Genomic DNA, 56,026 nt, shown 5'->3' with positions numbered 1-56,026 from the left:
ACTCGCCGGCCAGCAGCCGGTCCTTCAGTGCGTCGAGAATGGCTTCTGCGCCATGTTCCCCATGAATGCGAATGGTTTCGCGCATGGCCAGCGCAAAGGCGGCGTCCGCGATGATTTCCGGCTCGATACCGTCTGCCATGCCGTCGGCCCAGGCTTCATTCTGGTATTCCAGCGCGGCCTGCATCTTTTCGTGAACGATCATTTCGTCGATCTCGTTGCGGCGCGGTTCCATGGGCATTCCTCGAAGCACAATCTTACTCAGTCATTAACAACACTATCAGCCTTTTGCCAAAACGACACGGGGCACAGACAAAAGAGGTGAATTAATCGTTAATTTCCATAGCGGGCGGTAATTTCTGTGGCGAGTGTTGCGCCTTCGTTACGGTAGTTCTCCTCTGCCCGAACCGCAGCTGCAGTGCAAGAGGTGTAAACCGAGGCGAAAGAACGGTAGCCTCTGTTATAGGCAGCTGTCAGCCGCGCCCGCCGTTTTGGCTCGTCTTTTGTCTCGACCTCAATCAGCGCCTGCACCGCATCCCGCCATTCCGGCTCGCTCTGCTTGTTGCACAGATTGCGCAGGTAGTGCACCGCGCCGACGACTTCCGAAAGCCGGCCGAGCCTGCTGTCATAGGGGGTGGGCTTTTCCGGATCCGGGGCGTTCCGAATGATGTCCTCGATCGTATATTGCGCAAGCGCCGGGCCGGATGCCGCAGTGACGATCGCGGCTGCCAGGACCGCAGCCAAGGCCAACCAGGGGGCTTTGCGGATGATGTGGCTCAATACCATGGCTCAGGCTTCCGACGTGTCGCGAAGCGCGACCAGCCGCACAACGCAGTCGCGCACGCTCGGTGGCACGGGCAGTGCGAAGATTTCATCGGGCAGGAACCAGCCGGCCTCGATCGCATCGCTTTCCGCCTTGGCAATGCACGTCTCGTCAGCCTCGACGCGAAACACAGACAGCAGATAGTGACTTCCGGCCACGCCCGGTTCCGGCAGCAGTTCGACTGTCTCGAACAATTGCGGATTGCGTCCGATGACACCGGTCTCCTCCTGCAGTTCGCGCAGCGCCGTCTCCGAAGGGGTTTCACCAGGCTCGGCACGGCCACCCGGAAAGGCAAATAGATTGGCTGCCGGCGGATTGCCCCGGCGCACGAGCAGGAAGCGCCCGGAGCGTTCGACAATCGCTGAGGAGGCAAGACGAGCTTGGCTCATGGAAGGGCATACTCCAGATGGCAGGCAGACGCGGCAACGATGGAAAAAACGAAGCAGTGAAGGCGCAAACTATCGCGACTTTTGCCGGCGCCTGCAAGCTCTGCTGCGCCTTGACCGCTCCGAAAGGGGGTGCGAAGAAACGTGCATGTGTGGACGATACGCTTTGATGGCGACAGCCGAGGAACTGATCGAGCATTTCGGCGTGATGGAGGTCGAGGACTTTCCAGCGCGTTACAACATCGCCCCGACCCAGCCGATCTTGATTGTCGAGCCCGCTCCGCCTGGCGAGCGTGGCAGCAATGCGCCGGATCGAAAGGCGCTGCTGGTCCGCTGGGGGCTGATACCAGGCTGGGTCAAGGATCCGGGTGAGTTTACGCTGCTGCTCAATGCCCGCTCCGAAACCGCGATCGACAAGCCCTCGTTCAGGGCCGCCATGCGCCATCGCCGCGTACTGATCCCGGCATCCGGTTTCTATGAATGGCATCGGCCATCGAAGGAGAGCGGCGAGAAATCGCAGGCCTACTGGATCCGTCCGAAACAGGGCGGAATTGTCGCCTTTGCCGGATTGATGGAAACCTATCTTTCCAAGGACGGTTCGGAAATCGACACCGGCTGCATTCTGACAGTCGCCGCGAATCAGACGATCAGTCCGGTTCATGACCGGATGCCGGTGGTGATCGCGCGGCAGGATTTCACCCGTTGGCTCGATTGTCTCAATCAGGAACCGCGTGAAGTGGCCGACCTGATGAAACCGGCGGACGAGGATCTGTTCGAGGCCATTGCCGTCTCGGATCTGGTCAACAAGGTCGCCAATCTCGGCCCGGATCTGCAGACGCCGGTAACGCCGCGCTTTGAGCTGCAAAAGCCCGCCTCGAAGAAATCCGATGGCGGGCAGATGAACCTGTTTTAACCAGGAAAACGGTGTCGCAGAACCTTGGTCGTTCAGGCGACCTTTGGAGCCGGCTTGCGCTTCAGCATAAGGGCTGCTGCGATCACGGCCTTGAGGCCGATCGGCTGGTAGTTCGAAACCAGATTCTGGTTCGCCGGCTTTTGCTGCTCGGCTTCGTCCTGGGCTGTCATTGTCATGTTCCTCTGAATGTTTCCTGACCGCAGTGTTTGTTTTTTCGCTCTCTCTGCGGAGATCATGACAAAAGCGTGGCCGAAGCGCCGACACAAATCAAATTTAAACAAAAAGGATACATTCAGCGAGCTTTACCCGGTAAAAGGCGTCGGTTTACCCGCGTTTTGGCCCGGAAATGCGGGAAACGGGGCTCAAACGCCCCGATCGATCTCGCTCAGACCTTTTTCGGCTGTTTCTTCGCCGATCGTCAAAGTGCCGTAGCGACGGTGCCAGCTGCGTGCGCCGAAGGGCAGCGAGCAGAGATAGAGAATCACCGTGACGACAAGAACTTCCCAGGTGAAGCTCATCAAGAGGGCAACATAGAGCACCACGCCAAGGATCATCGGGAAGACCAGGTCGCGGCGGATATGGCCGAAGCCGGACTTGCCCGACCAGACCGGCAGGCGGCTGACCAGCAGATAGGCGATGACGATCGTGTAGGCCGTGCTGGCATAGGCGAAGATGCCGACGGGTGCGACGCCGAGGAAGCCCAGGTAAACGGGCAGAAGCACCAGCAGGGCGCCGCCGGGAGCCGGCACACCGACAAAAAATTCCGATTGCCAGGGTGCCTTGGTTTCCCGCTCGGACATGACGTTGAAACGCGCCAGCCGAAGCCCGGCCGCGATTGCGTAGATCAGCGCCGCGATCCAGCCGAGCGAGCGGGCCTGATCCAGCACGAAGACATAGAGAACGAGGGCAGGGGCCACGCCGAAATTGATGATGTCGGCGAGTGAATCCATCTGCGCGCCGAATTTCGACGTCGCCTTCATCATCCGGGCGATGCGCCCGTCGATGCCGTCGAGAAAGGCGGCCGCAAGGACCATGGCGACAGCCAGTTCATAACGGTTTTCAAAGGCCAGCCGGATGCCGGTCAGTCCGGCACAGATGGCGAGCACCGTGATCAGGTTCGGCACGACCAGTCGCAGGGGAATTTCCCGCAGCCTTGGGCCGCGGGCACTGTTGTCCTGCTGGCCGGTCGATCCTGACGCCGTGGTGGCGACAGCATGTTCAGGTGTCTGGTCTGACGGTTCCATCGGCGCCTCCCTTAGCTGCGGCGGCTGACGACCGGACCCTTGGTCGAACCGAATTCGGCAATCACGGTTTCACCGGCAATTGCGGTCTGGCCAAGCGAGACACGCGGTTCGGCACCCGCGGGCAGGAAGACGTCGAGGCGCGAGCCGAAACGGATCAGGCCGAAGCGCTCGCCGGCATCCAGGGGTTCATTCGGATTGGTCCAGCAGACGATGCGGCGTGCGACGAGGCCGGCGATCTGCACGACGCCGATATTGCCGTGCACCGTCTCGATCACCAGTCCATTGCGTTCATTCTCGACGCTCGCCTTGTCCAGTTCCGCATTCAGGAAGCTGCCTTCCTTGTAGGCAATGTTCGTCACCCGGCCACGCACCGGTGCGCGGTTCACATGGCAGTTGAACACATTCATGAAGATGGTGATGCGCAGCATCGGCTCGGAGCCGAGCTGTAGCTCTTCCGGCGGCACCGACATCTGGACCGACGAAACGCGACCATCCGCCGGGCTGATGACCAGATCATCATCCTGTGGCGTTATGCGTTCGGGATCGCGGAAGAAATAGGCGCACCAGAGCGTCAGCACCATGCCGACCCAGAAGAGCGGGTTCCACAGCCAGCCAAGGACCAGCGAGCCGACGAAAAATGCCGCGATGAAGGGATACCCTTCCTTGTGAACGGGCACGATCGTCTTGCGGATGGTTTCGAGCAAATCCATGGAATCCTCAGTCTCTTGATAAAAGTTCGCTCGCTGAGTACCGCGAAAGCGGGGCGCGGGCAATGCTGACGGGCCAATCAGCGCATCAAAAGGCCGGCTGCGGCAATTGGCATCGGCCCAAAATAAATCAGGGTGTTTATGATCTATAGCGACAATCTATCAATAATTGCTCCCTAAAAAAGGGGAGGCGAAGATATGAATTGCGCGCTGCCATCGCCCGGCGCGCTGAATGACATGGAAGACTTTGTTGAATTTTGCCAGAAGACCTGCGCTTTCGGAGATGTCCACCGAGGCCCTGAGTGGCCTTTACTGGTATGCCGCCCATGGCGAACCTGTGCCAGGGGAACTGGATGTCGCACCGACTGTCGTCCGCGATATCCGGGCCGTGGGTGCCCATGCGGTGCTGCTTCTGCCGATCCAGCCCGATCTTGCCGGAACTGGACCGGCCCATGCGCGTGCGCTTCATGGGCAGAGTGTCTACATCGTCGCTGTGTCGCAGTTCCCCGTCAGCCTTGCCCGCCAACAGCAGCTTTATGACGAGGGCGTTGACGATGTGCACGTGCTGGAAGGCCGCCAGGCCATGTTCGCCTGCCTGGCGCGTGCCAAGCGCCATTTCCAGAGAGCGCACGGCGCCGAAACTGCACGCAGCGCGCTGAAAGCCCAATTGGACCTCTTGCAGGATGCACTCGATCATCTGCCGACGCCGATCTACCTGAAGGATGTCGCCGGCCAGTATCTGGCCTGCAATACAGCCTTTGCCAACCTGTTGAGCCGCCCGCGCGAAGAGGTTATCGGCCACCGTCTCGAGGGACTCGCTCCGCCCGCAACGGCTGACAAGCACGAATCGTCCGACGCACATCTTCGCGAGGTCGGTGGCTTGATGTGCTACGAGACTGACGTCTGCCTGCATGACGACGATCAACGCTACGTCATGTTGCATAAGGCGCTGGTCACGGACGAGCAAGGCAAGCAACGTGGCATTGCCGGCGTCATGATCGACATCACCGAGCGCAAGCGTCTCGAGGCGCGGCTGATGAACGCCGCTGAGCGTGATCCCCTGACGGACGCCTACAACCGCCGAAAGTTCTTCGAACTCGCCGATCAGGCAATCACCGATGCGATCCGGCATAGCGAGACGCTCTGTGTTGCGGCCATCGATGTCGATCATTTCAAATCGATCAACGACGAATTCGGCCATGCCGAAGGGGATATCACGCTCTGTTCGATCGTTGATATCCTGCGCTCGCACGAGACCGATGGCATGATCGTGGCACGCGCGGGTGGCGAGGAATTCTTCGCCTTGTTTTTCGGTGCAGCCGCTGCCCGGGCCGAGGAAATCCTGCAGGCGATGCGCACCGAAATCAGCCACTATTGCCAGATCAAGACGGCGGCCGGACTGGCGGGTACGATCAGCATCGGCATGGCGAGTTTTGATCCGGCTGCCGAGAACATCGACCGGGCTCTGCGGCGCGCCGATGCCGCACTGTATCATGCCAAGCACAATGGTCGAAACCGCCTGAGCCGCGCGAAATAGGGGCGGTGTCAGGCGGGTTGCCGACTTTGGTCAGATTGCCGGCGAGCGCCGCACGACCACGCCCATTTCGTCGCTCTCGCGCACCTGGCGAAGATGCTCTTCGGCCTGGGTTGCTTCCCGCTGACGGTTCCACATCGAGGCATAGAGACCGTTCTGCGACAGCAGATCGTTGTGGCTGCCGCGCTCGGCAATCTCGCCGCTCTTGAGCACGATGATTTCGTCGGCGCCGACCACCGTCGACAACCGGTGGGCAATGACCAGCGTCGTGCGGTTTTTCGACACGACGTCGAGAGCGGACTGGATCTCATGTTCGGTGGTCGTGTCGAGCGCCGATGTCGCCTCGTCCAGGATCAGGATCGGCGGGGCCTTCAATACCGTTCGGGCAATCGCCACACGCTGCTTTTCGCCGCCGGACAGCTTCAGGCCGCGCTCACCGACCATCGTGCCGTAACCATCCGGCAATTCCTTGATGAAGCGGCCGATCTGGGCGATTTCCGTTGCCTGCTCGATTTCGGCGTCACTTGCGCCGGGCCGTCCGTAGCGGACATTGTAGGCGATGGTGTCGTTGAACAGTACGGTGTCCTGCGGCACCATGCCGATGGCGCTGCGCAGCGACTTCTGCGTCACGTCGCGCACATCCTGGCCGTCGATGGTGATCGACCCCTGCTGCACATCATAGAAGCGGTAGAGCAGGCGCGAGATCGTCGATTTTCCAGCACCCGACGGGCCGACCACGGCGACCGTCTTGCCGGCCGGAACCTCGAACGACACGCCCTTGAGGATCGGCCGCTCAGGGTCGTAGTGGAAATGCACATCCTTGAAGGCAATCGCGCCCTGGCCGATGACGAGCGGTGTCGCCTCGGGACAGTCGACGACTTCTGCCTCGACTTCCAGCAGATCGAACATCTGTTCGATATCGGTCAGGCCCTGGCGGATTTCGCGGTAGACGAAGCCGATGAAATTGAGCGGCATGGCCAGCTGCATCAAAAGCGCGTTGACGAAGACGAAATCGCCGATCGTCTGCTGGCCGTTCTGCACGGCCAGCGCCGACATCACCATGATGACGGCGGTGCCGACGCCGAAGATCACGCCCTGGCCGAAGTTCAGCCAGCCGAGCGAGGTCCAGACCTGGGTCGCCGACTTTTCGTAGCGCTCCATCGACTGGTCGAAGCGCTTGGCTTCCATCTCTTCGTTGCCGAAATATTTGACTGTCTCGAAGTTCAGCAGGGAATCGATCGCCTTGGTATTGGCTTCCGTATCGCTGTCGTTCATCGCCCGGCGGATGCCGATGCGCCAGTCGCTGGCACGGATGGTGAACCAGATATAGGCCCAGACGGTGAAGGCGGTGATGGCGAGATAGGAGAAGCCATAGCTCCACCAGAAGATGACGGCCGTCAGCAGGAATTCGATCAGCGTCGGAATCGAGTTGAGGATGGTAAAGCGGACAATGGTTTCGATGCCCTTCGTGCCGCGCTCGATGATCCGTGACAGGCCGCCGGTCTTGCGCTCGAGGTGAAAGCGCAGCGACAACTGGTGCATGTGCACGAAGGTGCGGAAGGCAAGCTGGCGCACGGCATACTGGCCGACCCTGGCAAACAGCGCATCACGCAGCTGGTTGAGGCCGACCTGAGCAATGCGGGTGAGATTGTAGAGAACGACCAGCGCGACGGCGCCCAGCAGCAAGGTCGGCAGCAACCCGACCATGTCGAGCTTGCCGTTCAGTGCATCGGTCGCCCATTTGAAGAAATAGGGCACCAGGATCAGCACGAATTTTGAGATCACCAGGAAGACCGTCGCCCAGACGACGCGCATCTTCAGGTCCAGCCTGTCGGACGGCCACATATAGGGCCAGAGGTTGACCAGCGTATCCATCGGATTGCTGGAATCCGCCGAAACGGTCTTCTTCTTGGTTGCCATTGGACGAGCCCCCGCCATGATCGCATACAGATAAAAAGCGGCGACCCGTTGGGGCCGCCGCTTGGCATCACATAAGTTCTGTGGCCGCCGATTGCAATGATCGGCGAAGGCTAGCGCGACAAAGGCTCAGTTGACTGCCTTGTCGTGAAGCCGCTTGCGGTGGATTTCCTCAGCGTTCGGCAGCGCCTCCGACGGAACCGTGAAGATCTGGCCGGGCTCGATACGATCGGGATTGCTGATCTGCTCCGCATTGGCGAGGTAGATGGTCGTGTAGCGCACGCCCTGACCGTACAGGCGGCGCGAGATCTGCCACAGCGTATCGCCACGGCGGATGATCACGCTCGACTTGCTCTCGGCCAGCGGTGCCTGCTCGATTACCTTCGGCTCGCCGGAAGTGCTCGTGCCACTCTCGGTGGCCGTTGCCGGCGTGTTGATGACAGGAGCCTCCATCGCGATTACCGGGGCGGGAAGCGGCACGGCCAGCAGGTCGCGGATCATGCCGACGATCTTCGGCAGCGCTGAGCCAAGCCCGCCGATGTCGCCGGGCTTGATGCCGCGCAACGCGGTCAGGGCTTCGCGGGCCTTGGTCGCACTCGTGGTGACCTGCTCGCTCAGGTCCGCCGGCGCTGCTGCCGTCGGTCGGAAATCGATGATCGACTGAAGGCCGAATTCTGTTGCCGAACGGGCCGCGGCGACCTGCTCGAGCACCGGCATCTTGCCGTCGGCATAGAGGCCCTCGAGAATGGTGAGGCCCTTGGTCAGAGCCATGCGCAGGCGTTCGAACTCGGCCAGATCCGGGCCGGCCTTTGCCGCGGCATCATTGACGCCGGGCGTCTGTGCCACGACGGAGACCTGTTCGCCCTCCGGACGATCGAACGGCACGGAAGCACGCACGATGACCTTGCCGGCCGTGTCGAGCATCTCGACCTGGATGATGTGACTGCCGACCGACAGTTTGACTTCGCCTTCGATGATGAAATTGCCGCTGGCATCAGCGGCAATCTGGCCGATCAGTGTCTTGTCGGCAAAACCACGTACGGTCGAGCCGGCTGGTGCCTTGCCGGCGACGAAGATCTTGTCGCCTTCGATCTCGACAGCGCTGACCTGAACTTCGGCAGCGCCTGTGACCGGTGAGGAGGCAGCGCCCGGATCGGCAGACGCGACATCGGTAGTGGCTACCGCCGGTGTGGAGCTGGACGGGTCCGCCGATGCGACCGGTGCCGTAGTGCCATCCGGAGCGACAGTCGCAGCCGGGAGCCGTCCCTGCGTGGCGGTCTTGGTCGAGGGTGCTGTCTGGCCCGGAAGCGTGATCAGCCGGCTGGCTTCGCCCGGCTTCGAAACCATCGCCAACAGTTCGCCCTTGCCGCCTTCAGGCACGGAGATTGTGGCGACTTCGTCCGAAGTAACAACCTTGCCATTCAGGTCGGTCGCCCGTAGTTGCAGCGAATGATCACCGGCGGCAAGCGGATTATCCAGTACGGCGGCGAAATCGCCCGTGCCATCGACAGTCAGCGACGAGATCACCGTGTTGCCGTTGACGATCTCCACCTTCGCGCCCGGTGCGGCATTGCCGGCAATCACGGTCGAGCCATCCGGTTCGACGCGCAATACGTCAAAACGCGGCACGGCGGATCCGGCGTCGCTCGGTGCAGCCACCGTCTCGACCGGCTTGCCGAGCAATGCATCCTTGATCGAACCGATCATGGTCGCCGCCTTGGCCGGGTCGGCTGGCAATTGCTGGATGATGGTCAGTGCCTTGGCCGCATCTGCCTGCGCAGTTTTCAGCGCGCCGACGATCTTCTCGTCCAGGCCATCGGGAATGTCGATCGCAGCCAGTGCGGTGATCGCGGCCTGGGCAAGCGTCTTTGCCGCGCTATAGGCTTCAACGCCCGGTGTGCGACCATCGGCAAACAGAGCCGAGATACCATCCACCGCCTTGACGGCCTCGGCCTTGAGGCGATCCATCTTCTCGCTGGCAACCGTGGCGATGTCGCCGGCGACGGTCTCGGCGGTTGCCGAGGCCTGATCCGCTATTGCCTTTGCCGCATCGGTTGCCGCCGTGACTGTCGGTGCGGATGCATCCGTCGGATTGAGGCGGGGCATCACGACAAACACCATCAGCATGGTTGCAATGGCAAGCACAAACAGGACCAGCCAGAGGGCGCGGTTCTTCATATCAACGGTCTCCTAGCGGTAAATCCGCCATATCCATTGGAATTGCTAGCGTTATCCGAAGTCTACGACAAGCGGGGCCGTGTGATTCTGGCCGAATGCACAAGGGTTTTTAGCCAATTTTGTTGACCTGACCGGCGGCAAATAGTCTTTTGTGGGTATGACAGAGCATAACTCCACGATTCGATCCGTTTGCGTTTACTGCGGCTCTCAGCCCGGACGCGATCCTGCCTTTATGGAAGCCGGCCGCCAGTTGGGCCGATCGCTTGCCGAAAACAACATTCGCCTGATCTATGGTGGCGGTACCAAGGGCATCATGGGTGCCGTCGCCGCGGGCGTTCTGTCCGCCGGCGGGCAGGTCACAGGCATCATTCCTGAATTCCTGGTCGACATGGAGGCCACGCGCCATTCACTCGGCCAGCTCAGCGAGCTTATTATCACGCAGGACATGCACGAGCGCAAGCATGCCATGTTCGAGCGCTCGGACGCATTCGTAACCCTTCCGGGCGGCATCGGCACGCTGGAAGAGATCGTCGAGATCATGACCTGGGGCCAGCTCGGCCGGCATGCCAAGCCGATGGTCTTTGCCAATATCAACGATTTCTGGAAGCCGATGCTGGAGCTGATCGACCACATGTCGTCGGCCGGTTTCATTCACACGGCGCACCGCGTCCGCCCGCTGGTGATCGATCAGGTCGAGGATATCGTCCCTGCGATCATCGATCGCTGGGACATGAGCGCCAATCCCGAAGGTGAACCAGCGATCATTTCCAAGCTTTGAGGCTAGGGCCGCGCTGAATCAGTCGACGATGAAAAGTTTCGCACCGACCGCAGTCGATGAGCGATGCGGCTCGGCCTTGTCGGCGACCTGATAACTCATGCCGGGCTTGAGAACGAAGACGCGCCCGTCTTCAAGCTCGGTTGTCAGCTCACCCTCGAGGCAGAGCAGGATATGGCCTTTCACGCACCAGTGGTCGGCCAAATAGCCGGGCGTATACTCGACCATGCGCACGCGAATGTCGCCGAATTGGCGCGTCTGCCATGTCGCGGAGCCGGTCTCGCCCTTGTGATCGGTCTTTTCGACGGAAGCCCAGTCGGTCGTGCCGAACGGTATGCCGGTGATCTGCATTGCGTTCTCTCCTCCGTCTCAGCGCGCGCGGTAGTCGCGCAGCATCGACCAGGAATAGATGAACAGCGCTGCCCAGATCAGCGGGAAAGCGATCATCTTTGCCGTGCCGAAGGGCTCCTTGAAGATGAACACCGCGATCAGGAAGATCATCGTCGGCGCAATGTATTGCATGATGCCGATGGTCGACAGCTTCAGCAGCTTTGCGCCATTGGCGTAAAGGATCAGCGGGATCGCGGTGACCAGGCCGCTTGCGGCCAGCAGCACCGTATCGCTGGTATTGGTGCCGAAATGCGCCTGACCGGTGATTGCCAGATAGACGACATAGCAGAGCGCAAACGGGGCCAGCAGCAGCACCTCCAGCAGGAAGCCCTGGTTCGGGCCGATCGGAAGCGTCTTGCGGAAGAAGGCATAGAGACCCCAGGACAAGGTCAGGCACAGCGCAACGATCGGCAGGCGGCCGGCATCGACCGTCAGGATGACGACGGCGACTACCACCAGCGAAAGGGCCGCGATCTGGGCGGATTTCAGCTTTTCCTTCAGCAGGACGGCGCCGAGAAACACCGAAAACAGCGGATTGATGAAATAGCCGAGCGCTGTATCCAGCGCATGGCCGGCGCCGATAGCCCAGACATAGATGCCCCAGTTGATGCTGATCAGGAAGGCGGTGACGGCGGCCATGCCCAGCATGCGCGGGCTGCGGAAGGCGAGCTTCAGGTCGTCCATGCGCCGGAGCGCAAGCAGGATCAGGCCGGCAACCGGAACAGACCAGAGAATGCGGTGCGCGATCACCTCCGTCGGCGAAATATGTCCGACAGCCTTCATGTAGAGAGGCAGGAAGCCCCAGAGAAAATAGGCGGAGAGGGCGAAAGCGAAGCCGCTGGCCGAGTCTTCATTTTTTGCCACCGGCGCGGCGTTTTCGGTTGCCATGCTATTTCCTCCGTCAAAGTCACCGCATTAGTCAAACGGCCCCTGATGGACAAATTCATTCCGTTGATGGTTGTTTCAATCGGATGACAGCGGACGGCCGGTTTTCGGGCGGTTTTAAGATATCCGGCCGTACTCGGCGAGGAAATCAAGCATCACCCGGATGCGTGCCGGCAGATGTCCGCCCTGGCCGACATAGACGGCGTGGAAGGGTTCGCTGCGCCTTGTGCGCGGGTCGTCGAGCACGACAACCAGCCGGCCCGCCTTCAGGTCTTCTGCCACGGTAAAGCGGGCGAGTTGCACAAGACCGGCACCTCCAATGGCGAAATGCCGGAGCGCTTCGCCGTCGCTGGCACTCAGACGGCCAGTCACGGGCACCTCGACGATCGCATCGCCCTGCGGCGCGGACCATTCGCGGTGCACCCGCACATAGCCGAAGCCCAACCGACTGTGGCGCTCCAGGTCGGATGCCGTTTCCGGAACGCCGTGGCGCGCCAGATAGCCGGGCGAAGCGACGATGACCAGCGGCGTATCGCCGAGTTTGCGCGCGATCAGGCTGGAATTGCGCATGTCGCCGGCGCGGATCGCGATGTCGGCCCGCTCTGCCAGCAGGTCGACGATGAGATCGGTCTGGATCACCTCGACCGAGATGCCCGGATAGAGATCCAGGAACTGTGCAAGGATCGGTGCCAGCACATGCGTGCCATAGGATGCGCTGGTGTTGATCCGGATCAGGCCTCGTGGATCGTCGAGATTGGCGGCACTACGTTCCGCCTCCTCGATATCGGCAAGAATACGCACGGAGTGCTCGTAGAAGCTTCGCCCCTCCGGCGTCAGCAGCAGTTTGCGGGTCGAGCGGCTGACCAGCCGTGTGCCGAGCCGCGTTTCCAGCCGGGCGACGAGCTTGCTGACCGCCGATGGCGTCATGCGGAAGAAGCGGGCGGCGGCAGAAAAGCCGCCTTGTTCGACCACCTGCACAAAGACTTCCATTTCGCCGGATCTGTTGATGTCCTGCCGCGCCATAGTGTGAATTCAATTCATCAATGTTGTTCTTTACCACAGACTATTTCACCGAGGCTTTGCTGTCTATCTGGAGTGCATCCCATTCCAAAAAGGACGCACCTCCATGCCTCTTGCTCTTTATGCCCTGACAGTCGGCGCCTTCGGTATCGGCGTCACCGAATTTGTCATCATGGGCTTGCTGATCGATGTCAGCGCCGATCTCGGCGTTTCGATCGCCGCCGCCGGTCTTCTGATTTCCGGCTATGCCCTCGGCGTCGTCTTCGGCGCACCGATCCTGACGACGCTCACCGGCCGCTGGCCGCGCAAGACCGTGCTCATCGCGCTGATGGTGATCTTCACCATCGGCAATATCGCCTGTGCGCTGGCGCCAAACTACGAAACCCTGATGGCCGCCCGCCTGTTGGCAGCCCTTGCCCATGGCACCTTCTTCGGTGTCGGCTCGGTTGTTGCGACCGGACTGGTTGCACCGGAACGCCGGGCATCCGCCATTGCCGTGATGTTCACCGGCCTGACGGTTGCCAATATCGCCGGCGTTCCTTTCGGCACCTGGCTTGGCCAGGAATATGGCTGGCGCACGACTTTCTGGGCCGTTGCCATCGTTGGCATTGCGGCACTCGCCGTGCTCGCGATCTTCCTGCCGCGCGATGACCAGAAGCCGGAGGCTCAGGACTGGCGTTCCGATCTCGCCACCATGGCCCGCCCGCAGGTTCTCGCAGGCCTCGCGATCACCGTGCTCGGTTACGCCGGCGTCTTTACCGTCTTCACCTATATTGCACCGGTCCTCACCGAGATCACCGGATTTTCGGCTGCTGCGGTCTCGCCGATCCTGCTGGTCTTCGGCGGTGGCCTGATCGTCGGCAATCTCCTCGGCGGCAAGCTTGCCGATCGCAATCTCGACCGCTCCGTCCTGCTGACGCTGGCAGTCCTGACATTGTCGCTCGCTGCCATGACCGTTATTCTCGAATACAAGACCCTGACCATCGCCTTTGTCGGTCTGGTCGGCGCGGCAGGATTTGCAACGGTGGCTCCCTTGCAGATGCGCGTCCTGCAAAAGGCCGAAGGTGCCGGCCAGGCATTGGCGTCGAGCTTTAACATCGCCGCTTTCAACCTCGGCAATGCCATCGGCGCCTGGGTCGGTGGAATTGCCATCGAGCAGGGCGGCGGCCTTGCGGTTCTGCCGCTGGTCGCGGCCGCTTTCCCGCTGGCCGCCCTCATCCTGTCGATCATCGCCACCCGTCTTGACCGGCCGAGCCCGCGTGGGCAGCACGCCGCAGCCTGATCAAGCAGCAATCATTTCATCCGCATACAGAAAGGATAATCCCATGGAATATCGTCAACTGGGGGCTTCTGGCCTCAAGGTTCCGGTCTTGAGTTTTGGCGCCGGTACATTCGGCGGCTCCGGCCCATTGTTCGGCAACTGGGGCACCTCCGATGCCGCAGAGGCCCGCCGGCTGGTCGACATCTGCCTCGAAGCCGGGGTCAACCTCTTCGATACGGCCGATGTCTATTCCGCCGGCGCCTCCGAAACGGTACTGGGCGAGGCGATCAAGGGGCGGCGCAATGAGGTGCTGATCTCCACCAAGCTCGGCCTGCCGATGGGCGATGGGCCGGCCGACTACGGCACCTCCGCCAGCCGCATCGCAACCGGCGTCGATGCCGCGCTGAAGCGCATGGGCACCGATTATATCGACCTCCTGCAACTGCACGCCTTTGATGCGTCTGTCCCGGTCGAAGAGGTGCTTGCCGCGCTCGATCGGCTCGTGAGGGCGGGCAAGGTCCGCTATGTCGGCGCCTCGAATTTCGCCGGGTGGCAGATCATGAAGTCGCTCGCCGCCGCGGACCGCCATGGCTGGCCGCGCTATGTCGCACATCAGGTCTACTACTCGCTGGTCGGCCGCGACTACGAGTGGGACCTGATGCAACTCGGAAAGGACCAGGGTGTCGGCGCCATGGTCTGGAGCCCGCTCGGCTGGGGCCGCCTGACCGGCAAGATCCGCCGCGGCACACCGCTGCCGGAGAAAAGCCGACTGCACGAGACTGCGGCCTTTGGTCCTCCGGTGGACGATGAACGGCTTTACCGGATTGTCGATGTGCTGGACGAGATAGCCGGCGAAGTCGGCAAGCTCGTTCCGCAGGTTGCGCTCAACTGGCTGCTGCAGCGCCCCACGGTATCATCGGTCATCATCGGCGCCCGCAACGAGGAGCAGCTGCGCCAGAACCTCGGTGCGGTCGGTTGGACCCTGACGGCAGAGCAGGTCGCACGTCTGGATGCAGCAAGCGTCACGGACGCCGCCTATCCGCATTTTCCCTATTACCGCCAGGAAGGTTTTGCCCGTCTCAATCCGCCGGCCGTCTGACCGCACATCAACTGGATCGCCGCCATCATTCGGCGGCGATCTGTCCTGCAAGCTGGCGGTTCTTCAGCAGCTTGTAGACGATACTGTCCATCAGCGCCTGGAACGAGGCATCGATGATGTTTTCCGACACGCCGACCGTCCACCAGCGGGCGCCGCTCGCATCGGTGGATTCGATCAGCACGCGGGTGATCGCCTCGGTGCCGCCGTTGAGGATACGCACCTTGTAGTCCGCCAGTTCCAGATCGCCGATCTCGTGCTGGTACTTGCCGAGATCCTTGCGCAGCGCGATGTCGAGCGCGTTGACCGGTCCGTCGCCTTCGGCAACCGACATCAGCATCTCGCCATCGATGATCGTCTTGACCACGGCTTCCGACACGGTCTTCAGCCGGCCATGGCTGTCGAAACGCCGTTCGATCATCACCCGGAAGCTCTCGACCTGGAAGAAGTCCGGAACGCTGGTCAGCGTCCGTTGGGCGAGAAGTTCGAAGCTCGCATCGGCCCCTTCATAGGCATAGCCGCTGGCTTCACGCTCCTTGACGATCGAGATCAGCGTGTCGAGCTTCGGATCGTCCTTCTCGACCCGAATGCCGCGCCGCTTCAGTTCATTGATGAAATTCGCCTTGCCGCCCTGGTCGGAGACCATGACCTTGCGGAAATTGCCGACGCTTTCCGGCTCGACATGTTCGTAGGTCTTCGGATCCTTGAGCAACGCCGAGGCATGGATGCCGGCCTTGGTGGCAAACGCCGAAGCGCCGACATAGGGTGCCTGGTGGTTGGGAGACCGGTTGAGCAACTCGTCAAAGGCGCGCGACAGACGATTGAGACCGACCAGCGCATCGCGGTCGATCGAGGTCTCGAAACGGGACGAATAGCTGTCTTTCAGACAGAGCGTCGGGATGATCGTCACCAGGTCGGCATTGCCGCAGCGCTCGCCGATACCGTTCAGCGTGCCCTGGATCTGCCGCACGCCGGCTTCGACTGCGGCCAGCGAATTGGCAACGGCCTGTCCGGTATCGTTATGGGCATGGATGCCGAGCGAGGAGCCGGGAATGCCAGAAGCGATCACAGCAGCGATGATGTCGCGGATTTCCGGCGGCTGCGTTCCGCCATTGGTGTCGCACAGCACCACCCAGCGGGCACCGGCGGCGTAGGCTTGCTTGGCGCAGGCCAGTGCATAGGCCGGATTGGCCTTGTAGCCATCGAAGAAATGCTCGCAATCGACCATGGCGAGCTTGCCGGCCTCGACCACGGCCTTGACGCTGCCCCGAATGCTCTCGAGGTTTTCCTCGTTGGTGCAGCCGAGCGCGACCTTGACGTGATAATCCCAGCTCTTGGCGACCAGACAGACCGCATCGCTCTTTGCCTGGATCAACTGGGTGAGGCCCGGATCATTGGAGGCGGAAATGCCTGCCCGCTTGGTCATGCCAAAGGCGACAAACGAGGCCTTTTGTGTGCGCTTCTTGGCAAAAAAGGCCGTATCGGTCGGATTTGCGCCCGGATAGCCGCCCTCGACATAGTCGAGGCCGAATTCGTCCAGCATGGCCGCGATCGAAATCTTGTCCTCGACGGAAAAGTCGATGCCGGGCGTCTGCTGGCCGTCCCGCAGCGTGGTGTCGAACAGATAGATTTTTTCGCGTGTCATTTCGGTGCCTCCCCATGGCAACTTTTGTCGAGATTGAGGTTACCCCCCTCTGCCCTGTCGATCTCCCCCACACGGGGGGAGATCGACAGGGTGGTTACCGCCTTGCCCGACACACGTTCCGAGCCAAAGATGAATCTGGGCGCAACCAAATCTCGGAGAAAATGCGCTGTATCTGTTCTCGATGCGGGATCAAGTGACACGGATGCCGCAATCCGATCTCCCCCCGTGTGGGGGAGATGCCCGGCAGGGCAGAGGGGGGTAGCCAAGCCCACGGACATCAGCTTTTCCCCGCATATCGGTCGGTGGCCCGGATCAGCTGATCCAGAATTCCGGGCTCCAGCATGGCATGCCCCGCGCCCTCGATCAGGTGAAAATCGGCCTTCGGCCAGGCCTTGGCGAGCGCCCAGGCATATTTGGCCGGGCAGGGCATGTCGTAGCGGCCATGGATGATGACGCCCGGAATGTCCTTGAGCTTGTAGGCATCACGCAGCAGCTGGCCTTCCTCCATCCAGCCGGCATGCACGAAGAAATGGTTCTCGATGCGGGCAAAGGCGATGGCGAATTCATCCTCGCCGAAATGCGCGGCATAGTCCGGGTTCGGCAGCAGCGTGATCGTCTCGCCTTCCCATGTGCTCCAGGCAATGGCGCATTCCAGCTGTTTCTTCGCGTCGTCGCCGGTCAGGTACGTGCGGTAGGCGCCCATCATGTCGTGGCGTTCGCTCTCCGGGATTGGAGCGATGAAGAGTTCCCACTTGTCGGGAAACATTTCCGACACGCCGAACTGATAGTACCAGGAAAGCTCCGCCCTGGTCAGCGTGTAGATGCCGCGCAGCACCAGTTCGCTGACCCGCTCCGGATGGGTTTCCGCATAGGCGAGCGCCAGAGTCGAGCCCCAGGAACCGCCGAAGACAAGCCATTGCTCGACGCCCATCAGTTGCCGCAGCCGCTCGATATCGGCAACCAGATGCCAGGTCGTATTGGCCTCAAGTCCGGCATGCGGCGTCGACTTTCCACAGCCGCGCTGGTCGAACAGGATCACGTCGTACAATGCCGGATCGAACACTCGCCTCTGGCTCGGGCTCGATGCCCCACCCGGACCGCCATGCAGGAATACGGCAGGCTTGGCACCCTTGGTGCCGACGCGCTCCCAATAGATCGTGTGGCCATCGCCGACATCGAGGAAACCCGTCTCGAACGGTTCGATCTCCGGATAGAAGCCGCGCAATTCGCTCGTCATGGTCAGTCCTTTTTAGGCGGCCAGACCACAGTGTCATGGTCGGGATGCTGATGATTGCTCGCGCTGATGACGGCGTTGCCGTCGGCCAGATCGGAGCGGTCCGTCGGGTTTTCCGGCAGGCTGAAAAACTTGTCGAAATAGGACAGGCGCGATTCCACGCCATCTTGCGAGACCGGTACGGCCGCTTCCGGCTTGTCGAGGCTGCCGATCGTCACGCTGATATAGGGCGAGCCGACGGTGCGAAAGAGCAGCGGCGTGCCGCAATTGTCGCAAAAGCCGCGGCCGCAGGGGTCGGACGAGCGGAACCAGCGCGGTTCGCCGCGCATCATCAACAGGTTCTCGGCCCGCGTGCCGGCCAGCGCCATGAAGAAGTTGCCGCCCGCCTTCTGGCACATCCGGCAATGACAGATATGTGGATAACCGAGTTCGCCAGCCACCTTGTAGCGGATCGCGCCGCACTGGCATCCGCCGGAATGCACTTCGCGGCTCATGCCTGATCCTCCGGCGGCCATACGGCTGTGTCATGGTCGGGATGCTGGAAGCTTTCGATCGAGGCGAAATGCGCCTCCATCTCCGGGCTGGTATAGGCTGGTTTTTCGAACAGGTGATCGATCCACGGCAGGCGGTGATGATGGTTCACCTGGACCTGGGGTTCGAACTTCGACGGATTGTCGAAGGCGCCGATGGCGATCTCGATGCCCTCGCCATGATGATAGGTCAGCGGCGTGCCGCATCTGCCGCAGAAGCCGCGTTTCACCTTGGCCGAGGAGCGGAACAGCAGCGGCTGGCCGCGGGTCCAGGTCAGATGCGCATGATCGGCGGTGACAAAGGCACCGAAGAAACTGCCGAACGCCTTCTGGCACATGCGGCAGTGGCAGATTGACGGTCGCCCGAGTTTCTCCGCCTGGAACCGCACGGCGCCGCATTGGCAGCCGCCGGAAAAGATCTCGCTCATGCCGCTCTCCTCACTTGAACATCACGTAAATTACCACCCCGGCGATGACGGCCGCCACGATCACGCCCTTGGCGATCAGCCCGTAAAGCAGCCATTTCGGCATTTGCGTATTCGGGTTTGGCTTGCTCATCGAGGTTGCTCCGGCCAATGCTCGGTGTCTTGGTCCGGATGCTGATAGGACACGACCTCCAGCACGAAGGGCGCTTCAACAGCGTCTTCCTCGGTTGTGTGGCCGGGCAGCAGATGCAAGCGGTCGACAAAACCGATCTTGGCCTCGGTGCCGAACTGCACGACGGGCGGCAAAAGCGACGGATCGTCGAAGGCGCCGGCCGCGATCGCGATCCCGTCCGGCGCCTCATAGGTCAGCGGCGTGCCGCAATCGCCGCAAAAGCCACGTAGCGCAAAATTCGACGAGCGAAACGTTTTACGCTCGCCGCGGGTCCATTCGAGCACAGCTCCACGGGTCGAAACCAGTGGCGCATAATAGGCGCCGAATGCCTTCTGGCACATCCGGCAATGACAGATGGAACTGTCCTTCAGCACGCCCGTCACGCGAAACCGCACCGCACCGCACTGGCATCCGCCGGAATGGATCGAGGTCATGGGGCAGGCTTCGCTGTTTGGAGGGCTTTGGCGGCGAGGGTCGCGTTACCCCCCTCTGCCCTGCCGGGCATCTCCCCCACACGGGGGGAGGTCGGCCACGCGGCCGGCGCCGGATTTTTGTCTGATGCGCAGACGTGACACGAGTTTGCTGACGAGGAAATCTTGCTCGGCTTTGAACGCTCGCCTGCCAATCGATGAAGCGTCTTGGAATGTCCGTATCGCGCGGCAACCCGATCTCCCCCCGTGTGGGGGAGATGCCCGGCAGGGCAGAGGGGGGTATGCCACGACAATAGCGTCATCCTATCGCTTGACCTCCCAAGTCGTCACCCGCTCGCCGGTCTCCTTGTCCTTGCCATCCTTGAGCTGGATGCCCTTGGCAGCCAGGTCGTCGCGGATCTTGTCGGCCTCAGTGAAGTTCTTGGTTTTCAGCATTTCCAGGCGCATGTCGACAAGGGCTTGGACTGCGGCCGAAAGATCCGTGCTGATTTCAGCCTTTTGCGGCAGGACACCGAGCAGGGCGGCACTCGCGGCAAACAGCGGTAGCAACGCCGGATCGGCGCTGGCTTCATGGGCAAGCGCATGCAGCGCCTGCACGGCGGCCACCGTATTCAGGTCGTCATGCAGCGCCTCCAGCACCGTCTCGCACGGAGCCAAGCCGGTTGCCTCGGTGGCGGGCCACTTGGCGAGCAGCCGTTCTGCCTCCTCCAGCCGCTTGACTGAAAAGTCGATCGGCTCGCGGTAATGTGTCATGAGCATCGCAAGGCGCAGCACTTCGCCCGGCCATTTGCGGCCGCCGAAGGTTTCCGTCTCGAGCAATTCATTGATCGTGACGAAATTGCCGTCCGACTTCGACATCTTGCGGCCTTCGACCTGGACGAAGCCGTTGTGCATCCAGACATTGGCCATGACATCGGTGTCATAGGCACAGCACGACTGGGCGATTTCGTTTTCGTGATGGGGAAAGATCAGGTCGAGCCCGCCGCCATGGATGTCGAACTGGTGAGGCCGCGCCTTGCCCCTCGGCGACAGCCGGTCCTTGATCTCTTCCCACAGATAGCGATCGGCCATGGCCGAGCATTCGATATGCCAGCCGGGGCGGCCATGGATAGCGATCGTCTCGCCTTCAAAGACAAAATTGCCAGGCCAGCCCGGTTCGGTGTCGGCCGATTGCTTCCACAGCACGAAATCGCCGGGGTTTGTCTTGTGGGCTTCGACAGCGACACGTGCGCCGGCCTGTTGGTCTTCCAGCTTGCGCTTCGACAACTGGCCGTAGTCGGCCATCGAGGCGGTGGCAAACAGCACTTCGCGGCCTTCCGAGCCGGTGGCCACATAGGCATGACCCTGGTCGAGCAGGCGCTGGATGATCGCCACCATCTGGCTGATATTGTCGGTCGCGCGGGGCTCCACCGACGGCTTCAGGCAACCAAGCGCTGCCACATCTGCATGGAACTGGCTTTCCGTCTTGCCGGTCACAGCGCGGATCGCCTCGTTCAGCGACATGCTGCCGTCAGTGATCTGCGGCCCGAAATCGCGCAACGCCCGCGCGTTGATCTTGTCGTCGACATCGGTGATGTTGCGCGCATAGGTGACATGGGTGTCGCCGTGGAGATGACGCAGCAGCCGGTAGAGTACGTCGAAGACGATGACCGGGCGCGCATTGCCGATATGGGCAAAGTCATAGACCGTCGGGCCGCAGACATACATGCGCACATTGTCCGGATCGATCGGCTCGAAGTCGACCTTCTCGCGCGCGAGTGTGTTGTAAAGCTTGAGGCCCGTCGGCATTCCTGTCTCCCATACCAAAACCATCCGGCTGGACCGGGTCGTTTGTCATCTGGGACTTTCAGGAGACGAAAACGGCCGGGCCAGCGAGCGCGCTAGCGAATAATGATCCAGCAGATGCAGATGGTCGTTTTCATGGGCGCTGTTATGGCGCGGGGCCGCGATTTGGTCAAGGGCGGTGCGCGTCTCCCGCGACCATCGCCACCGCCTTCATGCAGTTTAACGCCATATGCAGGTAAGCCTTTGTCAATCATGACGGTCTTATGGTGACCTCACGAATTTCTCCTGCGGAGATGACCTTCGATATGGAATTGACCCTGCACCTTCCGACAATCCTCGTCGTCCATGGCATGGCGATGCTGATTGCGACGTTGTTGTGCATTGCGATCTGGATCCGCGAGCGACCCAACAACGTCCTGGCCATGCTGATGATTGCCGGTACGGTGACCTGCGTGAGCATGGCGCTGCATGGCAGCCGCACGATGCTGCCGCTGCCGCTCGCCTCCGGTGTTGGTCTGGCGTTGGCGGTCATCGGCGCCGGCTTCTTCTGGCAGGCCGTTGTAGCCTTTGAGGGCAAGCCCTTGTCCATGACGAAGGCCACAATGGGAGGTGTCATCTGGCTCTGCTGCTGGCTGGTTCCGCCCTTCGTGGAATCGACTGCGATCCGCACCCTGGTCCTGGCACTGCTCCTCTGTTCCTATTGTCTATTGTCGTCACGCGAAATATGGCTGGGACGCGTTGTCGAGCCTCTGCTGTCTCGACCGCTCGCCGCTGCGGCGAATGCTCTGCGCGGCCTGGTCTGGTTAGCCAGCATCCCGCTCTCCCTGTTGGTCTCGCCACCCTATGGCGCGAATGGAAGCAACGCGTCCTGGTTTTCCCTGTTGGCCGTTGCCAACACTATGCTGATCGTGCTGTCGTTGATTGCGATGTTGATGCTGGCCAAGGAGCGCGACGAGCGCCTTTATCGGCTGGCCTCCGAGCGCGATCCACTAACCAACCTTGCCAACCGCCGCACCTTCGTCATGACGGCACAATCCATCCTGGCGAGCGAAAAGGGCAGGGCGACGCTGCTTCTCCTGGATATCGATCATTTCAAGCGCATCAACGATACCCACGGTCATGCGGCCGGCGACCGGGTCCTGATAGCCTTCTCCCGTGCCATCGATAAGCGCATGCCGAAGGGCTGGATCTTCGCCCGCATCGGGGGGGAAGAATTCGCCTGCCTTCTGCCCAATGCCAGTGGTGCCCATGGCCTCGCGATCGCGGAAAACCTGCGTATGGTGATCGAGACAATGCATCTGGACGCGGACAGGCTGGTGCCGGTGACCGTCAGCATCGGCGTAGCGACCGCTTCGGACGCATCCGTGCTGCTGGATACGCTGTTGGCGGAAGCCGATGCCGCCCTTTACCAGGCGAAAGCAAAGGGCAGAAACTGCGTCTGCCTGCATGACACGATGGCGATGCTCGACGTTGCCAATGCGCAGTTGGAGACAGTGAAGTCCACCATGGGACGGACGCCGCTCGCGCGAATCCGCCACCGCAACTGAATTCTCAGCAAGCCGCCTTGGGCAACCGCAGGATGCCAAGCACCAGACCGCAACCGAGAATGATCACCCCGCCGCCGAGGAGTTGCAGCGGCGTCAGCGGCTCGTCAAGGATCAGCGCGCCGACCAGCACGGCCACCACCGTCACGGCAAATTCGACGCTGATCGCAGCGGTGGCGCCAATACTCTTCACCAGCCCGAAATAGAGCACATAGGTGAGCGCACTCATCAAAGTGGCGAGCGCCACCAGGTAGAGATAGTCGATCGGTTGCGGCGTGGTCGGCACGGGCACGAACCAGAGCAGTGGGAAGGCGATGATGCCGCCGGCGATGAACGAACCGATGGTGACCTCCCATGGCCCCGTGCCGGCAAGGTGTCGGCTCGCATAATTGCTGCCGAAGGCGGCGGAAAAGGTCGAGCCGATCATCGCCAGGCAGCCGATCAGGAAGGCGGAGGTCACGGGAACGGCCGGGAAGCCGACCAGCATGATGATCCCGATGGTCCCGAGCGCCAGGCCAAGGGTGCGCACGGGCGTAATCCGCTCCAATCCCCAGATCTGCGCGATGATCATCGAAAACAGCGGAATGGCCGCCACGAAGATGGCCGCCATAGCCGTGCCGATGCGTGGCGTCGCATAGGACAGCCCGATCAACTGGCCGGCGACCGTGGTGGCGCCGACGACTGCTAGCGGCAGCCAGCCTGCGTGAAACGCCAGTCTGCGCCGGGTCAGTCGCGCCACGCCAAACAACAAACCGCCGGCAATCAGGGAGCGAAAGGTGACGGCGCCGATCCAGCCAAAGGCGGCCACGACATGCAGAAGTAGAACGAAGGAAAGGCCCCAGGCGAATGCCAGAAAGGTGTAGGAGGCAATGTCTCTGGGGCGCATGGGGTCTTCCATCACAGATGCGGAAACAAAGGCGACGGCCTTTTGGCCATCCCAGCCAGCACGAACCCGGCTGTTACTCCGGCATCCGATAATCGACGATCTTGCCCTCGCGAACGATGTAGAGCTTGCCGGTTTCCGTCTGCGCCGGGCCAACCAGCGGCAGAAGCTTGGCTGCAACCTCCGAAGGATGCGGCAGGGTGGCCGGATCTTCACCGGGCATCGCCTGGGCGCGCATGGCAGTGCGGGTGGCGCCGGGATCGACCGAGAGAATACGCAGCGGCAGGCGCTGCGTCTCGCCAGCCCATGTGCGGGCCAGCGCCTCGACGGCGGCCTTGGAGGCGGAATAGGCGCTCCAGAACGGCTTGCATTTGTGGGCCGCACCTGAAGACAGGATCAGGACGCGGCCCTGATCGGACTTGATCAGCAGCGGCTCCAGCGAGCGGATCAGCCGCCATGTTGCCGTTACGTTGATCGTCATGACCTTGTCGAAGACCTTGGCTTCGATATGACCGATCGGCGAGATGACACCGAGCACGCCGGCGTTGAGCACGGCGATGTCCAGTTTGCCCCAGCGATCGAAGATATGGCCACCGAGCTGGTCGATGGCCGCCATGTCGGCGAGGTCGAACGGAACCAGCGTCGCCGAACCGCCGACCGCCTTGATCGCGTCGTCCAGTTCTTCCAACCCGCCAACGGTGCGGGCGCAGGCAATTACATGGGCGCCGGCCTTGGCAAGCTCGATCGCGGTGAAATAGCCGATGCCGCGCGAGGCGCCGGTGACGAGCGCAATCCGGCCCGTAAGGTCGATGGTCATGGTCAGTCCTGTTTTCTTCGGCCTGTTATCTACGGTCTCAGCCGTTGGCGGCGAGCATGGATTCCTTGCGGCCAACCATTTTCTCGCCTTCCTTGTCCAGAAGTCGGGTCGGGTAGTCGCCGGTAAAGTAGTGATCCGTGAATTTCGGATTGGCCGGATCGCGCGCCTCGCCGCCCACGGCCTTGTACAGGCCGTCGATCGACAGGAAGGCCAGCGAATCCGCGCCGATATACTTCGCCATCGCCGCTTCGTCGGCATACTGGTTCGCCAGCAGCTTGTCGCGGTCGGGCGTATCGATGCCGTAGAAATCCGGATGGAAGATCATCGGACTGGCAACGCGCACATGGACTTCTTTCGCGCCGGCATCGCGGATCATCTGCACGATTTTCAACGAGGTTGTGCCGCGCACGATGGAATCGTCGACGAGGATGACGCGCTTGCCTTCGATCATCGCCCGGTTGGCCGAATGCTTCAGCTTGACGCCGAAGGCCCGGATCTGCTGGGTCGGTTCGATAAAGGTGCGGCCGACGTAATGGTTGCGGATAATGCCGTATTCGAACGGAATACCGCTCTGCTGGGCATAGCCGAGGGCGGCCGGTGTGCCGCCATCGGGAACCGGCACGACCACATCGCCCTCGAGCGGTGCCTCGATCGCCAGGTTCATGCCGGCATTCTTGCGGGTGGTGTAGACATTGCGACCGCCGACGACCGAATCGGGACGGGCGAAGTAGACATATTCGAACAGGCAGAGACGCTCCGGCTGCGGCCGTGCCGGCATGCGCGATTCGATGTTGATCGAACCATCCGGCTGGATTTCGCAGATGACCACTTCGCCATTCTTGACGTCGCGGATGAATTTCGCGCCGATGATGTCGAGTGCGCAGGTCTCGGAGGCAAAGATCGGCTTGCCGTCGAGTTCGCCAAGCACCAGTGGCCGGATGCCGATCGGGTCGCGGGCTGCGATCAGCTTGGTGCGGGTCAGCGCGATCATCGCATAGCCGCCTTCCATCTGGCGGATCGCATCAATAAAGCGGTCGGCTGTCGAGGCGTGGCGCGAACGGGCGATGAGATGCAGCACGACTTCGGTATCCGAGGTCGACTGACAGATGGCGCCGGTTGCGATGATCTGCCGGCGAAGCGTCAGGCCGTTGGTGAAATTGCCGTTGTGGGCAATGGCTATGCCGCCTTCCTCGAGTTCGGCAAACAGCGGCTGGACATTGCGCATGGCAACCCCGCCGGTTGTCGAATAGCGCGTATGGCCGATGGACATCGAACCCGGAAGCTTGGCGATGGTCACAGGGTTCGTGTAGTGGTCACCGACCAGCCCCATGTGCTTTTCGGTGTAGAATTGTCGGCCGTCAAAGGAGACGATACCGGCTGCTTCCTGGCCGCGATGCTGGAGCGCATGCAGTCCGAGCGCTGTCAGCGTCGACGCATCGCTATGCCCCAGGATACCGAAAACCCCGCATTCTTCATGAAACTTGTCGTCCTCGGCACCGTATACGACGTCGGTAGGGATGAAGTGGTTCATGGCAAGTCGCCTTTGTTCACGGGGACAGATGCAGCAAGCAACGCCTGTAACAGATAAGCCGCCGGTCTGTCCCGATCCGGCGGCGTCTGGATGTTATATAGGTAGCGGGCGATCGCCGCGCAAATTTCAATTCTCGGCCGGTGCCTCGCCCGCAGGTGTGGTATCGGCAGGAGCAGTTTCCGCTGGAGCCTGCTCGGCCGGTGCCGGTTGTCCGTCCGTCGCGGGCGCGGTCTCCTCGCGTCCAAGGATGCGGGCACGGATTTGCGGCTCGATATCTGTCGGCAGCACGGCCTCGAGCTTAAGCACCAGCGCATCGAGGAAAGGCTTGGACTTGGAATTGTTGACCCAGTCCGGCCGCTGCTTGATGTCGATCAGCCAGTTCCAGAAGGCAACGGCAACCACGAGCAGCAGAATGCCGCGGGCAGCCCCGAACAGGAAGCCGAGCGTCCGGTCCAGTGCGCCGATGCGGCTGTCGATGATGAAGTCTGCAATACGCGAGGTGATGAAGGAAATCACGATCAGCGCAATGAGGAAGATGATGCCGGCCGAACCCGCGATGGCGATACGGTCATCGCTGGTGTAGTTCTTCACATAGGGAACAAGCACCGGATAGAGATAATAGGCGGCAGCAACCGAGCCGGCCCAGCTTGCGATGGAAAGCACTTCGCGCGAAAAGCCACGCACCATCGCCAGCACCGCTGAAAACAGCACGACGCCGATGACGATACCGTCAAAAATCGTAATGGGCATAAATACCAACTCCAAGACTGCCGGCCCAGGCCGGCATGATTGTCACCGCGACACCGCCTGAGCGCGAAATATCACGCGTCGGAGCGGATCAACCATCCTCCTGATCGTTGCGCGCTTTCAACCGGGAACCGGCGATCTGCGCCACAAGATCGGGAAGGCTGTCCACTTCCCTCCATTTGCCTGTCGAACCCTTAGGCAGTTCGGCCGAGGCAGCCGGCAATACCGCAGCGGAGAAACCAAGCTTTTCCGCCTCTTTCAACCGTTGGCCCGTATGCGAAACCGGTCGCACCGCGCCTGACAGGCTGACCTCGCCGAAATAGACGCAATCGGCGGGAAGGGCAAGACCGGCAAGCGAGGAAACCAACGCTGATGCAATCGCCATGTCGGCCGCCGGTTCCGAGATCCGGTAGCCGCCGGCGACATTGAGATAGACATCGTGTTGTCCGAGCCTCACGCCGCAATGCGCCTCGAGAACAGCCAGGATCATCGCCAGACGGCTGGAATCCCAGCCGACCACGGCGCGGCGCGGCGTGCCAAGCGATGTCGCCGCCACCAGCGCCTGCACCTCGACCAGGATCGGACGCGTGCCCTCCATGCCGGCAAAGACGGCGGCCCCGGGGGCTTTTGCGTTGCGCTCGCCGAGGAAAAGCTCGGACGGATTGGCGACTTCGCGCAAGCCTTTGTCCGACATTTCGAAAACGCCAATTTCGTCTGTCGGCCCGAAACGGTTCTTGACGGTGCGAAGAATGCGGTAGTGGTGGCCGCGATCGCCTTCGAAATAGAGCACGGCGTCGACCATATGTTCGACGACGCGTGGGCCGGCGATCTGGCCTTCCTTGGTCACGTGGCCGACCAGAACCATGGTCGCGCCGGTCTGCTTGGCAAAGCGGATCATCGCCTGAACGCCCGTGCGGACCTGGGTGACGGTGCCCGGCGCGCTGTCGGCCGTGTCGCTCCACAGGGTCTGAATCGAGTCGATGATCACCAGGTCGGGCCGCTTGCCTTCCGAGATCGTCGCCAGGATATCCTCGACATTGGTTTCGGCAGCCAGCAGAACATCGGTATCGGCAGCCCCCAGTCGCTGTGCCCGCAGGCGCACCTGCGCAACGGCCTCTTCGCCCGAGACATAGATCACCCGGTGGCCCTTGCGGGAAAGAGCCGCTGCCGCCTGCATCAGCAGCGTCGACTTGCCGATGCCGGGATCGCCGCCGATCAAAACGGCGGAACCGCGCACAAAACCGCCACCGGTCGCCCGGTCGAGTTCCGCCATCCCGGTCGGAATTCTGGGCGCTTCCTCGATCTCGCCGGACAGTGCCGTCAGTGTTACCGCACGGCCCTTTTTCGGCGTCTTGCCCGGCCCGCCGCCGATGCCACCCATCGGATCTTCCTCGACGATGGTGTTCCATTCGCCGCAGCCTTCGCATTTCCCGGCCCAGCGGCTGTGAACGGTGCCACAGTTCTGGCAGATGAATTGTGTTTTTGCTTTTGCCATGAAGTCAGTTTTCGTCAGTCTTGAAATAATCGGGCGAAATGTCCTGGTGGCCATGCGCCAGCCGGAGGACAGTCAATTCAGTCTCCGATACGTTGAAAAAGATGATGCGCTCCCGGTAGGAGAAGCTTCTAACCCCGTAGCCGAGTTCGCTGCGGTCAATGCCAGTCAATCCGTCACGGGCGACGGTTTCTACCTTCAGGTACATGTTGAGAAAGAAGCGATCCGCCGCCGCCGGGTTCTCGTGGGCAATGTAGGTATGAGCCTCAAAGAGGTCCGCTCGTGCAGTCGATGTCCAAACTGGATCTCGGCTTTTAATAGCGTGCCCTCGTTTTTGTGTCCGCTGACATTTGTTTTATGTCATCCAGCATTTCGTCTGCCGACGCATAGCGGTGAACCCTGCCGGTCGCCATGTCGTCTAGCCCTTCCTGAACGAGTCGTTGCAATTCGATAAACTTGCCTTGTTCGCTGCCGAGCAGACGCAGTCCGGCAGCGACAACTTCGTCCGCATTCCTGTAGCCTCGGTTGGCAACAAGGTCGTCGACAAAGGCGCTATCTCGTTCACTAAGACGGATCTCGGTCATTTCGATCTCCTTTTGTTCTCTTGTAGCATGGCGATGTTCGACTTCCAAGAGGCTCAGCAAAATGGGTTAAATCTCGGTCGGGATATAGTGTCGCTCGTAGCGCAATCCGAGCCCCGTCAGCATCTCGTAGCCGATCGTACCAGCGGCCCGCGCCACGTCATCGAGCCGGATGTTGGAGCCGAACAGCTCGATATAGTCGCCGGCTGCAATGGCAGTGTTTGGCACGTCGGTGATATCGAAGACGGTCAGGTCCATGGTGACGCGCCCGACGACCGGAACCTTGTGTCCCGCGATGAAGCCCTGAGCGCCGGCGATCCCGGTTTCGCGCAGGGCAACGCCATGCCCGGAGAGATTGCGCAGATAGCCGTCTGCATAGCCGACCGAGGCGATGGCGAGACGGCTGTCGCGCGACAGGGTGCAGGTGCCGCCATAGCTGACGGTCTCGCCGGCTTTGGCGTCACGGATCTGCAGGATGCGCGCTTCGGCCTTGACGACCGGCCGCATCGGGTTGTTCACGCCGTAAACCGCCTCGCCGCCGTAAAGCGCGATACCCGGGCGGGTCAGGTCGAAATGGTAGTCTGGTCCGAGGAAAGTTCCGGCAGAGGCTGCAAGGCTTGAATCAATGCCTTCGAAAGCCTCGCTAACCTGCCGGAAAGCCTGAAGCTGTTGTTGGTTCATCGGGGATGCCGGATCATCGCTGCAGGCGAGATGGCTCATCACCAGAACCGGTGAGAAGCTGGCCGGACGTGAAACGTCGTCGGCCAGGACCAGCGCGTCGGCCAAGGGCAGGCCGAGCCGGTTGAAGCCGGTATCGACATGCAGCGCACACGGATGATCGCCATGCTCCGACACTGCCGCCATCCAGAAGGCCAGTTGTTCTTCGGACGTGATCACCGGAACGAGGTCGTTGTCGAAAAAGAAGTGCTCGACACCCGGCCAGATGCCGGAGAGAACAAAAATTCTCGCTTCCGGCGCATAGATGCGCAATGTTTCGCCTTCGGAGGGAACGGCCACGAAGAAGTCACGGGCGCCGGCCATGTACAGCGTTTCGCCGACATCCTCGATACCCAGTCCATAGGCATCGGCCTTCAGCACGGCAGCGGTGCGCGCCTTGCCCGAACGTCTGGCCATTTCCCGCCAGTTGTCGGCAATCGCCTGCAGGTCAACGGTCAGGCGCAGCGGCGCGCTGAGGAAGGCGTCGGTGAGGTCGGAAAATTGGGGCATAGAGGACCGGAAAATGAGGTATGGATCTTGGCTCGGACCCTAGCACTTTTCTACAAGACTGGAATGCTGACGGGAGATAGAATTCTGCAATGCACAACGTTTCGCAGAAACAGGCCACCGACGCCATGCCGACCGTCCGCACCGAGCGGACGCGGTTCTGGCGTGCGCCGCGTTTCCGCAGCATGGAATGCATGGCGGCCACCTTCATCACGCATGAATTCTCGCCACACTCGCACGACACGTTTTCGATCGGCGCCATCGAGGCCGGATGCCAGGTTGCGATGATCCGCGGCGAGCGGGCACATACCGGGCCGGGCGCGCTCTATCTGATCAATCCGGGCGAGACCCATGATGGCCAGCCGGGCGCCGATGAAGGTTATCGGTATCGGATGGTCTATCCCGATGTCGACCTGTTCACCGAAATCCTCGAAGAGACGACCGGTCGCGCCCTCCATGGAATACCGAGTTTTTCCAGACAGTTGCTGGTCGATCCGCAACTGGCCGAGGCCTTTAGTCTGGCGCATCGCAAGTTGGAGGACGGCTCGAGCGAACTGGAGAGCGAGGAGAGCATGTATACCGTGCTGGCCACGATGTTCGCCCGCTATGGCAGCGCGATCATCGTGCCGCAAGATCTGTCGGAGCCGGCTGGTGTTCGCCGCGCGCGCGACTATATTCGGGCGCATTTCGCTCAGGAGATCAGCCTGGAGGGGCTGGCGCGGGAAGCCGGCTTGAGCCGTGCCCATCTGATCCGCGCCTTCCGCAAGCACTATTTCATCACGCCGCATGCCTATCAGACCGACCTGCGCATCCGCCATGCCCGCCATCTCCTGCGACAGGGCGAAACCCCAACGGATACGGCGCTCAGCTGCGGCTTCGCGGATCAGGCGCATTTCACCCGCCATTTTAAGGCAAGAACCGGCCTGACACCGGGCAAGTACCGCCGATAGTCACTTTTGTTCAAGACGGCCATGGGGCGGATCGCTAGGACCTCCGGACTCGGGAGGTCTGACATGATTGAAACTTCGTTCCGCGGCGAATTCCTCAGTGGATTGCGCGCGATATCGCCATTGCTGCTGGCCGCAGCCCCCATCGGTTTCGTTTTCGGAACCGTGGCCGTGGGGCAGGGGCTATCGCCTCTGGAGGTTGGGCTTATGAGTGCGCTGGTATTTGCCGGCGGCTCGCAATTCGTTGCCATGGACCTGTGGACGCATCCGGCGTCCTGGGCGGCGCTCGGCTTTGCCGCACTCCTGGTCAATCTGCGTCATATCCTCATGGGGGCATCGCTGGAGCGCAGCCTTGGCAGCTTTGGTCCCGGGCAGAAACTGCCGTCGCTGTTGCTGATGGCCGACGAGATCTGGGCCATCTCCGAGGCACGGGCGCGCACCATGGTGTTGACCCCGGCTTTCTATTTCGGTCTTTCCGTGCCGTTCTATTGTGGCTGGGTGCTTTGCAGCCTTGCGGGTGCGCTTCTGGGAGCCGTGATCGGCGACACGGCGCTCTTCGGCCTCGACTTTGCCTTTCCGGCGGTCTTCATCGTCCTGCTGATGGGCTTCTGGAAAGGGCGCGAGACCGGTCTGGTGCTGATCGCGAGCGCTGCTGCCTCGCTGACCGTGCATCAGTTGCTGCCCGGTGCGTGGTATATTGCAGCCGGCGCGCTGGCAGGCCTGGCGGCTGCCTTTGTGCCGCTGGCAAACAGCCAGCCCGGCAAGGAGCAATCGGCATGAACCTTGATCCAGCAACACTTGTGGCCATCGTCGCGATGATGGTGGCCACCGTATTCACCCGGCTGACCGGATCGTTTCTGGTGCGCCGGTTTACTCTTGGCGAGAAAGCGGAAAAGGCGCTCGGCGTCGTGCCGCCCGCCGTGCTGATGGCCGTGGTCGCGCCGACGGCGCTGGCGGCTGGATGGGCCGAAACCGTGGCCTGTCTGGTCACAGCGTTTGCGGCTCTGCGCCTGCCACTGTTGCCGGCGGCCGGGGCAGGGGTGGTTACCGTAGCACTCTTGCGCGCGATCGGCTGGTAATTGCTCGAGATGAGGGCGTGGCGGTCGAAACCGTCACGTCTCCTCATACTGCGTGAAGCTCGGCTCGGCGAGGTCGGCAAACCGGGTGAATTCCGCCTGGAAGGCGAGCTTGACCGTGCCGGTCGGTCCGTGACGCTGCTTGGCGATGATGACATCGGCCGTACCCTTGACCTTGTCCATCAGCTGTTCCCATTCGGGATATTTCGGATCGCCCATGTCGCGCGGTTCGAGGTTCTTGACGTAATATTCCTCGCGGAACACGAACAGCACGACGTCGGCGTCCTGCTCGATAGAACCCGATTCACGAAGGTCGGAGAGCTGCGGGCGCTTGTCTTCGCGGCTTTCGACCTGACGCGACAGCTGCGACAGGGCGACGATCGGAACGTTCAGTTCCTTGCCGAGCGCCTTCAGGCCGGTGGTGATCTGGGTGATTTCCTGTACGCGGTTTTCCCCGGACTTGCCGGAGCCGGTCATCAGCTGGATATAGTCCACCACGAGGCAGTCGAGGCCGCGCTGACGCTTCAGACGACGCGCACGGGCGGACAGCTGGGCAATCGAGATACCACCTGTCTGGTCGATGAACAGCGGCACTTTCTGCATGGTCTGCGAGAAGCCGACCAGTTTTTCGAAATCATGTTCGGTGATGTCGCCACGGCGGATCTTCGACGAGGAAACTTCCGTCTGCTCGGACATGATACGGGTGGCAAGCTGTTCCGACGACATTTCGAGCGAGTAGAAGCCGACGACTCCGCCGTTCTTGGCCTTCATTGAACCGTCGGGCATGACTTCGGGATCGTAGGATGCGGCGATATTCCAGGCGATATTGGTCGCAAGCGAGGTCTTGCCCATGCCCGGACGCCCGGCGAGTACGATCAAGTCGGAGCGCTGCAGACCGCCCATCTTGCTGTCGAGCGACATGATGCCGGTCGAGATGCCGGAAAGATTGCCGTCTCGCTCAAACGCTGCGCCGGCCATGTCGACGGCCAAAGCGACGGCGTCGTTGAACGACTGGAAGCCACCGTCGTAGCGACCGTTTTCGGCCAGTTCGAACAGCCGCCGTTCGGTGTCTTCAATCTGCGTCTGCGGCGGCATGTCGAGCGGCGCGTCATAGGCGATGTTGACGACGTCCTCGCCGATCGTGATCAACGACCGGCGCAGCGCCAGATCGTAGATCGCCCGACCATAGTCCTCGGCATTGATGATGGTGACGGCTTCCGAGGCAAGGCGTGCCAGATACTGCGCGACCGTCAGGTCGCCGACGCGCTGGTCGGCCGGCAGGAAGGTCTTGATCGTGACGGGGTTTGCCGTCTTGCCCATGCGGATGATTTCCGAGGCAACCTCGAAGATCTTGCGGTGCAGCGGCTCGTAGAGATGCGGCGGCTTGAGAAAGTCCGAAACACGGTAATAGGCGTCGTTGTTGACCAGGATGGCCCCCAGCAGTGCCTGCTCCGCCTCGATATTGTTCGGAGCTTCCCTGTAGAGCGGCTCGCCCTGTTGTGCCGGAGCAATCTTTCGCAATGCATCGCTCATAGCGGTCTACCGTTTCTTCATGTCTGGCTATCGGATTGTGCAATGGGTTTGTCCGCACCCGCCGCTCAAGTCAACAGCAATTCAACCTTTGGACGGTCCAGGGGAGGGGGGCATTGAGCTTTTCGAACTCATCCCAAGTTTCCACAGGCTCTGCTCTTTTTTCAATGTTTTTCTTGACTCGATTTGGTGAGAATCGCGCGAGCAGCTTTGCAAAAATCACTGCCCAGCCATGCGGTATCTTCCTCTTGCTCATCGCTGGCACGGGCATTAAGTAGTGTAAATATAATTAGTGCACTATCAATTGGCGATGTTATGGACCGTACTGCGAACCAGCGTCTCCTGATTCAGGAGCTTCTCAATTTTTCCCGCAAGCTGCGGGCCCATTTTGACGCCTTGGTTCGGCAGAAGGGGCTGACCTTGCCGCGGGTGCGGGTGCTCTACACCTTGCTCGCCGAAGACGGGCAGACCCAGCGGGCGCTGGCCGCCGAACTGGAGATAGAGACCCCGACACTCGTGCGCCTGCTTGATTCGATGGAGGAACAGGGCCTGATCGAGCGTCGTGCGCTGAAAACCGATCGCCGGGCCAAGCAGATCTTCATGACGCCGACAGGCGCGGCGCTTGCAGCCGAAATGAGTGTCTTCGCGGATCAGTTTCGCGACCGCCTGCTGGTCGACATGGCCGATGGCGACATCGACGGCGGGCTTGCAATGGTGCGCCACCTGCTCGAAAGATTGGTGGATATGGGGGAAGGAGAACCGGCCAGTGAGTAATTCTGCTTCCATTCCCACCGTTTCGCCGCCGATGCCAGCGGACACCCCAAAGCCGATGGCACCACAAACGCCGCCATCAATGCCTCCGTGGAGAGCCGCGCTCTATATTTGTGCTTCCGTCCTGCTGTTCGTCACCCAGGGCCTCGGCATGCAGTTTGCCTCGGTAAACCTCGTGCAGTTGCAGGGCGAGTTGCAGGCAACGACGAACGAATCCGCCTGGCTGATGGCTGCCTATATGGCGCCGTATGCCAGCATGGCGATTGCGCTGGTCAAGGTCCGCACCCAGGTCGGCCTGAGGCGCTTCGCCGAGTGGAGCGTCATCATTTTTCTGGGTGTTTCGATCCTCAACCTGGCGGTTCATGATCTGCAATCGGGCATGGTCGTACGCTTTATCAGCGGCATGGGGGCAGCACCCCTTTCCACGCTGGGCTTTCTCTACATGCTGGAGGCCTTTCCGCCCGCCAGGAAATTGACCGTCGGTCTGGCATTGGCCCTGACCAACACCGCACTTTCGGCGCCGCTGGCACGGTTGATCTCGCCGGTCCTGATCACCTATGGCGGCTGGCACAGCCTCTACATGTTCGAGCTCGGTCTCGCCCTGCTGATCTTTCCGGTCATCTACCTTCTGCCTCTCACGCCGATCCCCCATGCCAAGGTGATCGGCAAGCAGGATGTGCTGAGCTACTTCTGTGTTGCCATCGGTTTCGGAGCGCTGGCAGTCGTATTGGCTGTCGGGCGCCTCTACTGGTGGTTCGAGGCCCCGTGGATCGGCGCATTGCTCGCTGTCTCGATTGCAGCGCTGACAATCTTCGTCCTGATGGAATTGCCGCGCACCGCGCCAATGGTCGATATCCGCTGGCTGCTAACGCCACAGAACCTGCATTTCATCGCCGTCCTGCTGGTGTTTCGCTTCGTCGCCTCCGAACAGACCAGCACGGCAACGAGCTTTTATCTCAATCTCGGCATCAACGACGGCCAGATACCCACGCTCTACTGGATCATGCTGGCCGGTTCGATTGCTGGTGGTCTGGCCAGCGCCTGGTTCCTCGATCGCAAGAGGATCGAGACCGCGCATGTGCTGGCACTGCTGTTGATCGCGACCGGCGCCTTCATGGACGCCCATGCGACCAATCTGACCCGGCCGCAGGAGATGTATCTCAGCCAGGCCATGGTGGCCGCGGGTGCGGCACTTTTCCTGCCGACCGCCATGGCCAAGGGTCTAGTGGCGGCCTTGGCCAAGGGGCCGCAATACATGCTGACCTTCATCGTCATTTTCCTGTTCACGCAGGCGATCGGCGGGCTGATCGCCTCGGCGGCGCTCGGCACGTTCATGGTCCTGCGGCAGCAATTCCATCTGAAGACGCTGCTGGAGCATTTTGTCCTGACCGATACGATCGTTGCCGACCGCGTTCAAACACTCTCGGCAGTCTACGCAAAGGTGGTCTCCGACAAGGCAGCGCTGGCGACCGAAGGCATCACCCTGCTTTATCAGCAGATCTCGCGGGAAGCCTATGTGCTTGCCTATAACGACACATTTCTCCTGACTTCCATCATCGCCGGGCTCGCGCTCGTCGCCCTTCTTGGCCATCTTGGTTTCGAGCGGCTGCGGCAGCTGACAAAGACGCCCGAACTGCAAGCATCAAATGCGGAATAAGACCATGTCCCAGACACTTCGCAATCCATTATCCCTTTTTGTCCTTCTGCTCGGCGTCGTCGGTGTGGCGGTGACGCTATATGCTTGGCATCTGCCGCCGTTCAGTACCTCGGTTGAGACGACCGACAATGCCTATGTCAGAGGATATGTCACCGTCATCAGCCCGCAATTGAGCGGCTATGTGGCAGAAGTCGCCGTCCAGGACTTCCAGGCGGTCAAGCAGGGTGATCTGATTGCCCGTGTCGACGATCGCATCTTGGCGCAGAAACTGGCCCAGGCAAAGGCGACGCTCGACGTGCAGAAGGCCACGCTGGCCAATTCGTTTCAAGAGGAAAAATCGGCTGAGGCCGCCGTCGGCTCCGCTGATGCCGAAGTGGAAAGCGCCCGCGCGGCCCTGGAAAAAGCCCAGTCGGAATGGGACCGAAGCCAGCGCCTGGCAACCACCGGCGTCGTCACCGAAACCGTGATCGAAAGCAATCGCTATAATCTGGCGCTCGCACAGGCCGGCGTGACGAAGGCCGAAGCCGCCGTAGAGGTCGCCCGTCAGAAAGTGGCCACCATCCTCGGCACCCGCGCCTCGCTGCAGGCTTCGGTGGAAGGTGCCGAATCGGCGGTCCAGCTGGCGGAAATCGATCTGCGCAACACCCGCATCGTCGCGCCGCGGGACGGCCGTGTCGGTGAAGTCGGCGCCCGTCTCGGTCAATATGTCTCGGCCGGCAGCCAGTTGACCACGCTCGTACCGGCCGACGTCTGGGTGGTCGCAAATTTCAAGGAAACCCAACTGGAAGGGCTGAAGCCCGGTCAGCCGGTTGAATTCACCGTTGATGCCCTGGGAGGCATGGCGCTGAAGGGCCATATCGAGCGCTTCTCGCCAGCGACCGGCTCCGAATTCAGCGTCATCAAGACCGACAATGCCACAGGCAATTTCACCAAGATCGCCCAACGTGTCGCGACCCGCATCAGCGTCGATCCAGGTCAGGAATTGTTGTCACGCCTGTCGCCGGGCATGTCGGTGGTCGTCAGGGTGGACAAGCGGTCCGAGCCGGACGTGCCGGCGCCAGGCAGCCTCTGACGCCCGTCAGCTTGCAAACGAAAAATGCCCGGTTCGACTTCTCGAACCGGGCATTTTTCATGCGGATAAACCGTAAGGCTTATTCGTCGTCGCCGTCGCGGTCTGCGTCCGGATCGAAGAAGTCTTCCGGACGAAGCGCGTCTTCGTCGATGCCGTAGATGGCGTCGGCCGAAGTCAGGCTTTCACCCTTGGACTGGCGCTCTGCTTCGTCAGCCGTACGGGCAACGTTCAGTTCGATCGCCAATTCGACTTCTGCATGGAGGTGCAGAACAACGCTGTGCAGGCCAATGGCCTTGATCGGCGTGTTCAGCTCGACCTGGTTGCGGCCGATGTTGAAGCCTTCGGCAGCCAGGATCTCGACAACGTCGCGAGCAGCAACAGAACCGTAGAGCTGGCCGGTTTCGCCAGCCGAACGCACGACGATGAAGGACTTGCCGGCGAGAGCGTCGGCAACCGTCTGGGCTTCCGACTTGCGCTCGAGGTTGCGGGCTTCGAGCGTTGCGCGCTCAGCTTCGAACCGGGTCTTGTTGGCAGCGTTTGCGCGCAGTGCCTTGCCGAGCGGCAGCAGGTAGTTACGGGCAAAGCCGTCCTTGACCTTTACGGTCTCGCCCATCTGGCCGAGCTTGGCGATGCGTTCAAGAAGAATGACGTTCATGATCTTTTCCTTTCAGTATTGGGTTACGGTTGGTCGTCGTGAGGGATGTCGGCTTTTTGGGCCGGCGTCAGGGCAACGGCACGGCGGGTATCCGCAAGGCCGATGATCAGGGGAACGAGAAGCGGCAGCAGCATGATTGCCGAGAGATAGGCGAGCACCAGCACCGGCAGGCGCCAGTCCTTGCCGCGCGATCGCAGATGCAGCGAGGCAAAGCCAGAAATCAGGAAGCCTGCGCCGAATGTGCCGCAGACAGTTGCGCCGATCATCGCCGGCACGCCGCCGGCAAAGCAGGCGAGAATGCCGGCGAGGAAGACGAAAACCGCATTGCGGTTCATGCGCAACGCCGACGGGATATCTTCGCGCGGGCGCTGGGCGCGGCCCGATGCCGAAACGACCCGCATGGCGATGTAGTACATGGTGAACAGCAGGATGACCCAGGTGCCGCCCTGGATGATCGGCAGAAGCAGCAGCATCGTGCGCTTCAGCTGTTCGAGCGCCGCGGGGTCTGGCAGCATAGCCGGATCCTGCGTGCTCATCGCGGTCGTCAGGGCATCGACCAGCTGGCCGGTCAGTTCGGGGCCGAAGCCGATGATGATGCCGAGCAGGATGACGGCAGCAGCGACGAAGGCGCAGAGCTGCAGCAGGATGTCCGAAAGCGGATACCAGGCCATCAGATTGTCGGGGCCACCGATTTCCGATGCCGGCCGCGCAAGGCTGGCCAGGTGCGCGAGCCAGCCTGCCGGTGCCAGTGTGAACAGTGCCATGCCGATGGCAAACATCGGCGACACGCTGACGGCGCCCAGCGCTGCGGCCGTGACGATCGCGGCGATTGCGGCAAGATTGCCCCAGCCGAGGCCGACGATCAGCACGGGCAGGGCGGATGCTGCATAGAGAATGGATGCAAGAGACGGCTGTGCGGTCGCGCCGAGCACGAGAAGTGCGGCGGTAATACCGGCAAGTACGCCGGTCATCAGCAATTTTCCGTCCAGTTTTTGCAATGTCGCTGTCCTGCTGGTTCAAGCAGTTAGGGGATGATCCGGACTCAAGATGTGAAGCCGGTCCCCAACATGGGATTTCACCTGAAGGCGTTCATGCAGCGCATGAAGCATCTTCGGGCATGGGTTCCGATCCGCGCCCAACGCGGAAGGGATGATGGCCCGCCGATCCAGGATCAGCGGGCCGTCAATTCGATTAGGCTACGACGTAAGGCAGCAGGCCGAGGAAACGGGCGCGCTTGATGGCCTGGGCCAGTTCGCGCTGCTTCTTCTGGGAAACTGCAGTGATACGCGAAGGAACGATCTTGCCGCGCTCGGAAATGTAGCGCTGCAGGAGACGGACGTCCTTGTAGTCGATCTTCGGTGCATTCGCGCCCGAGAAGGGGCAGGTCTTGCGACGACGATGGAAGGGACGACGTGCCTGAGAAGAGGATGCATCAGCCATTGTGTTTTCTCCTTTTGCTCAGCTTTACGCGCGGTCTTCGCGCGGACGACGCTCGAAGCCACCTTCGCGCGGTGCACGATCAGGACGCGGACCACGGTCGCCGAAGCCACCTTCGCGGCGCGGGCCACGATCGTCGCCGTCACGACGCGGACGGTCGTCACGGTCGCGCTTCTGCATCATGGCAGACGGGCCTTCTTCGTGCGCTTCAACAGCGATGGTCATGTAACGAAGAACGTCTTCGTTGATGCGCATCTGGCGCTCCATCTCGTGGATCGCAGCACCCGGTGCTTCGATGTCCATGAGAGCGTAATGAGCCTTGCGGTTCTTCTTGATGCGGTAGGTCAGGGACTTGAGGCCCCAGTTTTCTACACGCCCGACCTTGCCGCCGTTAGCTTCGATAACACCCTTGTAGAGTTCTACGAGGGCATCAACCTGCTGTGCAGACATATCCTGTCGGGCAAGGAGTACATGTTCGTAAAGAGCCATGATAGCTTTGCCTTTCTTGCGTTTGTCGTCACCCGGATCCGGCGCTAAGCCTCAACGACTGCTCCTGAATGGCACAAGGCCAAGGCAAGAAAAGCTGTTGTATCGAGACGGTCGAGAGCGGAGACACGGGAGGCCGGAAAACCCTTCGGTTCCTGCGGCTCTCTCGCGAAAGCCGGCCCTCCGTTCAGCCACCAGCCATGAGACCGGGTGTTGTGAACAGCGCGGCTTATACGCGCATTTGCCGGAAAGGCAAGGGCGCGGCCCAATTAAGATGGCCGCGCCCTCTGTTGTCTCGGTTCGGAGTTGGTCTCCTGCTGGATGTCAGATGGTCGCCGGATAAAGGCGATGGATTTTCGCGATCTCCTTGAGGATCTCGTCAGGCAAGGTCAGGTCGGCGGCGCTGATGTCGGTCTTCAGCTGCTCCATCGTCGTCGCGCCGATGATCACTGAGGCCATGAACTTGCGCGTCAGGCAAAACGCGAGGGCCATGGCAGACGGGTCGATGCCGTGTTGCTTGGCAAGTTCGACATAGGCGCGGGTTGCCGGTTCCTGATAGGAGACCAGCCGTCCGCCGATATCGCCGATCGTGCCGCGCGAGCCGGTCGGCTTGCCGCCGTCAAGATACTTGCCCGACAGGATGCCGCCGGCCAGCGGTGAATAGGCCAGCAGGCCGACATCCTCGTGATGCGACAGTTCCGCCATGTCGAGATCGTAGTGGCGATAGAGGAGGTTATATTCATTCTGGATGGTGGCGACGCGCGGCAGCCCCTTCTGCTCGGCAATCGACAGAAACTTCTGTGTGCCCCAGGTCGTCTCGTTCGACAGGCCGATCGCCCGGATCTTGCCAGCCTTGACGCAGGTGCCAAGCGCTTCAAGCTTCTCGCTGATCTCGTCTTCGGTGCGTGCTTTGTCCTGGGCGAAGGGGTCGTAATTCCAGGCGCCGCGAAAATGGAAATGGCCGCGGTTTGGCCAATGGATCTGGTAAAGGTCGATGTAGTCTGTCTTCAGGCGCGACAGGCTGGCGTCGACGGCATCCAGAAGCGATTGCGCGGTGATCGGCGCGCCGCCACGGATGTACTCCCGGCCGGCACCCGCCACCTTGGTCGCCAGGACCACCTCCCGGCGCTTGCCTGACTTTTCGAACCAATTGCCGATCATGCGTTCCGTGTCGGCATAGGTCTCGGGCGACAGCGGCGTCGTGGGATAGAGTTCCGCCGTGTCGAAGAAGTTGACGCCATGCTCGAGCGCGTAGTCCATCTGCGCGAAGGCTTCGGCTTGCGTGTTCTGCGAGCCCCAGGTCATGGTTCCCAGACAAATCTCGGAAACATGGATATCGGTACGGCCGAGCCGGTTCATTTTCATCAGATATGCCTCGAATGTGGAAGGTAGCCCGAAATGGGCCTTGGAAGGTCACCCACAATTTAGTGGGAAATTGACGCACCGCAAGATGGCTCTGAGCCGCATTCTGGTTGTAATCTGCTTGTGACTTGAGTGCCTTGCTGCAGGTGTTTGGCCGCTCCAAGGCTTGACTCGTCGGTTGAGAATGTGAATTGGAAGGGAAAAACCTAGGGAGTAAAGCCCATGACAGTTGCATTCACCTTTCCCGGCCAGGGCAGCCAGGCCGTTGGAATGGGCAAGGACCTTGCCGATACCTATCCCGAAGCGCGTGCCGTTTTCGAGGAAGTCGACGAGGCACTTGGCCAGAAACTGTCCGACGTCATGTGGAATGGTCCGGAAGAAACCCTGACCCTGACCGCCAATGCCCAGCCGGCTCTGATGGCCGTTTCCATGGCCGTCATCAAGGTTTTGGAAGCCAAGGGTCTCGACCTGAAGTCGAAGGTCTCCTTTGTCGCCGGCCATTCGCTCGGCGAATATTCGGCTCTTTGCGCGGCCGGTACCTTCTCGATCGGCGACACCGCCCGTCTTCTGCGCATCCGCGGCAATGCCATGCAGGCAGCCGTTCCGGTCGGCGAAGGCGCCATGGCCGCGATCATCGGCCTGGAGCATGGCGACGTGCAGGCGATCTGTGTGGAAGCCTCCGTCATCGGCCCATGCCAGATCGCCAATGACAATGGCGGCGGCCAGCTGGTCATTTCCGGGGCGAAGGCTTCTGTCGAAAAGGCAGCGGCACTGGCCACCGAAAAAGGCGCCAAGCGCGCCATCATGCTGCCGGTATCGGCGCCCTTCCATTCTGCGCTGATGGCGCCGGCCGCCGACGCTATGCGCGAGGCATTGGCCGGTGTTGCCAAGCACGATCCCATCGTACCGCTGATCGCCAATGTCCGCGCTGCCCCGGTCACATCTGCCGATGAGATCGCCGGTCTGCTGGTCGAGCAGGTCACAGGTCAGGTGCGCTGGCGCGAGACGGTCGAATGGTTCGCCGCCAATGGCGTCACCACGCTTTATGAAATAGGCTCCGGCAAGGTCCTCACCGGTCTTGCACGTCGCATCGACAAGAATATTTCCGGCATTGCCGTGAACACGCCAGCCGATATCGACGCAGCGCTCGCTGCGCTGAATGGCTGATAAGATAATCCTGGATCCATAAGGAACGCGATCATGTTTGATCTGACCGGCCGCAAGGCCCTCGTGACCGGCGCGACCGGTGGCCTCGGCGAAGAGATCGCCCGCATGCTGCACAGCCAAGGCGCTGTCGTCGGCCTGCACGGCACCCGCGTCGAGAAGCTGGAAGCGCTTGCCGCCGAACTCGGCGAGCGTGTGCACATCTTCCCGGCAAACCTCTCCGACCGCGACGAAGTCAAGGCACTCGGCGAAAAGGCTGAAGCTGAACTCGGCGGTGTCGATATCCTTGTCAACAATGCCGGCATCACCAAGGACGGTCTTTTTGTTCGCATGAGCGACGCCGACTGGGACGCGGTTCTGGAAGTGAACCTCACCTCCGTCTTCCGGCTGACCCGGGAACTGACGCATCCGATGATGCGCCGCCGCTATGGCCGCATCATCAACATCACCTCGATCGTCGGCGTCACCGGCAATCCGGGCCAGGCCAATTACTGCGCCTCCAAGGCCGGCATGATCGGCTTCTCCAAGTCGCTCGCCCAGGAAATCGCCACGCGCAACGTGACGGTCAACTGTGTCGCGCCGGGCTTCATCGAGAGCGCCATGACCGGCAAGCTCAACGAGAAGCAGAAGGAAGCGATCATGGGCGCGATCCCGATGAAGCGCATGGGCGCCGGTTCGGATATCGCTGCGGCCGTTCTTTATCTCGCCTCCAGCGAGGCGGGCTACATGACCGGACAGACCTTGCACGTCAACGGCGGCATGGCGATGATCTAACGCCTTCGGGCGCTTGGATTTCGTTTGCCGAAATTGCATGTTGAGCAAGCGCGGCGGGCGAATTTCTGGCTATGCGGCGCGGGGAAACCGTGTTAAGCGGGCCATGACTGTAAACAGTCGTTCCGTTCTATGGGCCGAAGTTTATGCTTTTGTTTGCATAAACTGCTCTAGGCGGAGCAGATCGGGTTTGCTGGTGGGGTCTTAGACGATCACCGGCTAATGCAGGGCAGGGACGCCATTACGGCACCCTCTGAGATTAAGAAGGTCGAGGAAACCGACATGAGCGATATCGCAGAACGCGTGAAGAAAATTGTAATTGATCATCTCGGCGTAGACGCTGAAAAGGTTGTCGAAGGCGCGAGCTTCATCGACGATCTGGGCGCCGACTCGCTCGACACTGTCGAACTGGTCATGGCCTTCGAAGAAGAATTCGGCGTTGAAATTCCGGACGATGCAGCAGACTCGATCCTGACGGTCGGCGACGCTGTCAAGTTCATCGAGAAGGCCCAGGCCTGATCGACTGACATAATGCGGGAGGGTGGCCGAGGCCACTCATCCTGCCGGGGCCCGCGATATGCGGGCCTTGCTGTATTTAAAAGACTGCGGTCAAAAGCGTGGGATGGGCTCGGACGATGAGACGTGTCGTTATCACCGGTACCGGCATGGTATCTCCTCTCGGATGCGGAACGGAACTGACTTGGGCGCGCCTGCTGGCTGGCCAGAGCGGTGCCCGCCTCGTCACCGAATTTCAGGTCGATGACCTCCCGGCGAAGATTGCCTGCCGGATTCCAACCGAAGGCGAGGGTGCATTCAGCCCCGACGACTGGATGGAGCTGAAAGAGCAGCGCAAGGTCGACAATTTCATCATCTACGCGATCGCAGCGGCCGACATGGCGCTGAAGGATGCCGGTTGGGAACCCAAGACCTATGAAGACCAGTGCGCCAGCGGCGTTCTGATCGGCTCGGGCATCGGTGGCCTCGAAGGTATCGTCGAAGCCGGTCACATCCTGCGCGACAAGGGGCCGCGCCGCCTGTCGCCGTTCTTCATTCCCGGCCGCCTGATCAACCTGGCCTCGGGCCAGGTATCGATCCGCCACAAGCTGCGTGGTCCGAACCATTCCGTCGTCACGGCCTGTTCGACCGGCGCGCACGCCATTGGCGATGCCGCCCGTCTGATCGCGCTCGGCGATGCCGACGTCATGGTCGCCGGCGGCACGGAATCGCCGATCAGCCGCATTTCGCTGGCCGGCTTTGCCGCCTGCAGGGCGCTGTCGACCGCCCACAACGACGATCCGACCAAGGCTTCGCGCCCGTATGACAAGGACCGCGACGGTTTTGTCATGGGCGAGGGCGCTGGCATTGTCGTTCTGGAAGATCTCGAACACGCCAAGGCGCGCGGCGCCAAGATCTATGCCGAAGTTGTCGGCTATGGTCTGTCGGGTGATGCATTCCACATCACCGCTCCGTCGGAAGACGGCGACGGCGCGTTCCGTTGCATGACCATGGCGCTAAAGCGCGCCGGGCTGACGGCTGGCGATATCGACTATATCAACGCCCACGGCACCTCGACCATGGCCGATACGATCGAACTCGGAGCCGTTGAACGCCTGGTTGGCGAACACGCTTCGAAGATCTCGATGTCCTCGACCAAGTCGGCTATCGGCCATCTTCTCGGTGCAGCAGGCGCCGTCGAGGCGATCTTCTCGGCGCTGGCGATCCGCGACAATGTCGCGCCGCCGACGTTGAACCTCGACAATCCGCAGGTTGAGACCGCGATCGATCTCGTGCCGCACAAGGCCCGCAAGCGCGACATCAATGTTGCCCTGTCGAATTCCTTCGGCTTCGGCGGTACGAACGCCTCGCTGGTCCTGCGCCGCTACGAGGCCTGAGGCGAAAGAGGCAAAGGTTGCCTCCAAGCAGCCTTTGACCTTGCCATTGGCTTGAATGACGGGGGTGCCGGTCTTGCCCGCACCCCTTTTTTGCGGATAGAAATCTGACGCCCACACAACGCACTGCGTTGAGCGCTAACCCGGATTTTGCCGCATTGCTGGCTGAAAGAGCAGCGACAGCGAAACAAAGAAGGATTGCCGGTGACCGACAACAGCCAGAACGGCGGTAGCCAGAACAACGGTGTTTCCTTTGGCCGCGAGGCCGAAGCCAAGGCGACGACCAAGGGGCCGATTATTCCCAAGTCGCCAAACGAGGCATTGCGCCCCGAACGCGTGCCGCAGCCGCCGCGCCGGTCGCGCAAGGCTCGCAGCCAGCTCGTGATTTTTCTCAATTTTGTCATGACGATGATCGTCTTCGTCGGCGTGGTTGCGGTCGCCGGATTCTTCTATGTCATGGACAGCTACCAAAGGCCGGGTCCGCTGGCGACCAACACGAACTTTGTCGTGCGCAGTGGCGCAGGCCTGGCGGAAATCGCCAACAATCTCGAGCGCAACAACATCGTTTCGGATGCGCGCATCTATCGTTACGTGACGGCGACCTACTTGGAAGAGGGCGACACGCTCAAGGCCGGCGAATACGAGGTCAAGGCGGGCGCGTCGATGAAGGAAGTGACCGAACTTCTGCAGTCGGGCAAATCGATCTTGTATTCGGTCTCCCTGCCGGAAGGCCTGACCGTCAAGCAGATGTTCCAGCGTCTGGCCGAAGACACGGTTCTGGAAGGCGATCTGCCGACCGAACTGCCAGCCGAAGGCAGCCTGCGACCGGACACATACAAGTTCTCGCGCGGCACCAATCGTGCCGAGATCGTCAGCCAGATGGCTGCAGCGCAGCAGCGCCTGATCGACCAGATCTGGGAGCGACGCGATCCTGACCTTCCGGTCACGACCAAGGAAGAGTTCATCACGCTCGCCTCGATCGTCGAGAAGGAAACCGGCAAGGATGACGAACGCGCCCATGTGGCCTCGGTCTTCATCAACCGCCTCGCCAAGGGCATGCGCCTGCAGTCGGACCCGACGATCATCTACGGCCTGTTCGGTGGTGACGGAAAACCGGCCGACCGGCCGATCTTCCAGTCCGACATCAAGAAGGAAACGCCCTACAACACCTATCTGATCAAGGGCCTGCCGCCGGCGCCGATCGCCAATCCGGGCCGTGCCGCCCTTGAAGCCGTTGCGCATCCGTGGAAAACCAAGGATCTCTACTTCGTTGCGGACGGCACCGGGGGACACGTGTTTGCCGCCACGCTCGAAGAGCACAACGCCAATGTCCGTCGTTGGCGCAAGCTCGAAGCCGAGCGTGCCGCCAATCCGCCCGCAACACTGGATGTTGCGCCGGAAGTGGACCCGCAGGCCAAGAAGAACTGACGACCGGGCAAGGGGGCACGGGCCAATGACACTGCAATCCATGACGGGCTTTGCCCGCAATGAAGGAACGACCGGGCGCTATCGCTGGGCCTGGGAATTCCGCTCGGTCAACGGCAAGGGCCTCGATATCCGTCCACGTTTGCCGCAGGGTCTGGAAAGCCTGGAGACGGAAGTTCGTCGGCTGGTCACCGAGCGCCTGACGCGGGGCAATCTGCAGGTGACCCTTTCGCTCACTGTGAGTGAGAACCGGGTGGAAGCAGTGCTCAACCGCGATGCACTCGACGCGGTGCTGCGCCTGCGCGACGAACTCGGCCCCGGCCTGATCGATCCCGCGCCACTGCGCCTCGATACGCTCCTGTCGATCCGCGGCCTTGTCGATCTGCGTGAGGCGACCGATGACGAGGCCGCGATCGCTGCTCGTGACGGCGACATTGTCGCAGGCCTTGAGCGCGCGGTAGCTGCACTGGTCGACATGCGTGCCAGTGAAGGCGATGCCCTGCGTCGCGTGCTCGAAGATCACATCACCCGGATCGAGGAACTGGCGCTTCAGATTGAAGCGGATCCATCCCGGCAGCCGGATGAGATCGGTCGCCGACTGGAAAACCAGCTGGCTGTCATTCTCGACAACACGTCCGGCCTCGATCGCGACCGTTTGCATTCGGAAATTGCCCTGATTGCCACCAAGGCCGATCTGCGCGAAGAGATCGACCGGTTGAAGGCGCATGTGATCGCCGCGCGCGAATTGCTGACCACAGGCGGTCCGATCGGCCGCAAACTCGATTTCCTAGCACAAGAATTTAACCGAGAATCAAATACGATCTGTTCCAAATCAAATGCCGTCGCGGTGACCTCCGCCGGCATCGAACTCAAGGTCGTCATCGACCAGTTCCGGGAACAGGTTCAAAATCTGGAGTAGTTCATGGCCGACATTGCGCCCGCACACGTCAAGATCGCCAGGCGGGGCCTGATGCTCGTCATCTCCTCGCCGTCCGGCGCCGGGAAATCCACCATTGCCCGCACGCTGATGGACAAGGACAAGCAGATCGGCCTGTCGGTCAGCGTCACCACCCGCCAGCGCCGCCAGAGTGAAATCGAGGGCGTGCACTACCAGTTCGTTTCCCAGCGCGAGTTCGAGCGCCTGCGCGACAGCGACTCGCTGCTCGAATGGGCGCAGGTGCATGGCAACTACTACGGCACGCCGCGCGAAGCGGTTGAAACTGCGATGGGTGAAGGCCGGGACATGCTGTTCGACATCGACTGGCAGGGCGCCCAGCAGTTGCAGGAAAAGATGTCGGTCGATGTCGTGTCGATCTTCATCCTGCCGCCGACCATGGCCGAGCTGCAGTCGCGCCTGCATCGCCGTGCAGAAGACACGGAAGAGGTCATCCAGACGCGTCTGGCGAATTCCCGCGCCGAGATCGCCCATTGGCGCGAATACGACTATGTGATCGTCAATGACGATCTGCAGTCTGCTTTCGATGCCGTGCAGTCGATCGTCAAGGCGGAGCGCCTGCGCCGCGACCGTCGCCACGGCCTGTTCGATTTCGTCGAAGGCCTGATTGCCTGATCACAGGCATCGGCTCAAGGTTTTGGCCGGCACAGGGGTAACATCCCGTGCCGGCTTTTTTGACTATTCGCCGCGCGGGAAGCGCTGGCTCTCTTCCAGTATGTTCAGGTCCATGTGGTTGCGCATGTAGCGCTCGGAGGCCTTTTGCAGCGGCTGGTAATCCCACGGGAAATAGGCACCATTGCGAAGGGCGGCATAGACGACATGACGACGCGCCTGGCTCTCGCGCACGGCGGCATCGAACCGTGAAAGATCGCCACGCGCCAGCGCCTTTGACTTCAACTGTGCAAAGACCTCGGCATGGGCCGGATCATCGGCCAGATTGACCAGTTCCTGCGGATCGGCGTCCAGATCGACCAGGATCGGTGGGTCGACGTCACAGAGTGTCAGCTTGAACTTGCCATCCCGGATGCCGACGAGTGGGGCGATCGAGCCCTCGGCGGCATATTCCATCGGCACCGGACCACGCCCGCCCGTCGCCGTCGCCAGAGGCATCAGGTCTTCGCCGTCCGTCCATGGCGCGAGCGTCGAGATATCGATGCCGGCAAGTCCGGCAACGGTCGGCGTCACGTCGAGGGTCGACACGGGTTGCATCACCAGCCGTGGCTCCACGCCCGGCACGCACATCATCAGCGGTACGCGGGCAGAGCCTTCGAAGAAGTTCATCTTGAACCACAGTCCGCGCTCGCCCAGCATGTCGCCATGGTCGGAGACGAACAGGATGACGGTATTGTTCGCCATGCGGGTGCGTTCCAACACGTCGAGGATCTCGCCGATCTTGTCATCGACATAGGAGATATTGGCGAAATAGCCCTGGCGGGCGCTGCGAATGTTCTCGTCGGTGATAGCAAAGGCGGTATGATCGCAGGCATCCATCAGGCGCTTGGAATGAGGATCCTGATCCACATAAGCAATGGGGCCGACCGTCGGGGACAATTCCGGGCAATCGTCGTAGAGGTCCCAGTATTTGCGCCGCGCCACATAGGGGTCGTGCGGATGGGTGAAGCTGACCGTCAGGCACCACGGGCGATCGTCCTGGCCACGGGACAGATCGTAAAGCCGGCGGTTCGCATGATAGGCGACCTCGTCGTCATACTCCATCTGGTTGGTGATTTCCGCGACACCGGCGCCGGTGACCGAGCCGAGATTGTGGTACCACCAGTCGATCCGCTCGCCGGGCTTGGTATAGTCCGGTGTCCAGCCGAAATCGGCCGGATAGATGTCGGTGGTCAGCCGCTCCTCGAAGCCGTGTAACTGGTCCGGTCCGACGAAATGCATCTTGCCGGACAGGCTTGTCTGGTAACCCGCAGCCCGCAGATGGTGTGCGAAGGTCGGAATGTCCGAGGAGAATTCCGCCGCATTGTCGTAGACCCGAGTGCGGCTCGGCAATTGGCCGGACATGAAGGAGGCGCGAGCCGGCGCACAGAGGGGGCTCGCGGTATAGCTGTTGGCAAAACGCACGGAGCGCTTTGCCAAAGCCTTCAGATGTGGTGCATGGAGAAATTCGGCTGGCCCGTCGGGAAAGAGCGTGCCGTTGAACTGGTCTACCATCAGGATCAGGATATTTGGGCGAGATTGCACCACGTCGTTTTCCTCAAAGTCCGAGTTACAGTTTGGTTGGGCTTAAGCCGACCCGGCCGCCAAGATCCTTGCCAGCGGAAAGCCGGAGATGACGGGCAGGTTAGCCCTGAACCAGAGCGTGCGGGCAATATTTCATGTTTTGATCTCGCCGAACTCGCTTATCCGCGTCGTTTTCATGCTGATCTCGAACGCCGGAATGTCGCCAAAGCTCTTGCTCATGAATCAGAAGCGCTGCGGTGCCGTGAACGTGGAGAAAATCGGGCATGCCACTTGTGCAAGCGGCCGTGTTTCAAAGCGGGATCAAGAGCCCACGCAGCCCTGGTCACAAGGATCGATATCCACGCGGCACAGCGGTTCACAGCAGATTGGCGAGCCGGCAGAATTCCTCGACGCTCAGCGTTTCAGCGCGGCGTTGCGGGTCAATGTCGGCTTTGGCCAGCAGGGCCTCGCCACCGACAGGCTTCAGGCTCTGCCGCAGCATCTTACGCCGTTGACCGAATGCAGCCATGGTGACTTTCTCGAGCTTGTCGGGATCGCAGGGCAGCGGGTTGAGACGCGGCGTCAGGTGGACAACGGTCGAGGTGACCTTGGGCGGTGGCGTGAACGCCTGGGGTGGTACGTCGAAGGCCATATGCGACTCGGTGCGCCAACCGCACAGAACCCCAAGTCGGCCGTAGTGGTTGTCGTCCTCGTTCGCCACAATCCGCTGCCCGACTTCCCTCTGGAACATCAGCGTCAGCGATTGCCAGAAGGGCGGCCATTGCCTCGGCAGCAGCCAGTTCACCAGCAGTTGCGTGCCGACATTATAGGGCAGGTTTGCGATGATTTTCACCGGACCTTCGGGCACCATCGACTCGAAGTCGGTTTTCAAAGCGTCGCCTTCGATCACCTCGAGACGACCGGGATAGTGGTCAGCCACTTCGGTCAGCGCCGGCAGGCAGCGCGGATCGCGCTCGACGGCAATCACCTTCTTGGCACCAAGCGCAAGGATGGCGCGCGTCAATCCACCGGGACCAGGCCCGACTTCGAACACGGTGACCCCTTCCAGCGAGCCGGCCGTTCGCGCAACTTTCTGCGTAAGATTGAGGTCGAGCAGAAAGTTCTGCCCCAGCGCTTTTCGCGCATCCAGGCCATGTCTCGCAATCACGTCGCGAAGCGGCGGCAAACCATCCAGTGCGGCCATCAGGACTCTACTTTCGAATACCGGCTGATCTGGTCAGCCATCCGGATCGCAGCAACGAGACTGTGCTCGCGGGCAAGGCCGGTCCCGGCCAGCCCGAAGGCCGTGCCATGATCCGGCGACGTGCGGACAAAGGGCAGGCCAAGTGTGACATTTACGCTGTCGTCGAAGCCGAGCGCCTTTGCCGGGATCAGCGCCTGATCGTGGTACATGCAGACCGCCACGTCATAGCGCTGGCGAGCTTCATCATGGAACATCGTGTCGGCGGGCAGGGGGCCGAAGGCATCGATACCCTCGTCGCGCAGGGTCCGGATTGCAGGATGAATGATATCGTCATCCTCGTGCCCGATGGCGCCGCCTTCGCCCGCATGCGGGTTCAGTCCTGCAACGGCCAGCCGCGGCGTGGCAATGCCGAACCGCTGTTTCATGTCATGCGCGATGATCCGGCAGGTCTCGACGATCAAGGATGGTGTCAGCGCGTCAGGTACGTCCCTGATCGGAATGTGTATGGTGACAGGCACCGCCCGCAACTTCGGTCCGGCGAGCATCATCACCGGCGTGACCGGATGACCGAGATGCCTGGCCGCAAGGTCGGCGAGGAATTCGGTATGGCCGGGGAAGCCGAACCCGGCTTCGTAGAGCACCGATTTTGCGATCGGATTGGTCACGACACCCCGTGCCTTGCCATCGAGGCAGAATTGCACGGCGGTCTCGATCGCGCTGATCGTACCTTTTGCGTTGGCGACATGCGGTGATCCGGCCAGAATTTCAGTGCCGGTCGGTATGTTGAACACCGGCAAAGCCGAACCGAACATGGCGGCGGTATCGGCGACGTCCGCTTCCTGGACCCTGACGTCAAGCTCCAACTGCCGCGCCCGTATCCGAAGCACATCAGCGTCGCCGATGTAAATGAAAGGCGGCAGATCAAGCACATCGCGTCGCAGCCATGCTTGCAGCGTTATATCCGGACCGATGCCTGCAGGATCGCCTTGGCTCAGAGCGAGCGGAAGATGGGCATCGGTCATATGTCGGCGTGGCCTTTTACTGGATGACGATCTGGGCCTTGGACCGCAGCTCTTCCAGATATTTGTCAGAATCGGGGTTTTCCCCTTCCTTTTCCTTGCCGAGATCCTCGGCACGGAAAACAACCTCGGCGGCAACGTCGTCGGAAACCTGACGCTGGTTGCAGATTGCCAGATACTCGACCCCGCGCTCGGTCACCCGGGTCGCTGTGGTGCCGCCGCTGGCTTTCTCGATCAGAGGCTTCCAATCCGGCGGAAGCTCAGGCTCCAGGACGCGGCCGAGATCGCGGATGGACACATCCAGGTAATTCTTGGCAAACACCATGGCCTGGTCGCAACCGGGGAAGGAAGCGCGTGACTTTTCCGCTTCGGCCTTGCGCTTGCCGGCAATGCCTTTTTTCGAAGCAGGGACCACGAAGATGACCTGCTTGAGGAAATACTCGGTCGTGACCGGCTTTTCCTTCTTCTCCAGCAGACGGGTGACAAGCTCCTGATTGGAGAGCTTGTTCTTCGAGCCGGCCGCATAACGTGCATTGACCAGTCGCGGCCAGCTCATCGACACCGCGATATAGGCTTTGAAATGCGCCGCACCGACGCCGGCCTGATCGAGAACGCCACTGAGCTGCGATGTGGTCATCTTGTTGGACGCGGCAAAGCGCTCGAAAGCGGCATCGACATCGCTGGTGCTTACTGACATGCCGACACGCGAAATCTCCTGGCGCTTCAGGACTTCATCGACAAGCTGTTCCTTGGCGAGTTTCTGTGTGTTGCCGCCTCGGCGCTGCAGACGCAGGAATGCAGCCCGCCGCGCGACGTCGCCGCTGGTGATTGCCGTCTTGTTGACCACAGCGACAACTGAAGTCGCAGCCTGAGCCGGGGCAGTGAACGATGTCGGGCTGACACTGAGGGACAGCGCGATCACTGCGGCAAGCAGAAAGCTTTTCCCTTGTTTCGCAGAAGCCATCTGTAATCCTTTCCCCGACCAGCCCAGATTGGCTGAACGGTTCAATTTCTTCATGTTAACCAAAATCCTGCCGCAGGGATTGCACAATCCATGCGGCAAAACAATGACCTCAGCCAGACGATCGCCTACTCGAACGAATTGTCGCTGAGTTTGATCTCGCCGAGTGTCCGGAATACCAGTCGCCCGCCGATGGTCCAGTCGCTGGCAGAGGAGTCATCCGGATCGTATTTATCGGTATAGCCGATCGACAGAACGGTGCACTCGTCGGCGTAGGAGATGCCGATGCTGCGACGGTTGAACACGTCGGCATCGATATCATAATTCACTGAGCCATAGACCGACCAGAACTCGTTGATCTTGACCGAAGCCGACGAACTGATCGCCTGGTTTTCCTCATCGAAGCCGTATTCCGGCTGTGCGTCGAGCTGCGTGAAGGTGAGGCTTGTCTGCAGACGATCCGACGTGTAGGCGGCTGTCGCATCGGTGCGGCGCAGTTCCAGCGTCTTTTCGTCAAGGCGCACGCTGGTGCTGAGCGATACGCCGAACGGCAGATCGACACCGGCCATGGCCACGTAGTCCGACGCATCGGTTTCCAGGCCGGAATCCGAGCCGACGGCGACGAGGTCGTCGGTTGCGAACGAATTCACTCCGCCAAGATGGAAGGACTGGCCCAGGATACCGCGCAGGCCCACACCATTGTCGAAGCTTCCGGTATAGCGGATGCCGAGATTGGCACGTGTGCCCCCTTCGACACGGTCATAGCCGGTAAACTTGTCACGCTCGAACAGGTTGGCCGCATCGAAGACAAAGCTCTGTGCGTCTTCATTGGGCAATTCGCCGGCCATCTGCTCGTCATTGCGCACGTAAATCTGCGCAATAGGCTCGAAGATGTGGCTGCTGTTGTTGGTCGTGATCAGCCACGGGTAACGAGCCTCAAGACCAGCAGTCAGCATGTAGCGGGTAGCGGCATCATCGGTCGTGTAGTTTCCGGTGTAGCCCACCGGTGCATCCATCGACAGACCGAAGGCGTCGCCACGAGCCGCAAGCAATGGCGTGAGCTGCAGGCCGCCGGGCGCACTGAACGTCCGTTCCCATTCCGCTTCGGCCGAAAGCCGGGTGGAATTCCCCTTCAGGCCGCGAAAGCGTGTGAAATCACCAATGCCATCGCCATTCGTATCGATCAGCGTTTCGTCACCGTCAAACCGCGACAAGGACGTAAAGTTCAGCGTGCCGGAGAGTTGGCCGCCGGCAACGGGCTCTGGCGCATAGTAATTGTAGTCGATCGTCGGCAGGACGACCGCCTGCTGCTTTTCGGCCGTGTCGTTGACGTCGGCATCCTGCACGTCGAAATAGTAGCCGCGCATGTCGAAGAAATTGCGCTCGCCGCGGCCTGTCAGGAACGCGGTGTTCGTGTGGGTCGACTGATTGAGGCCGTCAAGAGAATAGGTTCGGGCAAAGTTGTTATCGCTTTGCAGCATCACATCCCAGCCGAAAGACCAGCGCGGATTGATCCTGAACGCCCCCTTGGACGCGACAAGACCGCGCACGTCACGGTTTGAATCGCTTGTGTTGCTGGTAAAGCGGTCGGGGTTCATCTGATCGATGCCGGCGAAGCGCAAATTGGCCTCGCCCTTTTCGAAACGCTGACGCAGTTCGACTTCCAGCAATGCGCCCTGTTCGGTGTAACCGGTCGTCGTGATCGTGGCATCGCGATCAGGGGCGATCGCGATGTAGTAGGGGACCGCGATGCCGAAGCCGAGGTTTTCGGAGGTCCGCATTTCGGGGAAAAGGAAACCCGTCTTGCGCTTGACCGTATTGTCCGGCACCTCGATGAAAGGCAGCGTGGCCAGTGAATAGCCGAACAGTTCGAACCGGGCCTTTTCCAGCCGCACGGTGTGCTTCTTGCCGTCCTGGATAACGCGCTCGGCTTTGACCTGCCAGAGCGGCGGACGTTCCGGGTTTTCGGCGCAGGGCAGGCAGGCCGTGTAGACGCCCTTGTGCAGGATCATCTGCGTGCCGCCGACGCGCTCCGCGCTTTCGCCGACAACACGGGTATTGTCCGACGTCTCTATCCGCAGCGCCTGGATGAATCCGTCGGCGAAATTGTCGGTGACATCGAGCGACTCGGCATAGATCCGGTTGCCGCCGGGTTCGATCAGTTCGATGTTGCCGGACGCGGTGACGCGTCCGCTCTTCTGATCATAGTCCACGCGTCGGGCAACCATCTGGTAGCCCGCATAATTGATCTGCACGGCGCCGGTAGCGGAAACCCGCTCGGCGTCCTTGTCATAGATGAGTTCGTTGGCGGCAAGCAGGAGCTTGGCGTCTTCGGGAAGATTGGGATTCAATGCGGAGGTCTGGCTCGCATCCTGTGCAAAAGCGAACTGCCCTGCAGGCGGAAACGCACACACAGCAACGCTCGTCAGCAGGGCTACGGTGAGCCTTCTGATATTCCCGCGGTCTTTTACCGCCACTAACCATCCTCCTTGTGAAGCAGAATCGTTGCTCCCAATGCCATGGCTACGACAACTGGTACCCAGGTCGCAACATATGGCGGCATCACGCCGCTGCTTCCGAATGCTTTTACGAGCACTGTTGCAACATAAAGCACGAAGCCTGAAACGATTCCACCCAGAATCACGGAGCGGGATTGGTTAAACCGGCTGAACTTTATGGACACGGTTGCGGCGATCAGGGTCATTGCAACGAGAAGAAAGGGCATGGAAAGCAGTGAGTGAAACTGCGTTTCCAGTGCCTGTGTAGGGACCCCGAAAGAACGGGCCACTCGGATTTTCTGAAAAAGATCATAAAAAGCAACGGTTTCCGGTTGTGCCAAACGCTCCTGGATGAAGTCCTTCTGGAGGTTTGTAGCAACCTGGGCTGTCGCGAGCCTTTTCTGTATCTCGCCGGGACGGGTCTCCAGAACATCGTTAAGGAGCCAGTAACCATCTTTCAAGTTCGCTGTGCGAGCGTCCTGACGCAGCGCAATTCGACCCTCGGAATCGAAGTGGATGAGCACCGCATCGACGAGCTGCGTTCCACCCTCCAGAACCGTGCGCGCGCCCATCGCGACGTCGGTATCGCCGCTGATCTGGCGCAGCCACGGCACGGACACCGTTGCGGTGCGATTGGAGCCTTCGCGCCATTCTGCCTCGAGCGACAGAGCCTTGCTCTGGCCATAGGCGGCGAGCGGATTGATCAGCAGAGTGGTGGCAAGGCCGATCAGGAATGCACCGAACAGGAATGGCATCATGAACTGCCAGGCAGAGATTCCGGCCGCACGCGCAACGACCAGTTCCG

At 61.1% G+C, this 56,026-nt stretch carries 56 protein-coding genes (2 of these 56 running past the window's edge); 19 read left to right on the top strand and 37 right to left on the bottom strand.

The annotated features are described in order from the left end of the window. The 3 genes from GVK95_RS18975 to GVK95_RS18965 form a co-directional block, all read right to left on the bottom strand. On the bottom strand, positions 1-232 hold the 5' portion of the coding sequence (locus GVK95_RS18975) for a hypothetical protein (RefSeq protein ID WP_007600255.1). 26 nt of this gene lie to the left of the window's left edge; the window shows 232 of its 258 coding nt (coding positions 1-232); the start codon lies at positions 230-232; the stop codon falls past the left edge of the window. 98 nt (positions 233-330) lie between these two features. Beyond that, positions 331-783 carry a TIGR02301 family protein gene (locus tag GVK95_RS18970; RefSeq protein ID WP_159952261.1) on the bottom strand — a complete coding sequence of 151 codons (453 nt, stop codon included), beginning with the start codon at positions 781-783 and terminating at the stop codon, positions 331-333. Between the two features lie 3 nt (positions 784-786). Next, the gene (locus GVK95_RS18965; RefSeq protein WP_159952260.1) at positions 787-1,209 is read right to left on the bottom strand and encodes an NUDIX domain-containing protein; all 423 of its coding nucleotides are present in this window, start codon (positions 1,207-1,209) and stop codon (positions 787-789) included. A 145-nt stretch (positions 1,210-1,354) separates the two neighbouring features. On the opposite strand from GVK95_RS18965, the gene GVK95_RS18960 reads away from it, so the two are divergent. Beyond that, the gene (locus GVK95_RS18960) at positions 1,355-2,119 is read left to right on the top strand and encodes an SOS response-associated peptidase (protein ID WP_159952259.1); all 765 of its coding nucleotides are present in this window, start codon (positions 1,355-1,357) and stop codon (positions 2,117-2,119) included. Between the two features lie 32 nt (positions 2,120-2,151). On the opposite strand, the gene GVK95_RS25070 is transcribed toward GVK95_RS18960, so the two are convergent. From GVK95_RS25070 to GVK95_RS18950, 3 genes are all read right to left on the bottom strand, one after another. Then, positions 2,152-2,289: a hypothetical protein gene (locus GVK95_RS25070; RefSeq protein ID WP_200844324.1), complete on the bottom strand. Its 138-nt coding sequence runs from the start codon at positions 2,287-2,289 to the stop codon at positions 2,152-2,154. A gap of 192 nt (positions 2,290-2,481) precedes the next feature. Then, entirely contained in the window at positions 2,482-3,363 is an 882-nt protein-coding gene (locus GVK95_RS18955) for a phosphatidylcholine/phosphatidylserine synthase (protein ID WP_159952258.1), read from the bottom strand. 11 nt (positions 3,364-3,374) lie between these two features. Next, complete coding sequence (locus tag GVK95_RS18950) at positions 3,375-4,136, bottom strand: phosphatidylserine decarboxylase (protein WP_280178082.1); 762 nt, start codon at positions 4,134-4,136, stop codon at positions 3,375-3,377. 166 nt (positions 4,137-4,302) lie between these two features. Here GVK95_RS18950 and GVK95_RS18945 point away from each other — a divergent pair, with 166 nt between their 5' ends. Beyond that, positions 4,303-5,607, top strand: coding sequence for a GGDEF domain-containing protein (locus tag GVK95_RS18945; RefSeq protein ID WP_159952256.1), 1,305 nt, complete (start codon positions 4,303-4,305; stop codon positions 5,605-5,607). A gap of 30 nt (positions 5,608-5,637) precedes the next feature. Here the strand turns inward: GVK95_RS18945 and GVK95_RS18940 are convergent, their stop codons facing one another. Together GVK95_RS18940 and GVK95_RS18935 are read right to left on the bottom strand one after the other, a co-directional pair. Beyond that, the gene (locus tag GVK95_RS18940; RefSeq protein ID WP_159952255.1) at positions 5,638-7,524 is read right to left on the bottom strand and encodes an ABC transporter ATP-binding protein/permease; all 1,887 of its coding nucleotides are present in this window, start codon (positions 7,522-7,524) and stop codon (positions 5,638-5,640) included. Between the two features lie 126 nt (positions 7,525-7,650). After that, complete coding sequence (locus GVK95_RS18935) at positions 7,651-9,699, bottom strand: LysM peptidoglycan-binding domain-containing protein (protein ID WP_159952254.1); 2,049 nt, start codon at positions 9,697-9,699, stop codon at positions 7,651-7,653. Positions 9,700-9,856: 157 nt separating this feature from the next. On the opposite strand from GVK95_RS18935, the gene GVK95_RS18930 reads away from it, so the two are divergent. After that, complete coding sequence (locus GVK95_RS18930; protein ID WP_159952253.1) at positions 9,857-10,477, top strand: TIGR00730 family Rossman fold protein; 621 nt, start codon at positions 9,857-9,859, stop codon at positions 10,475-10,477. 18 nt (positions 10,478-10,495) lie between these two features. Here the strand turns inward: GVK95_RS18930 and GVK95_RS18925 are convergent, their stop codons facing one another. The 3 genes from GVK95_RS18925 to GVK95_RS18915 all read right to left on the bottom strand — a co-directional run bounded on the left by GVK95_RS18925 (position 10,496) and on the right by GVK95_RS18915 (position 12,772). Continuing rightward, positions 10,496-10,825, bottom strand: a complete 330-nt coding sequence (locus tag GVK95_RS18925) for a DHCW motif cupin fold protein (protein WP_159952252.1) — start codon at positions 10,823-10,825, stop codon at positions 10,496-10,498. An 18-nt stretch (positions 10,826-10,843) separates the two neighbouring features. Beyond that, the gene (rarD, locus tag GVK95_RS18920) at positions 10,844-11,752 is read right to left on the bottom strand and encodes an EamA family transporter RarD (protein ID WP_159952251.1); all 909 of its coding nucleotides are present in this window, start codon (positions 11,750-11,752) and stop codon (positions 10,844-10,846) included. 114 nt (positions 11,753-11,866) lie between these two features. Continuing rightward, positions 11,867-12,772, bottom strand: a complete 906-nt coding sequence (locus GVK95_RS18915; RefSeq protein ID WP_159952250.1) for a LysR substrate-binding domain-containing protein — start codon at positions 12,770-12,772, stop codon at positions 11,867-11,869. Positions 12,773-12,875: 103 nt separating this feature from the next. Between GVK95_RS18915 and GVK95_RS18910 the strand changes: the two genes are divergently transcribed. Together GVK95_RS18910 and GVK95_RS18905 are read left to right on the top strand one after the other, a co-directional pair. Then, the gene (locus GVK95_RS18910) at positions 12,876-14,051 is read left to right on the top strand and encodes an MFS transporter (RefSeq protein ID WP_159952249.1); all 1,176 of its coding nucleotides are present in this window, start codon (positions 12,876-12,878) and stop codon (positions 14,049-14,051) included. 43 nt (positions 14,052-14,094) lie between these two features. Continuing rightward, positions 14,095-15,129, top strand: coding sequence for an aldo/keto reductase (locus tag GVK95_RS18905; protein WP_159952248.1), 1,035 nt, complete (start codon positions 14,095-14,097; stop codon positions 15,127-15,129). A gap of 25 nt (positions 15,130-15,154) precedes the next feature. On the opposite strand, the gene cimA is transcribed toward GVK95_RS18905, so the two are convergent. The 6 genes from cimA to cysS all read right to left on the bottom strand — a co-directional run bounded on the left by cimA (position 15,155) and on the right by cysS (position 21,351). Continuing rightward, complete coding sequence (gene cimA / locus GVK95_RS18900; RefSeq protein WP_159952247.1) at positions 15,155-16,771, bottom strand: citramalate synthase; 1,617 nt, start codon at positions 16,769-16,771, stop codon at positions 15,155-15,157. Between the two features lie 277 nt (positions 16,772-17,048). Further along, positions 17,049-18,008, bottom strand: coding sequence for a prolyl aminopeptidase (gene pip / locus GVK95_RS18895; protein WP_159952246.1), 960 nt, complete (start codon positions 18,006-18,008; stop codon positions 17,049-17,051). A 2-nt stretch (positions 18,009-18,010) separates the two neighbouring features. Next, entirely contained in the window at positions 18,011-18,499 is a 489-nt protein-coding gene (locus tag GVK95_RS18890) for a GFA family protein (RefSeq protein ID WP_159952245.1), read from the bottom strand. Beyond that, the gene (locus GVK95_RS18885; protein ID WP_159952244.1) at positions 18,496-18,963 is read right to left on the bottom strand and encodes a GFA family protein; all 468 of its coding nucleotides are present in this window, start codon (positions 18,961-18,963) and stop codon (positions 18,496-18,498) included. Before GVK95_RS18885 ends, GVK95_RS18890 begins: the two co-directional genes overlap by 4 nt. Before the next feature lie 126 nt (positions 18,964-19,089). Further along, positions 19,090-19,566, bottom strand: coding sequence for a GFA family protein (locus GVK95_RS18880; RefSeq protein WP_159952243.1), 477 nt, complete (start codon positions 19,564-19,566; stop codon positions 19,090-19,092). A 300-nt stretch (positions 19,567-19,866) separates the two neighbouring features. Next, positions 19,867-21,351, bottom strand: a complete 1,485-nt coding sequence (cysS, locus tag GVK95_RS18875; protein WP_159952242.1) for a cysteine--tRNA ligase — start codon at positions 21,349-21,351, stop codon at positions 19,867-19,869. Positions 21,352-21,653: 302 nt separating this feature from the next. Here cysS and GVK95_RS18870 point away from each other — a divergent pair, with 302 nt between their 5' ends. Further along, entirely contained in the window at positions 21,654-22,895 is a 1,242-nt protein-coding gene (locus GVK95_RS18870; RefSeq protein ID WP_159952241.1) for a GGDEF domain-containing protein, read from the top strand. A gap of 4 nt (positions 22,896-22,899) precedes the next feature. Here the strand turns inward: GVK95_RS18870 and GVK95_RS18865 are convergent, their stop codons facing one another. The 8 genes from GVK95_RS18865 to alr form a co-directional block, all read right to left on the bottom strand. Then, positions 22,900-23,778, bottom strand: a complete 879-nt coding sequence (locus GVK95_RS18865) for a DMT family transporter (protein WP_159952240.1) — start codon at positions 23,776-23,778, stop codon at positions 22,900-22,902. A gap of 73 nt (positions 23,779-23,851) precedes the next feature. Then, the gene (locus GVK95_RS18860; protein WP_159952239.1) at positions 23,852-24,592 is read right to left on the bottom strand and encodes an SDR family NAD(P)-dependent oxidoreductase; all 741 of its coding nucleotides are present in this window, start codon (positions 24,590-24,592) and stop codon (positions 23,852-23,854) included. 37 nt (positions 24,593-24,629) lie between these two features. Then, the gene (gene purF / locus GVK95_RS18855; protein WP_159952238.1) at positions 24,630-26,123 is read right to left on the bottom strand and encodes an amidophosphoribosyltransferase; all 1,494 of its coding nucleotides are present in this window, start codon (positions 26,121-26,123) and stop codon (positions 24,630-24,632) included. Positions 26,124-26,249: 126 nt separating this feature from the next. Then, positions 26,250-26,873, bottom strand: coding sequence for a CvpA family protein (locus GVK95_RS18850; protein ID WP_159952237.1), 624 nt, complete (start codon positions 26,871-26,873; stop codon positions 26,250-26,252). A gap of 88 nt (positions 26,874-26,961) precedes the next feature. Next, complete coding sequence (gene radA, locus GVK95_RS18845) at positions 26,962-28,365, bottom strand: DNA repair protein RadA (RefSeq protein WP_159952236.1); 1,404 nt, start codon at positions 28,363-28,365, stop codon at positions 26,962-26,964. 4 nt (positions 28,366-28,369) lie between these two features. After that, on the bottom strand, positions 28,370-28,681 hold the full coding sequence (locus GVK95_RS18840; RefSeq protein WP_159952294.1) for a type II toxin-antitoxin system RelE/ParE family toxin: 312 nt from the start codon (positions 28,679-28,681) through the stop codon (positions 28,370-28,372). Beyond that, complete coding sequence (locus GVK95_RS18835) at positions 28,677-28,946, bottom strand: type II toxin-antitoxin system ParD family antitoxin (RefSeq protein ID WP_159952235.1); 270 nt, start codon at positions 28,944-28,946, stop codon at positions 28,677-28,679. Before GVK95_RS18835 ends, GVK95_RS18840 begins: the two co-directional genes overlap by 5 nt. 66 nt (positions 28,947-29,012) lie before the next feature. Beyond that, on the bottom strand, positions 29,013-30,170 hold the full coding sequence (gene alr, locus GVK95_RS18830) for an alanine racemase (protein ID WP_159952234.1): 1,158 nt from the start codon (positions 30,168-30,170) through the stop codon (positions 29,013-29,015). A gap of 89 nt (positions 30,171-30,259) precedes the next feature. On the opposite strand from alr, the gene GVK95_RS18825 reads away from it, so the two are divergent. From GVK95_RS18825 to GVK95_RS18815, 3 genes are all read left to right on the top strand, one after another. Further along, a complete protein-coding gene (locus tag GVK95_RS18825) occupies positions 30,260-31,117 on the top strand; it encodes an AraC family transcriptional regulator (RefSeq protein WP_159952233.1) in 858 nt (285 codons plus the stop codon). Between the two features lie 63 nt (positions 31,118-31,180). After that, the gene (locus GVK95_RS18820) at positions 31,181-31,894 is read left to right on the top strand and encodes an AzlC family ABC transporter permease (RefSeq protein WP_159952232.1); all 714 of its coding nucleotides are present in this window, start codon (positions 31,181-31,183) and stop codon (positions 31,892-31,894) included. Next, positions 31,891-32,193 carry an AzlD family protein gene (locus tag GVK95_RS18815; RefSeq protein ID WP_159952231.1) on the top strand — a complete coding sequence of 101 codons (303 nt, stop codon included), beginning with the start codon at positions 31,891-31,893 and terminating at the stop codon, positions 32,191-32,193. Before GVK95_RS18820 ends, GVK95_RS18815 begins: the two co-directional genes overlap by 4 nt. Positions 32,194-32,226: 33 nt before the next feature. Here GVK95_RS18815 and GVK95_RS18810 read toward each other — a convergent pair whose 3' ends face one another. Continuing rightward, positions 32,227-33,723: a replicative DNA helicase gene (locus GVK95_RS18810; protein WP_159952230.1), complete on the bottom strand. Its 1,497-nt coding sequence runs from the start codon at positions 33,721-33,723 to the stop codon at positions 32,227-32,229. A 312-nt stretch (positions 33,724-34,035) separates the two neighbouring features. Between GVK95_RS18810 and GVK95_RS18805 the strand changes: the two genes are divergently transcribed. The 3 genes from GVK95_RS18805 to GVK95_RS18795 are packed head-to-tail and all read left to right on the top strand — an operon-like array spanning position 34,036 to position 37,220. Beyond that, positions 34,036-34,494 carry a MarR family transcriptional regulator gene (locus GVK95_RS18805; protein WP_159952229.1) on the top strand — a complete coding sequence of 153 codons (459 nt, stop codon included), beginning with the start codon at positions 34,036-34,038 and terminating at the stop codon, positions 34,492-34,494. Next, a complete protein-coding gene (locus GVK95_RS18800; RefSeq protein ID WP_244618817.1) occupies positions 34,487-36,148 on the top strand; it encodes an MFS transporter in 1,662 nt (553 codons plus the stop codon). The genes GVK95_RS18805 and GVK95_RS18800 overlap by 8 nt, the downstream gene beginning before the upstream one ends. Before the next feature lie 4 nt (positions 36,149-36,152). After that, positions 36,153-37,220 carry an HlyD family secretion protein gene (locus tag GVK95_RS18795; RefSeq protein ID WP_159952228.1) on the top strand — a complete coding sequence of 356 codons (1,068 nt, stop codon included), beginning with the start codon at positions 36,153-36,155 and terminating at the stop codon, positions 37,218-37,220. Between the two features lie 79 nt (positions 37,221-37,299). Here GVK95_RS18795 and rplI read toward each other — a convergent pair whose 3' ends face one another. From rplI to GVK95_RS18770, 5 genes are all read right to left on the bottom strand, one after another. Then, positions 37,300-37,875, bottom strand: coding sequence for a 50S ribosomal protein L9 (rplI, locus tag GVK95_RS18790; protein ID WP_159952227.1), 576 nt, complete (start codon positions 37,873-37,875; stop codon positions 37,300-37,302). Positions 37,876-37,898: 23 nt separating this feature from the next. Beyond that, complete coding sequence (locus GVK95_RS18785) at positions 37,899-38,873, bottom strand: DUF2232 domain-containing protein (protein ID WP_159952226.1); 975 nt, start codon at positions 38,871-38,873, stop codon at positions 37,899-37,901. 193 nt (positions 38,874-39,066) lie between these two features. Continuing rightward, entirely contained in the window at positions 39,067-39,315 is a 249-nt protein-coding gene (gene rpsR, locus GVK95_RS18780) for a 30S ribosomal protein S18 (RefSeq protein ID WP_003502063.1), read from the bottom strand. Positions 39,316-39,339: 24 nt separating this feature from the next. Then, positions 39,340-39,801, bottom strand: a complete 462-nt coding sequence (gene rpsF, locus GVK95_RS18775; protein WP_007609011.1) for a 30S ribosomal protein S6 — start codon at positions 39,799-39,801, stop codon at positions 39,340-39,342. Positions 39,802-40,122: 321 nt separating this feature from the next. Further along, complete coding sequence (locus GVK95_RS18770) at positions 40,123-41,163, bottom strand: aldo/keto reductase (protein WP_159952225.1); 1,041 nt, start codon at positions 41,161-41,163, stop codon at positions 40,123-40,125. A gap of 219 nt (positions 41,164-41,382) precedes the next feature. On the opposite strand from GVK95_RS18770, the gene fabD reads away from it, so the two are divergent. The 7 genes from fabD to gmk all read left to right on the top strand — a co-directional run bounded on the left by fabD (position 41,383) and on the right by gmk (position 47,979). Further along, entirely contained in the window at positions 41,383-42,327 is a 945-nt protein-coding gene (gene fabD / locus GVK95_RS18765; protein ID WP_159952224.1) for an ACP S-malonyltransferase, read from the top strand. 33 nt (positions 42,328-42,360) lie between these two features. Continuing rightward, on the top strand, positions 42,361-43,098 hold the full coding sequence (gene fabG / locus GVK95_RS18760) for a 3-oxoacyl-[acyl-carrier-protein] reductase (RefSeq protein WP_159952223.1): 738 nt from the start codon (positions 42,361-42,363) through the stop codon (positions 43,096-43,098). 279 nt (positions 43,099-43,377) lie between these two features. Beyond that, positions 43,378-43,614: an acyl carrier protein gene (locus tag GVK95_RS18755; RefSeq protein WP_027507378.1), complete on the top strand. Its 237-nt coding sequence runs from the start codon at positions 43,378-43,380 to the stop codon at positions 43,612-43,614. A 116-nt stretch (positions 43,615-43,730) separates the two neighbouring features. Then, positions 43,731-44,987, top strand: a complete 1,257-nt coding sequence (gene fabF / locus GVK95_RS18750; RefSeq protein ID WP_159952222.1) for a beta-ketoacyl-ACP synthase II — start codon at positions 43,731-43,733, stop codon at positions 44,985-44,987. A gap of 201 nt (positions 44,988-45,188) precedes the next feature. Further along, on the top strand, positions 45,189-46,412 hold the full coding sequence (gene mltG, locus GVK95_RS18745) for an endolytic transglycosylase MltG (RefSeq protein WP_200844323.1): 1,224 nt from the start codon (positions 45,189-45,191) through the stop codon (positions 46,410-46,412). A 25-nt stretch (positions 46,413-46,437) separates the two neighbouring features. Then, the gene (locus GVK95_RS18740; RefSeq protein ID WP_159952221.1) at positions 46,438-47,328 is read left to right on the top strand and encodes a YicC/YloC family endoribonuclease; all 891 of its coding nucleotides are present in this window, start codon (positions 46,438-46,440) and stop codon (positions 47,326-47,328) included. 3 nt (positions 47,329-47,331) lie between these two features. Then, a complete protein-coding gene (gene gmk / locus GVK95_RS18735) occupies positions 47,332-47,979 on the top strand; it encodes a guanylate kinase (RefSeq protein WP_007608995.1) in 648 nt (215 codons plus the stop codon). Positions 47,980-48,042: 63 nt separating this feature from the next. On the opposite strand, the gene betC is transcribed toward gmk, so the two are convergent. The 6 genes from betC to lptG all read right to left on the bottom strand — a co-directional run. Next, complete coding sequence (gene betC, locus GVK95_RS18730) at positions 48,043-49,563, bottom strand: choline-sulfatase (protein WP_159952220.1); 1,521 nt, start codon at positions 49,561-49,563, stop codon at positions 48,043-48,045. A 352-nt stretch (positions 49,564-49,915) separates the two neighbouring features. After that, the gene (gene rsmA, locus GVK95_RS18725; protein WP_159952219.1) at positions 49,916-50,743 is read right to left on the bottom strand and encodes a 16S rRNA (adenine(1518)-N(6)/adenine(1519)-N(6))-dimethyltransferase RsmA; all 828 of its coding nucleotides are present in this window, start codon (positions 50,741-50,743) and stop codon (positions 49,916-49,918) included. Continuing rightward, a complete protein-coding gene (pdxA, locus tag GVK95_RS18720; protein ID WP_159952218.1) occupies positions 50,743-51,765 on the bottom strand; it encodes a 4-hydroxythreonine-4-phosphate dehydrogenase PdxA in 1,023 nt (340 codons plus the stop codon). Before pdxA ends, rsmA begins: the two co-directional genes overlap by 1 nt. 16 nt (positions 51,766-51,781) lie before the next feature. Then, positions 51,782-52,726 (bottom strand): peptidylprolyl isomerase, encoded by a 945-nt coding sequence (locus tag GVK95_RS18715; RefSeq protein WP_159952217.1) that lies wholly within the window; start codon positions 52,724-52,726, stop codon positions 51,782-51,784. A 125-nt stretch (positions 52,727-52,851) separates the two neighbouring features. Then, on the bottom strand, positions 52,852-55,200 hold the full coding sequence (locus GVK95_RS18710) for an LPS-assembly protein LptD (RefSeq protein ID WP_159952216.1): 2,349 nt from the start codon (positions 55,198-55,200) through the stop codon (positions 52,852-52,854). Continuing rightward, positions 55,200-56,026, bottom strand: partial view of an LPS export ABC transporter permease LptG gene (gene lptG, locus GVK95_RS18705; protein ID WP_159952215.1) — the 3' portion only. The gene runs 256 nt beyond the window's last position; 827 of the gene's 1,083 nt are visible here — the last part of the coding sequence; its start codon lies off the right edge, out of view; the stop codon is at positions 55,200-55,202. Before lptG ends, GVK95_RS18710 begins: the two co-directional genes overlap by 1 nt.

The sequence above is a fragment of the Rhizobium sp. 18065 genome, from assembly GCF_902706095.1.
GTDB lineage: Bacteria > Pseudomonadota > Alphaproteobacteria > Rhizobiales > Rhizobiaceae > Allorhizobium.
The sequence above is the reverse complement of the archived record's forward strand: the minus strand, read 5'-3'. Positions and strand labels throughout refer to the sequence as shown.

Coding starts and splice junctions, on each gene's coding strand:
- GVK95_RS18970 (WP_159952261.1), bottom strand. CDS start 783: ATGGTATTGAGCCACATCATCCGCAAAGCCCCCTGGTTGGCCTTGGCT.
- GVK95_RS18965 (WP_159952260.1), bottom strand. CDS start 1,209: ATGAGCCAAGCTCGTCTTGCCTCCTCAGCGATTGTCGAACGCTCCGGG.
- GVK95_RS18960 (WP_159952259.1), top strand. CDS start 1,355: ATGTGTGGACGATACGCTTTGATGGCGACAGCCGAGGAACTGATCGAG.
- GVK95_RS25070 (WP_200844324.1), bottom strand. CDS start 2,289: ATGACAGCCCAGGACGAAGCCGAGCAGCAAAAGCCGGCGAACCAGAAT.
- GVK95_RS18955 (WP_159952258.1), bottom strand. CDS start 3,363: ATGGAACCGTCAGACCAGACACCTGAACATGCTGTCGCCACCACGGCG.
- GVK95_RS18945 (WP_159952256.1), top strand. CDS start 4,303: ATGACATGGAAGACTTTGTTGAATTTTGCCAGAAGACCTGCGCTTTCG.
- GVK95_RS18940 (WP_159952255.1), bottom strand. CDS start 7,524: ATGGCAACCAAGAAGAAGACCGTTTCGGCGGATTCCAGCAATCCGATG.
- GVK95_RS18935 (WP_159952254.1), bottom strand. CDS start 9,699: ATGAAGAACCGCGCCCTCTGGCTGGTCCTGTTTGTGCTTGCCATTGCA.
- GVK95_RS18930 (WP_159952253.1), top strand. CDS start 9,857: ATGACAGAGCATAACTCCACGATTCGATCCGTTTGCGTTTACTGCGGC.
- GVK95_RS18925 (WP_159952252.1), bottom strand. CDS start 10,825: ATGCAGATCACCGGCATACCGTTCGGCACGACCGACTGGGCTTCCGTC.
- rarD (WP_159952251.1), bottom strand. CDS start 11,752: ATGGCAACCGAAAACGCCGCGCCGGTGGCAAAAAATGAAGACTCGGCC.
- GVK95_RS18915 (WP_159952250.1), bottom strand. CDS start 12,772: ATGGCGCGGCAGGACATCAACAGATCCGGCGAAATGGAAGTCTTTGTG.
- GVK95_RS18910 (WP_159952249.1), top strand. CDS start 12,876: ATGCCTCTTGCTCTTTATGCCCTGACAGTCGGCGCCTTCGGTATCGGC.
- GVK95_RS18905 (WP_159952248.1), top strand. CDS start 14,095: ATGGAATATCGTCAACTGGGGGCTTCTGGCCTCAAGGTTCCGGTCTTG.
- cimA (WP_159952247.1), bottom strand. CDS start 16,771: ATGACACGCGAAAAAATCTATCTGTTCGACACCACGCTGCGGGACGGC.
- pip (WP_159952246.1), bottom strand. CDS start 18,008: ATGACGAGCGAATTGCGCGGCTTCTATCCGGAGATCGAACCGTTCGAG.
- GVK95_RS18890 (WP_159952245.1), bottom strand. CDS start 18,499: ATGAGCCGCGAAGTGCATTCCGGCGGATGCCAGTGCGGCGCGATCCGC.
- GVK95_RS18885 (WP_159952244.1), bottom strand. CDS start 18,963: ATGAGCGAGATCTTTTCCGGCGGCTGCCAATGCGGCGCCGTGCGGTTC.
- GVK95_RS18880 (WP_159952243.1), bottom strand. CDS start 19,566: ATGACCTCGATCCATTCCGGCGGATGCCAGTGCGGTGCGGTGCGGTTT.
- cysS (WP_159952242.1), bottom strand. CDS start 21,351: ATGCCGACGGGCCTCAAGCTTTACAACACACTCGCGCGCGAGAAGGTC.
- GVK95_RS18870 (WP_159952241.1), top strand. CDS start 21,654: ATGGAATTGACCCTGCACCTTCCGACAATCCTCGTCGTCCATGGCATG.
- GVK95_RS18865 (WP_159952240.1), bottom strand. CDS start 23,778: ATGCGCCCCAGAGACATTGCCTCCTACACCTTTCTGGCATTCGCCTGG.
- GVK95_RS18860 (WP_159952239.1), bottom strand. CDS start 24,592: ATGACCATCGACCTTACGGGCCGGATTGCGCTCGTCACCGGCGCCTCG.
- purF (WP_159952238.1), bottom strand. CDS start 26,123: ATGAACCACTTCATCCCTACCGACGTCGTATACGGTGCCGAGGACGAC.
- GVK95_RS18850 (WP_159952237.1), bottom strand. CDS start 26,873: ATGCCCATTACGATTTTTGACGGTATCGTCATCGGCGTCGTGCTGTTT.
- radA (WP_159952236.1), bottom strand. CDS start 28,365: ATGGCAAAAGCAAAAACACAATTCATCTGCCAGAACTGTGGCACCGTT.
- GVK95_RS18835 (WP_159952235.1), bottom strand. CDS start 28,946: ATGACCGAGATCCGTCTTAGTGAACGAGATAGCGCCTTTGTCGACGAC.
- alr (WP_159952234.1), bottom strand. CDS start 30,170: ATGCCCCAATTTTCCGACCTCACCGACGCCTTCCTCAGCGCGCCGCTG.
- GVK95_RS18825 (WP_159952233.1), top strand. CDS start 30,260: ATGCACAACGTTTCGCAGAAACAGGCCACCGACGCCATGCCGACCGTC.
- GVK95_RS18820 (WP_159952232.1), top strand. CDS start 31,181: ATGATTGAAACTTCGTTCCGCGGCGAATTCCTCAGTGGATTGCGCGCG.
- GVK95_RS18815 (WP_159952231.1), top strand. CDS start 31,891: ATGAACCTTGATCCAGCAACACTTGTGGCCATCGTCGCGATGATGGTG.
- GVK95_RS18810 (WP_159952230.1), bottom strand. CDS start 33,723: ATGAGCGATGCATTGCGAAAGATTGCTCCGGCACAACAGGGCGAGCCG.
- GVK95_RS18805 (WP_159952229.1), top strand. CDS start 34,036: ATGGACCGTACTGCGAACCAGCGTCTCCTGATTCAGGAGCTTCTCAAT.
- GVK95_RS18795 (WP_159952228.1), top strand. CDS start 36,153: ATGTCCCAGACACTTCGCAATCCATTATCCCTTTTTGTCCTTCTGCTC.
- rplI (WP_159952227.1), bottom strand. CDS start 37,875: ATGAACGTCATTCTTCTTGAACGCATCGCCAAGCTCGGCCAGATGGGC.
- rpsR (WP_003502063.1), bottom strand. CDS start 39,315: ATGGCTGATGCATCCTCTTCTCAGGCACGTCGTCCCTTCCATCGTCGT.
- rpsF (WP_007609011.1), bottom strand. CDS start 39,801: ATGGCTCTTTACGAACATGTACTCCTTGCCCGACAGGATATGTCTGCA.
- GVK95_RS18770 (WP_159952225.1), bottom strand. CDS start 41,163: ATGAAAATGAACCGGCTCGGCCGTACCGATATCCATGTTTCCGAGATT.
- fabD (WP_159952224.1), top strand. CDS start 41,383: ATGACAGTTGCATTCACCTTTCCCGGCCAGGGCAGCCAGGCCGTTGGA.
- fabG (WP_159952223.1), top strand. CDS start 42,361: ATGTTTGATCTGACCGGCCGCAAGGCCCTCGTGACCGGCGCGACCGGT.
- GVK95_RS18755 (WP_027507378.1), top strand. CDS start 43,378: ATGAGCGATATCGCAGAACGCGTGAAGAAAATTGTAATTGATCATCTC.
- fabF (WP_159952222.1), top strand. CDS start 43,731: ATGAGACGTGTCGTTATCACCGGTACCGGCATGGTATCTCCTCTCGGA.
- GVK95_RS18740 (WP_159952221.1), top strand. CDS start 46,438: ATGACACTGCAATCCATGACGGGCTTTGCCCGCAATGAAGGAACGACC.
- gmk (WP_007608995.1), top strand. CDS start 47,332: ATGGCCGACATTGCGCCCGCACACGTCAAGATCGCCAGGCGGGGCCTG.
- rsmA (WP_159952219.1), bottom strand. CDS start 50,743: ATGGCCGCACTGGATGGTTTGCCGCCGCTTCGCGACGTGATTGCGAGA.
- pdxA (WP_159952218.1), bottom strand. CDS start 51,765: ATGACCGATGCCCATCTTCCGCTCGCTCTGAGCCAAGGCGATCCTGCA.
- GVK95_RS18715 (WP_159952217.1), bottom strand. CDS start 52,726: ATGGCTTCTGCGAAACAAGGGAAAAGCTTTCTGCTTGCCGCAGTGATC.